The sequence below is a fragment of the Streptomyces sp. AC627_RSS907 genome (assembly GCF_019049165.1).
Genome location: NZ_JAGMUE010000049.1, coordinates 1 through 55,387 on the forward strand (window position 1 = coordinate 1; position 55,387 = coordinate 55,387).

The following is a 55,387-nucleotide window of genomic DNA, read 5'->3' on the forward strand; positions in this document are numbered from 1 at the left end:
GGGCCGGCGGGCCCCAGCGGCTGGGCGGGACCGGGCCGAAGAGGGTGACGGACGGGGTGGCGTGGGCGACGGCGAGGTGGGCGATGCCGGTGTCGCCGCTGACGACGGCGTGGGCGTCGGCCACCAGGGCGGAGAGCCGGTCGTGGGGCAGTCCGCCGCCGAACACGTCCGTGTCGGGCAGGTGGGCGAGTTTCGCCAGCCTGGCCACCAGGTCCCCTTCGTCCGCTCCCCCGGTGACGACGACCCGGTGCCCCCGGGCGCGCAGTGCCTCGGCGACGGCCGCGTACCGTTCCACCGGCCAGCAGCGGGAGGGGGTGCCGGCGCCGGGGTGCAGCACGACGGCGCCGGGGGCCGGGGAGGGTCCCGGCGGGCGGGGCAGCAGGAGGTCGGTGGGGTCGGCGTCGATGCCGTACGCCCGCAGCAGCCTGCACCACCGGTCGCGTTCGTGCTCCTGCGCGTACCAGGGCGGTCCGTCCACCTCCGGTGTCTGCGGGTGCGCGAACGCCAGCAGCTTCAGCGGGCGCAGGCGCATCAGCAGGCGGTGGCTGGGGGGTCCGTTGCCGTGCAGGTCGACGGCGACGTCGGGGGGCGGCCCGGTCCAGTCGAGGGTGCGCGGGACGGCACGGCCGGGCTCGGCGGCGGGCAGCACCCGGTCCACGGCGCCGCTCGCCGCGGCCACGGGCGCCAGTTCCACGGGGGCGGCCAGCACCAGTTCGTGCCCGGGGTACGCACGGCGCAGCGCACGGAGCGCGGGCACCCCGGCGAGCAGGTCCCCGAGCCCGAGGGCCCGCAGAACGAGCAGCCGGGGACGCGCCGGGCCGCCGCCCTCGCGCCCCGGCCCGCCGTCCGCCCCCGGCTCCGCGCCGGTGTACGCCTCGCGCACGCCGGCGGAGTGCGCCATCCCGGCCGACGGCGGATGGACGGGATCCCCCGTCACCGGCCCACCCGCCGACCCCGGAACCGCCGAGCACCGCGCCCCACCACGGCGGCCGTCGGCCCCCGGACGCTCCGCCTCCCCGGCCCCCGCACCACCGGCGTCCGACGCGGCCACTCGACCTGCCTGCGCACCACCGGCGTCCGCCGCGGCCCCCCGACCTGCCTGCGCCCCACCCCGCGCCGTCCGGGCCGCCGGCGGACGCGCGGCATCCCCCGTCACCGGCCCACCGGCCGACGCCAAGGACGCCCCGCCATCCGCCGACGGGCCGACGGCGTGCCGGGAAGACACCGCACCACCGTCACCGGCACCCGGCACGGCCACCCGGCCCACCTCCGGCCGGCCACCCGCCGTCCCGCCCGACGGAGGACGCGCAGAACCTGCCGTCACCGGGGACGCCGCGCCGCCCGTCGACACGACGGCGGCGTACGGTGGCGACACGACGGCGGCGTACGGTGGCGACACGACGGCGGCGTGCGGTGGCGACGGGACTCGGCTCCTCCGTGTCGTCGAGGTGTGCGCGGTCATCGCACCCTCGCCGCCGCGCGGGCCATCAGGGCCGTGGAGGAGCGGCCGTCCAGGTAGGGCAGGAGGACCGCCTGGCCGCCCCACTCCTGGAGGAGGGTGGCCTCGGGGAGGTCGGCGCCCGCGTAGTCGCCGCCCTTGACCCAGACGTCGGGGCGCAGATCGCCGAGGAGGCGTTCGGGCGTGTCCTCGTCGAAGACCGCGACGGCGTCGACGCAGGCGAGGGCGCGCAGCACGCGGACCCGGTCGGCGAGGGGGTTGACGGGGCGGCCGTCGCCCTTGCGGCGCCGTACGGAGGCGTCGGAGTTGACGCAGACCACCAGGCAGTCGCCGAGCCGCCGGGCGGCCTGGAGGAGGCCCACGTGTCCGGCGTGCAGCAGGTCGAAGCAGCCGCCGGCGGCGACGACGGTGCCGTGCTGGGCGCGGACCCGGTCGGCGAGGGCGTGCGGGTCGTCCGCGTCGGGTGACCGGGCCGGCGCCGGGCCGGGGCCCGCGGGCGGCAGGGCCCCCGCTCCCCCGCCGGCGACGAACGCGGACGCGGCGCTCACCGCGCCCTCGACGGCCTCCCCCACCAGCGCCCCGTCGGCGAGGAGCCCGGCGGCGGTGGCGGCGAACCGGTCACCCGCGCCGCAGGAGTCGCCGTGGTGGGCGGCGGGGGCGGGGACGAGCAGCGGATGTTCGCCGTACGACAGCAGCGCGCCGCGCGAGCCGAGGGTCACCGCCACCGCGGCCGCCCGCCAGTCGCGCACGAGGGCGGCGGCGTCGAGCGCGGCGGCGCGCAGACCGCCGCCCGAGTGACCGTCGCGCGGGGCGAAACCGTGCGCCTCCTTCTCGGCGGGCGTCACCAGCCGGGTGCCGGGCACGGGCGGTCCCCCGCGCGGGTGCGGGTCCCAGACCAGCGGCGGGTGCTCGGCCAGCACGTCGCGCAGGGCGTCCGCGGCGCCGCGTCCGTAGTCGGAGACCAGGACGGCGCGGGCGGAGCGCAGCGCGGCGCGGGCCTCGTCCGTGGCCTCGCGGGCCCGGCCGGCGCCCCGGTCGAGGCGGACGACCGGCCGGTCCTGCGCCAGGACGCGGGTCTTCTCGGGCAGTGGTCCGGTGAGGGGAAGGGGGATCAGCGTCAGCCAGGGCGCGAGCAGTGCGCGCAGGGCCTCGCTCGCCGGGTCGTCGCCCGCGCCCGTGATCAGCGTGACCTCGCGGCCGTCGCGGGCGGCGAGATACGCGGCGAGCGCGGCGCCGCCCGGTCGTACGCGCTCGGCGCACTCCGCGACGACCGGTACCGGCGCGTCGGGCGCGAGCCGTTCGGCGGAGCCGGTGAGGTCGCGGTCCAGCAGGGCGTCACCGACCACGACCAGGGGTGTCCTGTCAGCCATGCGTCCCGTCACCTCCGCGTTCCCCGCCCCGCACGCCCCGTACGCCCCGTACGCCGTGTGCACCGTCGATTCCGTCTACGCCGTCTACGCCGTGTATGCCGCGTGCCCCCCGGGCGGCGCCCCGTTCCAGGGCCGCGTCGAAGGCCGCGCAGATCATGTGGACGGCGACCAGGTGGATCTCCTGGATGGTGGCCGTCGAGGGGGCCTCGACGCACAGGGACTCGTCGCTGCCCGCCATGAGGGGGTTGGGCGCGCAGCCGGTCAGCGCCCACACCCGCACCCCGGCGGCCCGTGCGGCGTCCGCGGCGGACAGCAGGTTGGCGCTGGCGCCGCTGGTGGAGAGCAGCATCAGGACGTCGCCCTCGCGGCCGTGGGCGCGCACCTGGCGGGCGAACACCTCGTCGACGCCGTAGTCGTTGGCGATGGCGGTGGTGGAGGAGGTGTCGGCGTGCAGCGCGATCGCGGAGAACGGCGGCCGGTCGTCGCGGTAGCGGCCGACGATCTCGGCGGTCAGGTGCTGGGCCTGGGCGGCGCTGCCGCCGTTGCCCGCGGCCAGCAGCCGGCCGCCGCCGCTCAGGACGGCCGCGAGCCGGTCGCCCCAGCGCTGGGTGATGTGCGCGGAGGCCCGGAAGGCCCCCAGCGCGTCCTGGAGTTCGTCGCAGTGCAGGGCGACGGGCGGGTGCACGGTCATCACGCCACCTCCTTCGACAGTGCGTGGTCGGCGAGGGTCAGGCGGTAGACCTGTTCCGCGCCGTCGGCGACGCGCGCCCAGGTGTAGTGCCGCAGGACGCGTTCGCGGCCGTTCCTGCCGTACTGGCGGCGCAGCCGTTCGTCGGCGAGGAGTTCGCGGGCCGCGTCCGCGATGGCCTCGGGGTCCTGCGGTGCGACCAGGCGGCCGGTGATCCCGTCGGCCACGGAGTCGCGGTGACCGCCGACGTCGGTGGCGAGGACGGGAACGGCGCACGCCATCGCCTCCAGGGGCACGATGCCGAACGGCTCGTACACCGGGGTGCACAGCACCAGGTCGGCGCTGCGGAGCAGGGCGGGCATGTCGTCCGGGTCGACCGCGCCGAGCAGCCGGACCCGGTCGGCGACGCCGACGCGGTCGGCGAGGCCGGTCAGGCGCCGGGCCTCGGGGTCGGCGTCCAGGCCGCCGGCCGGCGGGCCGCCCGCGATGAGGAGTTCGGTGTCGGGGACGCGGGCCAGGGCGCGGATGGCCTGGTCGTAGCCCTTGCGGGGCACGAGCCGTCCGCAGGCGAGCAGCCGGTGCCGTCGGTGGCGCTCGGGGGTGCGGCCGGTGTCGGCGGCGGGGTGGAAGTGCTCGGCGTCCACGCCGCAGGGCACCACGGACACCTGGCGGGGCGGGACGCCCATGTCGCCGAGTTCCACGACCTCGTCGGTGCAGGTGGCCAGGACCCGCTCGCAGGCGCGGCCGAGCTGCCGTTCGATGCCGACGCGCTCGTACGGACTGGTGTCCCGCATGCCCTGGTGGCGCCGCTTGACGGTGCCCAGGGCGTGGAAGGTCTGCACGAGGGGGATGCCGTGCGGCCGTGCCCCGATCTGTGAGGCCATGCCGGACATCCAGAAGTGGGCGTGCACCACGTCGGGCCGCTCCCGGGCCCAGGCGCGGGCCAGGTGGGCGCCGAAGGCGGGCATGTGCGGGAAGAGTTCGTCCTTGGGGACGGACCGGGCCGGGCCGGCCGGCACGTGCTCGACGACCGCGCCGCCGGGCAGCGGCACCCGGTCGGGCAGGTCGAGGGCGTCCCGGCGGGTGTAGACCGTGACGTCGTGGCCACGCCCCGCCAATTCCTCGGTGAGGCGGGCCACGTAGACGTTCTGTCCACCGGCGTCGACCCCGCCGAGCGCGGCGAGGGGGCTCGCGTGCTCGGACACCATGGCAATCCTCATCGGGTCACCTCCTTCAGCAGCCGCTCCCAGTCGTCCAGGAAGCGGGACAGCCCGTAGCGGGACAGGGCCGCCGCGCGGGCCCCGTCGCCGACCGTCCGCGCGTGGAGCGGGTCGGCGAGGAAGTCGCGTACGGCGTCGGTCAGTACGTCGATGCGGTTGGAGACCACTCCGGCGCCCGGGGGCACGGCCTCGGTCACCTCGGTGGTGGCGAGCGCGACCACGGGCATGCCGAGGTGCATGGCCTCCAGCAGGGACAGGCCGAGGGAGGTCCAGCGGACGGGGTGGACGTAGACGCGGCGGCGGGCCAGCGCGGTGTGCAGGTCGCTCTGGACGACGTCCTGGGTGCGGCAGCGGCCGGGGTCGACGCCGATGTGCTCGGCGAGGTTCCCGGTGCGCATGCCGAACACGTCGAGCGGGGCGGCGCGGGCGAACGCGGGCAGGAGGTCCGTCCCGGTCGTACGTCCGCGCCGGACGGGGTCGTTGACCACGACGGCCGCCCGTTCCAGCTCTCCGGTCCAGCGGTGGCCCGGGTCGACGATGCCGTGCTCGACGACGGTCGTGGGCGTGCGGCCCGCGTCCCACATCAGCCGGTTGAAGTGGGTGACGTGGACGAGGGTGACGCCGGGGATGCCGGCGGCGGGGTGGCGGGTGCGGGGCACGTCGCCGTCGGGGGCGTTGTGCTCCAGGTACACCAGTGGCGGGCGGCGGCCCAGCCACTCGTCGACCAGGGCGAGTTCGTGCGGTCGCTGGAGGATCACGAGGTCGATGTCCTCGTCCCGCAGCTTCTCCGGCGGTACTTCGACGACGGAGTCCGGCCAGTCCCAGGTGCGGGCGCGGCCGAGGCCGTCGGGTCCGCGGTCCGGGGTGACGGGGACGAGGTAGGTGTGCGGGCCCTGCACGAAGGCCGTGGTCCACGACCCGTGCACGTGCCAGATGAGGATCCTCATGCCTCCCCCAGGAGTTTCTCGACGGCGGCGGCCACGTCGGCGGCCGTGACGGTGTTCAGGCAGGGGTGGCCGGGGACGGGGCAGTCCCGGGCCCTGGTGTCCGCGCAGGGCGCGTTCTGGTCGCCGAGCAGGACGTACGGGACGCCGTAGGGCCGCCAGCGCTCGGCGGGCACGACCGGGGCGAACAGGGACACGACCGGGGTGCCGACGGCGGCGGCGAGGTGGGCGGGCGCGGTGTTGCCGGTGACGACGACGCCGGCGCCCGCGAGGACGCCGGAGAGCTCCGGGGCCTCGGTGCGGCCGCCCAGGTCGGTGCCGTACCGGCCGGCGACGTACGCGGTGAGGTCGCGTTCGTCGGGACCGCCGGTGACCAGCACGCGGTGTCCGGCGGCGGCCAGTTCGCGCACGGCCTCGGCGCCGCGCTCGGGGCTCCAGGCGCGGGCGGGGACGCTGGCGCCGGGGTGGAGCACGACGTAGGGGCCGGGGCCGGTGAGGTGGTCGGCACGGGGCGGGGTGCGCACGCGGAGCCGTCCGTCGTCGGGCCGGGGGAACCCGGCCGCCTCGGCGAGGTCGAGCGCGGCCTCCGCCTCGTGGGCGTGCGGGGCGCGCCGGTGGCGCAGGTCGAGCAGGGAACCGGGGTAGTCCACGCTGTCCGCGGCGATGTGCCGGACACCGGCGAGGCGCAGCACCAGGGCGGTGGGCAGCGGGGACTGGTGGAAGGAGGTGAGGATCAGCGCCGTGTCGGCGTCGATCCGGTCCACGAGCCGGTCGATGTCCTCGCGGCGGACGTCGGGCGGCTGGAACCCGCCCCACGGCGCGTCCCACACCAGCACCTCGTCCACGCCGGGCAGGAGGCGCGCGGCGGGGGCGCCGCGCGATCCGCACAGCAGCGTGACGTGGTCGGCGCGGGCGGCGACGGCGCGCACGGCGGGCCCGGCGAGCAGCACGTCGCCGAAGCTGTCGAGCCGGGTGACGAGCGCCTTCATCGTGGCCTCCCGCGCGAGTCGGCGACGGAGGGGGTCCGGGCCGCCCCGGGGACGGGGGCGGCCGGACCGGTACCGGCGGCGGACCGTCCGGCGTCGCGGGCGTCCGGAGCCGGCGGTCGTCCCGGCCCCGGGCCGACGGCGGACCCGTCCCCGTCGGCGGCGGGCCTGTCCCCGCCGGCAGCGGACCCGTCCTCGTCGGCGGCGGGCCTGTCCCCGTCGGCAGCGGACCCGTCCCCGTCGGCGGCGGGCCCGCTCGCGCCCGGTCCGCGGGCGGTCCGGCCCCGGCCGCGGACGTCCGTGGCACCCGGCCGGCCCGGCTCGTGCCTCCCGGGTCCGTACGCCGTCCCGGCGCGGTGCGCGTCCGCCGGGGCCCGGTCGTCCGGGGGGTCGTCGAGGAGCATGCGTACGGCGGTCAGGAGGTCCGGGGCGACACGGGCCGCGGCGGCCGTCTCCTCCGGTCGGGTCCGCGCGTTGGGGACGAGGATGCCGTGGGCGCCCGCCCGTTCAGCGGCCTCCGTGTCGGCGCCAATGTCACCGATCACGACGCAGTCGGCGGGGTCGGTGCAGACGCGCCCGGCCGCCCACAGGACGAGGCCCGGCAGGGGCTTGCGGCAGTGGCAGCCGTCGTCGGGTCCGTGCGGGCAGACCGCCCAGACGTCGAAGGGGCCGACGAGGTCGTCGATCCGCCGGTTGACGCGGCGGACGTCGGCGTCGCTGATCAGGCCGCGGGCGACTCCCGACTGGTTGGTGACGACACCGACGCGGATGCCGTGCTCCCGCAGCATCGCGACCGCCTCGCGGGCGCCGTCGACGGGCCGCACCCGCGCGGGGTCCCCGTTGTAGGGGACGTCGTGCACGAGGGTGCCGTCGCGATCGAAGAGCACGGCCTTGACGGGGCTCATGCGGCCACCTCCCGCCAGGCGGGGGCACCGCGGTGCCGCCACAGTCCGCTCAGCCGGTGCCAGGTCGCGGCGGGCGGGATGAGCGCGCTGGTGACCAGCATGGTCGTGACCTCGTCGCGGGTGCGCGGTCCCGGGGCGATACGGGCCCAGGCGAACTCGGCGGTGCCCGCGGCCCAGCCGAGCCCGGCGACCGCGGCGGCGCGGGGCCGGCCGGTGGCGGCGAGGACGAGGGCGGCGGCGCCGGCGGCGGTGATCGCCGCGTGCCGCCGGATACGGCCCTTGGGGGCCACCGCCTTGGCCCACCAGTCGGAGCCGTGCAGGTGCCGCATCAGCGCGTCGTCGGCGTTGCCGCGCTGCTGCTTCAGGGACACCCAGCGGGAGGCGGGGCGCACGGGGTGGCGGGTGGTGCGGCGGCCCCGCCGGATGCGCCAGCCCGCGCCGAGGACCCGCAGGGCGAGGTCGGCGTCCTCGCGGAAGGCGCGGGTGAAGCGTTCGTCGAAGCCGCCGACCTGCTTGAGCACGTCGGTGCGGTAGGCCATGTCGGCGGTGATCCACTGGGCCCGCGCGAGACCGGCGGTGCCGCGCTCCCAGTCGGTGGGGCGGCGCTCGCCGGGCAGCGGCACGGCGATCACGCCCTGCACGGCCCCGGTGTCGGGCGCCGCCTCGGCGAGGTCCTGGACCAGTTGGTCGCACCAGTGCGGGCCGACCTGGACGTCGTCGTCGAGGAAGGCGGTCCAGGGCGAGGTGACCGCACGGATGCCGGTGTTGCGGGCGGCGGCCGGCCCGCGGCCCCCGCTGCGCAGCACCACCGTGCGCTCGCGCAGGTCACCGAGGACGCTCAGCGGATGCTCCAGGGCGTCGGGGTCGGCGTCGGCTCCGGGCCGGTCGTCGACGATGACGATCTCGTCGGGGCCGGGCCCGGTCGCGGCGGCCAGCGCGGCCAGGCAGTCGGCCAGCGTGTCGCGTACGAGGGTGGGGACGACGACGGCGTAGCCCGCCCTGGGCACGCCGTTCACCGGGGCGCCGCTCATGCGAACGCCCTCCCCCGGCGCACCGCGAACGGACCGATGGCCAGCAGGTCCACGGGCGCGGAGCCGAAGCACTCCAGCGCGTCGCGCGGGTCGTCGACCATGGGCCGGCCGGCGGTGTTGAGGCTGGTGTTGACGACGACCGGCAGCCCGGTGCGCCGTTCGAAGGCGGCCAGCATCCGCGCGACGAGCGGTTCACGGCGCTCCTCGACGGTCTGGATGCGGGCGGTGCCGTCGACGTGGACGACGGCCGGGACGCGGTCGCGCCAGGCGGGGGCGACGTCGTGCACGAAGAGCATGTACGGGCTGGGTATCGGCCCGGTGAAGATGTCGGCGGCGCGGTCGGCCAGCACCATGGGGGCGACGGGGCGGAACTCCTCGCGGCCCTTGACGTGGTTGAGCCGCTCCAGGTTCTCCGCGCGGCCCGGGTGGGCCAGCAGGGAGCGGTGCCCGAGGGCGCGCGGCCCGAACTCGCTGCGGCCCTGGAACCAGGCGACGACGCCGTCCCGGGCCAGTTCCTCGGCGACCGTCTCGGCGATGTCGTCCGGCTCCTCGTAGGGGATCGCGGCCGTCTCCAGCCAGGCGCGGATCTCGTCGTCGCTCCAGCCCCGGCCCAGGTCGGCGCCGGGCATGGGCTCGGGGGCGGTGCCCTCCTGGGCGGCGGCCACGTGCAGGGCGCCGCCGAGGGCCGTGCCCGCGTCGCCGGCGGCGGGCTGCACCCACACGTGCCGGTACGGGCCGCGGGCGGCGATCTTCGAGTTGGCGACGCAGTTCAGCGCGACGCCGCCCGCCATGGTCAGGGCCTGTCCCCCGGCCTCGCGGTGCAGCCAGTGGACGAGTTCGAGGAGCAGTTCCTCCAGCACCGCCTGGGTGCTGGCGGCCAGGTCGGCGTGGTCCCGCGTCCAGTCCTCGCCCTCGGCGCGGGCCGGGGCGAGGGCCGCCCAGTCGACGCCGTGGGCGCGGAAGCCGCCGTCGCCGGTGGCGTGGACGTGCTCACGCAGCCGGTCCAGGTGGCGGGGGGTGCCGTAGGAGGCGAGGGCCATCACCTTGTACTCGTCGCTGCTGCGCAGGAAGCCGAGGTGCTCGGTCAGTTCCTCGTAGACCAGGCCGAGCGAGTGCGGCAGCGCCTGGGTGGCGAGCGTGTCGAGCTTGCCGTCGCGGTAGCGGCCGGCCAGGTGGGAGGCGCACTCGCCGCGTCCGTCGAGGACGAGGACGTCGTTGTCGGGGTGTGGTGAGGCCGGTCCGGCGGAGGCGGCGTGCGCCACGTGGTGCGGGACGAAGACGACCTGGTCGGGGTCGAGGCCGGGCAGCGCCTCGGCGAGGAACTCGGGCGCCCGGCGGGCGTACTCCAGCCGCAGCGGGTCCCAGGGGTCGTCCAGTCCCATGTCACGGGCGGGCCGGGCGAGCCGGGGGTCGAAGGAGTAGGCGACGGCGTCCAGTTCCCCGGGCCGCACCCCCGCGTGCTCCAGGCACCATCGCGCCGACAGCTCCGGCGTCTCCCACGCGGAGAAGGGCACCGGGCGCTTGCCGTGCTTGCGGCGGCTGAAGCGTTCCTCCTCGGCGGCGGCAACGGTCCGGCCGTCGACGACGAGGGCGGCGGCCGGGTCGTGGAACAGGGCGTTGATACCAAGGATGCGCATGGGGAGTGCTCCTCTCTCGGCTCGCGGGTGCCGCGGGGAAGCTGCCTCAAACACTTGGAGACAACTCACTTCCGGACAAGAGCCGACATGTCACTCCATGTAGCCATCCGAGGTGGTGCTCCGGCGGCGTCCGTGGGCGTGGGTCACGCGGCCACGGAGTGCGCGAACCATCCGATGGTCCGCTCCAGCCCCTCGCTCCAGCCGACCCGCGGCCGCCAGCCGAGCCGCTCCCGGGCCAGGGTGGTGTCGGGCCTGCGCCGGCCGGGGTCGTCGACGGGACGGTCGACGAAGCGGATGCGGGACCCCGAGCCGGTGAGCTCCACGACGCGGCGGGCCAGTTCCAGCATGGTGATCTCGTCGATGCCGCCGATGTTCATCGGGCCGGTCTCGCCGGAGGCGGCGAGGGCGAGCACGCCTTCGACGGTGTCGTCGACGTAGCACAGCGACCGGGTCTGGCCGCCGTCTCCGGCGACGGTGAGCGGCATGCCGTCGAGGGCCTGGGCGATGAAGGTGGGCACGGCGCGGCCGTCCCCGGTGCGCATGCGCGGGCCGTAGGTGTTGAAGATGCGGACGATGGCGGCGTCGGTGCCGTGCACCTGGCGGTGGGCGGTGACCAGGGCCTCGGCGAAGCGCTTGGACTCGTCGTAGACGCTGCGCGGGCCGATCGGGTTGACGTTGCCCCAGTAGCTCTCGCGCTGCGGGTGTTCCAGCGGGTCGCCGTAGACCTCGGAGGTGGAGGCGAGCAGGAAGCGGGCGCCGTCGGCGCGGGCCCGGTCCAGGGCGTTGCGGGTGCCGGTGCTGCCGACGTCGAGGGTCTCCAGGGGCAGCCGGAGGTAGTCGGCGGGCGAGGCCGGGCAGGCGAAGTGCAGCACCAGGTCGAACCGGCCGGGCAGTCCGCGCAGGGCCGCCGGGTCGGTGGCGTCGGCCCTCACGAAGCGGAAGCCGCGCCGGCGTTCCAGGTCGGCCACGTTGCTCCGGGAGCCGGTGGCCAGGTTGTCGAGGCAGACGACGTCGGTGCCGGCGGCGAGCAGCCGGCCGCACAGGTGGGATCCCACGAATCCCGCTCCGCCGGTCACCAGTGCCCGGCGCCAGGCGCGTCCGCTCACGGGGCTGTCGCCCACGGGGCTCTCGCTCACGGGGTTCTCCTCACTGTCACCGTCACTTGCGTGTCGGCTGAGTAACCCGGCGAAGGTCCCCACTACCTCGAACGTGCATGCGAGGGGGCCCATAAATCGCGTCTATACCTCAAATGTATAGTCCTCGCATGCCTTCGCTGACCAGGAAGATGACAAAAACGGGGATCAGGTTGCGCGCGTCCGCGACGATCGCGGCCGCGGCTTCGCTGGCCCTGGCCCTGAGTGGCTGCACGAAGCTGGAGACGACCGCTCCCAGCTCCGTCCGTGCCGCGGCGGGCGCCCAGGCACGGGCCGGCTTCGGCACCGTCGACTGCCGCAAGGCCAAGTGCATCGCGCTGACCTTCGACGCCGGGCCGAGCGAGCACTCCGCCCGGCTGCTCGACATACTCAAGGAGAAGCAGGCCCCGGCGACGTTCTTCCTGCTCGGCAAGCGGCACATCGACACCTATCCCGAGCTGGTCAAGCGCATGGCCGACGAGGGCCACGAGCTGGCCAACCACACCTGGACGCACAAGATACTCACGGACGCCGAACCGGACGAGATACGTGAGGAGCTGGAACGCCCCAACAAGGAGATAGAGCGCCTGACCGGGCAGCGCCCCACCCTGATGCGCCCGCCGCAGGGCCGCACGGACGACACGGTGCACGAGATCTCCCGCGAGCTGGGCCTGGCGGAGGTGCTGTGGAGCGTGACCGCCAAGGACTACAAGACCAACGACTCCGACCTGATCACGAAGCGGGTCCTGGACCAGTCGTCCCGGGACGGCATCATCCTGCTGCACGACCTCTACGACGGCACCGTGCCCGCCGTGCCCGGGATCGTCGACGCGCTCAAGTCGCGGGGCTACGTCTTCGTCACGGTGTCCCAGCTGCTCGCCCCCGGCAAGGCCGAGCCGGGCAAGGTCTACCGCTAGGGCCCGCCGTTCGGATCGCGCCGGCGCCGCGGAGCGGGGCGCGCGCCACCGGTCGGTTCCCGGTCCGCGATTCCCTACGATCGTGGCGTGGCCGTCTTCTCGCTCGAACGCACCGCTCCGATCCCGCCGGACGAGGCCTGGCGCCGGCTCACCCGGTGGCAGCGCCACGGTGACGCGGTGCCGCTGACCCGGGTCGACGTCGTGACGCCCCCGCCCACCGGCCGGGGCACGGTGATCGTGGCCCGCACGGGGGCAGGTCCGCTCGCCTTCGCCGACACGATGGAGGTGACCGTCTGGCAGCCACCGCTGGACGACACCCCCGGCCGGTGCCGGCTGGAGAAGCGCGGCCGGCTGGTCCGGGGCTGGGCCGAGATCGAGGTCCGTCCGGGCCCCGGCGGCCGGGCCCGCGTCCTGTGGCACGAGGAACTGAGCGTCCGTCTCCTCCCGTCCCCTCTCGACCGCGTTCTCGGCCGCGCGGGACGGTACGTCTTCGGCCGCGCGGTCAACCACCTCCTGCGCCGCCCGTGAACGACGGATTGCCGACGAGGTACACGTCGCGGACGGGACGGCGCCGTACGCCTCGCGACGGACGTTTCCCGCGTACCGTGCCGGCATGTCTGTGAGAGCGCGCACCTTCATGCAACTGTCCGTCGCCGGTGCCGTGTTGGGCCTGGCCGTGGCGGCGCCGCCCGCCACCGCGGCCCGGGGGCCCTCGGTGCCGCTGCGCGTCGCCACCTACAACATCCACGCCGGAACCGGGTCGGACGGCGTCTTCGACCTCGACCGGCAGGCCGCCGCGCTGCGCGCCCTCGACGCGGACGTGATCGGCCTCCAGGAGGTCGACGTGCACTGGGGACCGCGCAGTCAGGGGCTCGACGTCGCCCGGGAGCTGGCGCGGCGCCTCGGGATGCGGATGTCGTTCGCGCCGATCTACAGCCTCGACCCCGCCGAGGCGGGGAGCCCGCGCCGCGAGTACGGCGTGGCGGTGCTGTCCCGCTTCCCGATCCGCTCCGCGGCGAACCACGAGATCACGCGCCTGTCCACGCAGGACGAGAACCCGGTGCCCGCACCCGCGCCCGGGTTCGGCGAGGTGACGCTCAAGGTGCGCGGAGTGCCGGTGCAGGTGTTCGTGACACACCTCGACTACCGGTCGGACCCGGCGGTCCGGGTGGCGCAGGTCGCCGACACCCGGCGGATCATGGCGCGGGAGCGGGCGGCCCGGCCCGGGGCGCGGCAGGTACTGCTCGGTGACTTCAACGCCGAGCCCTCGGCACCCGAACTCCAGCCTCTGTGGGCGGAGTTGCGCGACGCCGGAGCGGGTACCGGCGGCACGTTCCCGGCCGCGGCACCCGTGAAACGGATCGACTACGTGGCCGTGGGCCAGGGCGTGCGGGTGCACCGCGCCTCGGTGCCGGAGGAGGCCGTGGCCTCGGACCACCGGCCGGTGGTCGCGGACGTCTCCCTGTCCGGAAGGGGGTCGGGCCGGGGCTAGGTGTATTGCCCTGTGAGGTTGGGGACGCGGCCGGCCGGGGCCGGCGGCCCGTCGTGGTGGATCGGGGTGTGGGCGCCGGTCAGGGAGGCTCCCGTGCCGCCCCGGCGGGCCGCGACGATCTCGGCCGCGATGGACAAGGCCGTCTCCTCCGGCGTGCGGGCGCCGAGGTCCAGGCCGATGGGCGACCTGAGGCGGCTCAGCTCCAGGTCGCTGACGCCGGCCTCGCGCAGGCGCGCGTCGCGGTCCAGGTGGGTGCGGCGCGAGCCCATCGCGCCGACGTACGCGACCGGCAGGCGCAGGGCGAGCTCGAGGAGCGGTACGTCGAACTTGGCGTCGTGGGTCAGGACGCACAGCACCGTACGGGCGTCCACGGTGGTACGCGCCAGGTACTCGTGCGGCCACTCCACGACGATCTCGTCCGCCTCCGGGAAGCGGGCCTTCGTCGCGAAGACGGGGCGCGCGTCGCACACCGTCACGTGGTGGCCGAGGAACTTGCCGACGCGGACCAGCGCCGCCGCGAAGTCGACGGCACCGAAGACGATCATGCGGGGTGGCGGGACCGAGGACTCGACCAGCAGGGTGAGCGGTGCTCCGCAGCGCGAACCCCGCTCTCCGATCTCCAGGGTGCCCGTGCGTCCGGCGTCCAGGAAGGCGCCCGCCTCGGCGGCCACCGTGCGGTCCAGTTCGGGGTGGGCGCCGAAGCCGCCGGTGCGGGAGCCGTCCGGGCGGACGACGAGCACGCGCCCGGCCAGCTCCGCCGGCCCGCGCACGATCCGCGCCACCGCCGCCGGCTCGCCTCGTGCGGCGGCGGCGAGCGCGGCGGCGAGGACCGGGCGGGCGGGGTCGTCCGCCCGTACCGGTGTGACGAGGATGTCGATGACGCCGCCGCAGGTCAGGCCGACGGCGAAGGCGTCCTCGTCGCTGTAGCCGAAGCGCTCCAGGACGGTTTCGCCGTCCTGGAGCGCCTGCCGGCACAGCTCGTACACGGCCCCTTCCACACAGCCGCCGGACACCGAGCCGATCGCCGTGCCCCCGGCGTCCACCGCGAGGGCGGCGCCGGGCCGGCGGGGCGCGCTGCCGCTGACGGCCACGACGGTGGCGACGGCCACGTCACGTCCCTGCTCGACCCACCGGTGCAGCTCTTCGGCGATGTCCAGCATCTGTCGGTCTCCTTACACAGCGGTGATACGGAAGGGGTTCCCGCGGCGGCGGCTAGTGCACGCCCAGCCAGCTCTCGATCGGGTTGAGGGCGAAGTAGACGAGGAAGACCGCCGTCAGGGCCCACATGAACGCGCCGGTCTCCCGGGCCTTGCCCTGGGCCGCCTTGATGGCGACGTGGGAGATGACGCCGGCGGCGACACCCGCCGTGATGGAGTACGTGAACGGCATCAGGACGACGGTCAGGAAGACCGGGATCGCGGTGGCCCGGTCGACCCAGTCCACGTGCCGGGCGTTCGTCATCATCATCGCTCCGATGACGACCAGCGCGGCGGAGGCGACCTCCTGCGGCACGATCGCGGTGATCGGCGTGAAGAAGAGGCAGGCCGCGAAGAACAGGCCGGTGACGACCGAGGCGAGCCCGGTGCGGGCGCCTTCCCCGACGCCGGTCGCGGACTCGACGAAGACCGTCTGCCCGGAGCCGCCCGCCACACCGCCGATGGCACCGCCCGCGCCGTCGACGAACAGCGCCTTCGACAGACCCGGCATCCGGCCCTTGTCGTCGGCGAGCTTCGCCTCCGTGCCGACGCCGATGATGGTGGCCATCGCGTCGAAGAACCCGGCCAGCACCAGCGTGAAGACGATCATGCCGACCGTCATCGCGCCCACCTCGCCCCAGCCGCCGAACTCCAGGTCGCCGAAGAGCGAGAAGTCGGGCATGGAGACGGCGCTGCCGTGCAGCTCCGGAGCGCCGTTGGCCCACTGCTCGGGGTCGATGACCCCGGTGGCGTTCAGCAGGGAGGCGACGATCGTGCCGGCGATGATGCCGATCAGGATCGCGCCGGGGGTGCCGCGCGCCTGGAGCATGAAGACCAGGAGCAGGGTGCCCGCGAAGAGCAGGACGGGCCAGCCCGCGAGTTCACCGGCGGGGCCGAGGGTGAGCGGGGTCGCCTCGCCCTGGTGGACGAAACCCCCCTTCACCAGGCCGATGATGGCGATGAACAGGCCGATGCCCATGGTGATGCCGTGCTTGAGGGCGAGCGGGATCGCGTTCATGATCATCTCGCGGAGCCCGGTGACCACCAGCAGCATGATCACCACCCCGTACATCACGCACATGCCCATCGCCTGCGGCCAGGTCATCTGGGGCACGACCTGGCCGGCGATCACCCCGGACACCGAGAGACCGGCGGCCAGGGCGAGCGGCACCTTGCCGACGAACCCCATCAGGAGCGTGGTGACCGCCGCGGCGAGTGCCGTCGCCGTGATCAGGGCCTTCTGGCCCAGGGTGTCCCCCGCGGCGTCCTTGCCGGACAGGATGACGGGGTTGAGCAGGACGATGTACGCCATCGCCATGAAGGTGGTGGTGCCGCCGCGCACCTCGCGCGCGACCGTGGATCCTCGGTGGGTGATGTGGAAGTACCGGTCGAGCCAGGACCGGCCGGCGGGGACGCGGGAACCCGCGCCCGCGTCCTCGGCGGTGGTCTCGGGCTCCACTGACTGCTGGGTCATGGGGCCGTCTCTCCCAAGGTTCAAAGGGGCACCCGTGTCGACCGCCGGGGCGGCCGCGGGTTTTGGGATGTGTACGACCCGGGGGACGGCCCGAGGCGGACGCGGGGGTGGTGGAACGTCGGGGCCCGCGAGCGGTGCGGGACCCGGGGTGCGCTCCGGGCGGCGCGGAGTGCGTGGCGTTCCGTGCGCCGCCCGGAGGGCCAGGGTGTGCCGTCCGGATCCTGCCGGGGCCGCGCGGCCTGGTGCGCGGGACCGCGGCGTTGCCGGAGTCGGCCTGGTCCGGACGACACCCCCTGGTCATGCCGTGCCGGTCAGGTGCTCCGGCCGTACCGGCGTGCGGTCGAGCGTCAGCCCGGTCGCGTTCCGGATGGCCGCGAGGACCGCCGGTGTCGACGACAGGGTGGGTGCCTCGCCGATGCCGCGCAGCCCGTACGGGGCGTGTTCGTCGGCGAGTTCGAGCACGTCGACCGGGATGGTCGGCGTGTCGAGGATGGTGGGGAGCAGGTAGTCCGTGAAGGAGGGGTTCTGGACCTTCGCCGTCTTCGGGTCGACGACGATCTCCTCCATGACGGCGATGCCCAGCCCCTGGGTGGTGCCGCCCTGGATCTGCCCGACGACGGAGAGCGGGTTGAGCGCCTTGCCGACGTCCTGCGCGCAGGCCAGTTCGACGACCTTGACCAGGCCCAGCTCGGTGTCGACCTCGACGACGGCGCGGTGCGCGGCGAAGGAGTACTGGACGTGGCCGTTGCCCTGGCCGGTGCGCAGGTCGAAGGCCTCGGTCGGCCGGTGCCGCCACTCCTCCTCGGCCTCGACGGCCTCGTCCCCGAGGACGTCCACCAGGTCGGAGAGGACCTCGCCGCCGTCGGTGACGACCTTGCCGCCCTCCAGGAGGAGTTCGGCCGTCGCCCATGCCGGGTGGTGGGAGCCGAACTTGCGGCGCCCGATCTCCAGGACCTTCTCGCGCACCAGCTCGCAGGCGTTCTTCACGGCGCCGCCGGTGACGTACGTCTGCCGGGAGGCCGAGGTGGAGCCGGCCGAGCCCACCTGGGTGTCCGCCGGGTGGATGGTGACCTGCGTGACACCCAGCTCGGTGCGGGCGATCTGCGCGTGGACGGTGACGCCGCCCTGGCCGACCTCCGCCATGGCGGTGTGCACGGTGGCCACGGGCTCGCCGCCGACGACCTCCATGCGGACCCTGGCGGTGGAGTAGTCGTCGAAGCCCTCGGAGAAGCCGACGTTCTTGATGCCGACCGCGTACCCGACCCCGCGGACGACTCCCTCGCCGTGCGTGGTGTTGGACAGGCCGCCGGGCAGCTGCCGTACGTCGGCGCCCTCGCTGGACTCCCACTGGCGCTCGGGCGGCATGGGCATCGCCTTGACGCGGCGCAGGAGTTCGGCGACCGGTGCCGGGGAGTCGACGGGCTGGCCGGTGGGCATGATCGTGCCCTGCTCCATGGCGTTGATCCGGCGGAACTCCACCGGGTCCATGCCGAGTTCCGCCGCCACCTTGTCCATCTGCGCCTCGTAGGCGAAGCACGCCTGGACCGCGCCGAAGCCGCGCATCGCCCCGCAGGGCGGGTTGTTGGAGTAGAGGGCGATGGCCTCGATGTCCACGTCGTCGACCACGTACGGGCCGACGGCGAGCGAGGAGGCGTTGCCGACGACCGCCGGGGAGGCGGAGGCGTAGGCGCCGCCGTCCAGGACGATCCGGCACTTCAGGTGGGTGAGCCTGCCGTCCTTGGTGGCGCCGTGCTCGTAGTGCAGCCGGGCCGGGTGGCGGTGGACGTGGCCGAAGAAGGACTCGAAGCGGTTGTAGACGATCTTCACCGGCTTGCCGGTGCGCAGGGCCAGCAGGCAGGCGTGGATCTGCATCGACAGGTCCTCGCGCCCGCCGAACGCGCCGCCGACGCCGGAGAGCGTCATGCGCACCTTGTCCTCGGGCAGGCCGAGCACGGGCGCGATCTGGCGCAGGTCGGAGTGGAGCCACTGGGTGGCGATGTACAGGTCGACGCCGCCGTCCTCGGCCGGCACCGCGAGGCCGGACTCGGGGCCGAGGAAGGCCTGGTCCTGCATGCCGAAGTAGTAGTCGCCCTTGACGATGACGTCCGCGCGCCCGGCGGCCTCGTCCGCGTCGCCGCGGACGATCGGCTGGCGGTGGACGATGTTCGGGTGCGGGACGTGGGCGATGTGGTGGTCGGCGCGGTTCTCGTGGACGAGGATCGCGTCGGGGGCGGTCGCGGAGGCCTCGTCGGTGATGACGGGCAGCTCCCGGTACTCCACCTTGATCTTGGCGGCGGCGCGGCGCGCGGTCTCGGGGTGGTCGGCGGCGACGATGGCGACCGGCTCGCCGTGGTGGCGGACCTTGCCGTGGGCGAGGACCGGGGTGTCCCGGATCTCCAGGCCGTAGGTGCGCACCTCGGTGGGCAGGTCGTCGTAGGTCATGACGGCGTACACGCCCGGTGTCGCCAGCGCCTCGCCGGTGTCGATGGAGACGATCTCGGCGTGCGCGACCGGGGAGCGCAGGATCTGGCCCCAGAGCATGTCCTCGTGCCACATGTCGGACGAGTACGCGAACTCACCGGTGACCTTCAGGGTGCCGTCCGGGCGGAGCGTGGACTCGCCGATGCCGCCCTTGGTCCGGGAGCCCTGGGTGATTCTGGTGGGTGCGCCGTTGGCTGCCATGCTCAGACCCCCTCGGACTGGCGGGCGGCCGCCAGGCGGACCGCGTCCATGATCTTCTCGTAGCCCGTGCAGCGGCACAGGTTGCCCGACAGGGCCTCGCGGATGTCCGCGTCGCTCGGGTTCGGGTTGCGCTCCAGCATCTCGTCGGCGGCGACCAGCAGGCCCGGCGTGCAGAAGCCGCACTGGACGGCGCCGGCGTCGATGAACGCCTGCTGGACGGGGGCGAGTTCGGCGCCCTCGCCGGTCTGCGAGTCGGCGCCCCCGGGCTGTCGTCCCGTGGCCCGCCGCCCCTCGGCCTCGTCCGGCGAGGTGCCTGCGCGGGTGCCCGTCCTGCGGGAGCGCTCCCTGGCGAAGTCCGCCAGGCCCTCGACCGTGACGACCTCGCGGCCCTGCGCCTGGCCGGCCGCGACCAGGCAGGCGCACACCGGAACGCCGTCCAGGCGGACCGTGCAGGAGCCGCACTCGCCCTGCTCGCAGGCGTTCTTGGAGCCGGGCAGGCCGAGCCGCTCGCGCAGCACGTACAGCAGGGACTCGCCCTCCCACACGTCGTCGGCTTCCTGCGGACGACCGTTGACAGTGAAGTTGACGCGCATTACGCGGCTCCCTCCGTGGTGTGGCGGGCGCCGCGGTACGACTCCCAGGTCCAGGTGAGCGTCCGGCGGGCCATGACGCCGACCGCGTGGCGGCGGTAGCTCGCGGTGCCCCGGACGTCGTCGATCGGGTTGCAGGCGGCGGAGCACAGCTGGGCGAACTGCTTGACGGCCGACGGGGGGATGATCTTCCCGTTGTCCCAGAAGCCGCCCTCGTCGAGCGCCGCGTTCAGGAACTCCTCGGCGGCCCTGGCGCGGACGGGGGTGGGCGCCGCCGAGCCGATGCCGGTGCGGACCGTGCGGGTCGCGGGGTGCAGGGCGAGGCCGAAGGCGCACACGGCGATGACCATGGCGTTGCGGGTGCCGACCTTCGAGAACTGCTGCGGCCCGTCGGCCTTCTTGACGTGCACGGCGCGGATCAGTTCGTCGGGCGCGAGCGCGTTGCGCTTCACGCCGGTGTAGAAGGCGTCGATCGGGATGCGGCGGGCGCCGCGCACCGACTCGACCTCGACCTCGGCTCCGGCGGCGAGCAGCGCCGGGTGGGCGTCGCCGGCCGGGGAGGCGGTGCCGAGGTTCCCGCCCACGCCGCCGCGGTTGCGGATCTGCGGGGAGGCGACCGTGTGCGAGGCGAGGGCGAGACCCGGCAGCTCGGTGCGCAGGTTCTCCATGATCCTGGTGTAGGGCACGGAGGCGCCGAGCCGTACGGAGTCCTCGCCCGCCTCCCACTCGCCGAGGTCGCCGATGCGGTTCAGGTCCATGAGGTACTCGGGTCGGCGGTGGTCGAAGTTGATCTCGACCATCACGTCGGTGCCACCCGCGATCGGCACAGCGGTGGGGTGCTCGGCCTTCGCGGCGAGCGCCTCCTCCCAGCTGGCGGGGCGAAGGAAGTCCATGACCGGCTCTCTTCTTCGTCTGGAGGGGCGTACAGATTGAGCCAATCCGTGTGCGGCGGGCCCGGCTCGTTCATGTGCTGTTCACGCGCAGTGGGCTCAGTACACCGCCCGTTGCTCCAGCGGGGTCAGTCGCAGAAACCATGAAGGAGTTGGCTGGCCAGGGCAGGCATCTTGTAGATTCGTATGAACGGAGGCCCTCAGGAACCTCCTTGTTTTCCTCTGGTTCCTCCGGACATCGCGCGACACGGCCGCGTGAGCTGGAACACTTCGAGACAAGAACGGCGGCGACGAGAATGCGGCTGCGCGCACTGCTGGACACCGACGCGCTGGGCCTCAAGCTGCTCGGCGGCGCGGACGAGCTGGACCGCTCCGTCCGGGGCGTGATGACCACCGACCTGCGGGACCCCAGCCGCTACCTCTCGGGTGGCGAGCTGGTGCTCACCGGGCTGGCCTGGCGCCGGGACGCCGCCGACTCGGATCCGTTCGTCCGGATCCTCGTCCAGGCCGGGGTGGCCGCGCTCGGCGCCGGCGAGGCGGAGCTGGGGGACGTGCCGGACGACCTGATACAGGCGTGCGCGCGGCACCGTCTGCCGCTGTTCGCGGTGAACGAGTCGGTGGCCTTCGCGACCATCACCGAGCACGTGGTCCGCCAGGTGTCCGGCGAGCGGGCCGGGGACCTCGCGGCCGTGGTGGACCGGCACCGCCGGATGATGACCTCCGGCCCGGCGGGTGGCGGCCCCGACGTGGTCCTGGATCTGCTCGGCTCCGACCTGGACCTGCGGGCGTGGGTGCTCTCCCCGACCGGCCGGCCGGTCGCCGGCCCGAAGTCCGCGGGCCCCGCGCTCTCCGCCGAGGTGTGCGCGAAGCTGGCGGCGGAGCATCTCGCGGCCACCCGCGCGGGCCGGCGTGCGCCGCACCGGGTGCACCTGGGCGGTACGGCGTACAGCCTCTTCCCGGTGCGCGGCTGGGGGCAGCTCCCGGCGGCGGCCGGGGAGGCGCGCGACCCGCGTGCCTCGGGCACCGGACGGGACGTGCGCGAGACGGTGCTGTCCGACTGGCTGCTGGTCGTGGAGGCCGACGCCGGGGACTGGGCCGAGGAGCGGCTGGACCTGCTGTACGGGGTCACCCAGCTGATCGCCGTCGAGCGGGACCGGCGGGACGCGGCGCGCACGGTGCGGCGGCGGCTCGCCCAGGAGGTGCTGGAGCTGGTGCAGACGGGTGCCGCGCCCGCCGAGATCGCCGCCCGGCTGCGGGTCGCGGCGCCGGTGCTGCTGCCCGGGCTCGGCGCGGCCCCGCACTGGCAGGTCGTGGTCGCCCGCGTCGAGTGGGAGGACGACGCGGCGGAGACCGGACCGGTCGCTCAGAGCCTGCTGGAGGAGATCCTCGTCGACCCCCTCGCCACGGGCCCCGACCACTCCGACCGCATCGCGGTGGCGCACACCGGGGGCGAGGCCGTCGCCCTCGTGCCGCTGCCGGCGGTCTCCAGCGAGCACGACGGCTCCGAGACCGGCATCCTCGCGGAGGTGCTGCTGGAGTCCGTACGGGAGCCGCTGTCGGCCGGGCTGGACGGCGACGGACGGGTCACGCTGGGCTTCAGCGCGGCCGTGCACTCGGCGGAGGGGCTGCGGGGCGCCCTGGAGGAGGCCCGCCACGCGCGGCGCGTGGCCGCGGCACGCCCCGGCCGGGTCTGCGCGGCCGGCCACCAGGAACTGGCCTCGCACGTCCTGCTCCTCCCCTTCGTCCCCGACGACGTCCGCCGCGCCTTCACCGCCCGGCTGCTGGACCCGCTGCGGGACTACGACCGCCGCCACCGCGCCGAGCTGATCCCGACGCTGGAGGCCTTCCTCGACTGCGACGGTTCCTGGACGCGCTGCGCGACCCGGCTCCACCTGCACGTCAACACGTTGCGCTACCGGGTCGGGCGGATCGAGCAGCTGACGGGCCGCGACCTGTCGCGCCTGGAGGACAAGCTGGACTTCTTCCTGGCGCTGCGGATGAGCTGAGCCGCGGGGCGCGCGCAGGGCCGCGCGGGAAGCCCGGGGCGGCCCCAAACCTCGGGAGCGCGAAGTCCCACGACTTTGTGAAATTTTTCACCCATCCTCTTGGCCGGGCTGCCGGATCCATGCTGAGATGCGCCCACCACTCGTGAGCTCGACGGCGTGCTAAGGGGAGGGCGACGTGGCGCATTCCGCCATGGCTGGTTCTGGTTGGGGAACGACCGAAGGTGACGATCCGCTCCAGACCGCCGTGTGGCGGTTGCGCTCGCGCGCCTGCTGGGCCGACGCGGCGGCCCTGCTGGAGCCGGTCACCGCGGCGGCCGCGTTGCAGCGGACGGCGCTGCTCGTGGAGCGGTGCCTGTACACCGAGCAGGGCTGGGCGGACGCCGAGGACGCGCTGCGCACCGCCGAGGCGCTGGCCCACAGCGACGACGAGCGCGGGGCCGCCGCCTGTGAACGCGGGCAGCTGGCCTACGCCGCCACCGTGCACCGGGTGCGCGACCGGTCCGACGAGGCGCGGGCCGCGCTGGGCCGGGCGGCGGCGCTGATCCCGCCGGGGGGCAGGGGGCGGGCGCTGCTGGACTTCCGGCGCGGGCTGCTCGCGGAGAACCTGACCCGGTCCCCCCAGGCCGCCCGCGCGGCGTACCGGCGCGCCCACGCCGGGGCCACCGCGCACGCCGATCCGCTGCTCCAGTCCTTCACGTGGCGGCATCTGGCCGGACTCGCCCTGCGGGAAGGGGAGCTGGCCGAGGCACGGCACGGCTTCGCCGAGTCGCTGCGCATCCGCGAGGAGCTGGGTTACCTCGTCGGTACGGCACCGGCGCTGGCGTCGCTCGCCGACGCGGAGTCGGAGCCGGAGGCGTCCCGGCTGCGGGAGGAGGCGCGGCGACTGTTCCGGCTGCTCGGCGGCGTGCCGACGTGGCTGGCCCGGCAACTGGCCCCACCGGCGGCGGGCGCGGCGACGGCGTGACGGCCGGCCGGCGTGACGCCCCCGGGCCGGCACCCCGTCAGCCGGGGCACACCGACGGTCCCACCCCGGCCGCCGTCACGGCGACGTGCTCCACCGCGCCGCCGCGGCGACCCAGCCCGCGTCCCACCCGGCCGGACCGCGACACCACAGCCACCACGGACCCCGCGACCACGACCGCCACGACAGCCGCCACCGAGACACACCGGCCACCCCCGGCCACCGTCACGGCAACCTGCTCCACCGCGCCGCCGCGGCGGCCCAGGCCGCGTCCCACTGGGCGAGGTTGCGGCGGTGGAGCACCAGCCCGGTGATCCCGTGGGCGGCCATACCCATGAGGACGACGCCCAGGAAGGCGAGGATCGCCCAGCCCATCGTGCGGCTGCGGATCTGCTCCGCGGTCAGCGGTGGCTCGGTGATCTCCCCCGTCGAGTCGACCCACACCAGGACGGTGCTGTCCGCGGGCAGCCCCGGCTCGACGTCCGTCTTCCCGGTCCGGGTCTCTCCGCCCGGGCCGGTGAAGCGGACCTCGACCGGGTATCGGGTCTTCTTCGCCTCGTCCGAGCCGGGTTCCGGATGGCGCGGGGCGTCGTGGACGAGGATCGCGGTGCGGTGGTCCCTGGTCCTGGCCTCGTGCTCGGCCGCGCCGCGGTAGTGGCGGTGGGCGGCGTCACCGGCCGCGAACATCGCCGCCGTGGCCGCCGCCGGCACCGCGAGCAGGAGCCCGAGGACGACCCAGGCGTGCAGCCGGTCGGTGCGGCGCCGCAGGGGGTTGCGCCGCCATCGCCAGAACAGCAGGTGGGGGTGGTGCCCACCGGGATCGGGATCGGGGGGCGGTGGCTGTGTTCGCGGTATGTCACCGGCCACGGTGATACTCCTTCCGGGGATCCGGCCAGCGGGAGCGGAGACGGGGACGCGTGCGCGGCGGTGGGGACGACCCGCGCCGCCCCCACCGCAGGACCTCCGGCGCTCGGCGCGGCCCTCAACGCCCCCGCGCCCGCCCACACCGACCGCACCGGTGGCGTCCCCGCCCCTGTCCGGCGAGGGCTGTGGCACCCGGCGGTTGGTGCCCGGCCGGCATGGGCCGGCCACCGCGGCGGAGACGACCGGCTCGTGCCGGGGCCCCCGGGGGAGGTCTCGCCGGATGCGGACGCGGGCAGGGGCGAGGCCGCCGTCGTCGACGGAGCGGACGGCGTCGATGTCAGTACGGGTACCGGCCCGGCGGGTCCGTGCCCGTGGTCGACGGGTGGCAGTGCGCGGCCCGCAGCAGCTTGGCGGCGCCGCGGACGGCGGCCGTGTGCGGGGCCGGCACCGCCCGCAGGGGCACGTGCAGCCTGCCGGTGAGGTGGCAGGTGATCTCCGGACGCAGCGCACCCCCGCCCGCCAGCAGCGGGCCCCTGCCCAGGGCGTCGACGGTGAGGGACGTACGGTCCTGCCGCAGCATCGAGGTCGTCATGTCGGCCACCGCGTCGCCGATCTCCGAGGACGGGGTGGCGTCGTCGATGTCCCCCGTGCCAAGCGCGGTGCGGCGCGCGTCGAAGACGGCACCGTCCACCAGCAGCACCACCTCGGTGAGGTGCGCCCCGATGTCCACCACGAGCAACGGCCGGGACAGGTCCGCGCCCACCGCCAGCGCCACGGCCCGCGCGCTGGGCACGGTCAGCACACTGCGCGGGCGCAGCACCTCCACGGCCGCACGGGCCTCGGTCCGGTAGGCGAACCCGTCCAGCACCGGCGCGGTCACCACGACCAGGGGACGGGCGAAGCGGGGCAGGCGGTGACCGAGCAGCCGGTCCAGCATCCGCGCCGTCCCCTCGGTGTCGACGATGGAGCCGCGCTGGATGGGGTGGACCGCGCCGGCCCCGGGAAAGGTGACGGTCGGAACGTCGAGGACCACTCCCCGGCCGGCGACCCACGCACGGGTGCGGGCGCTGCCCATGTCGAGGGCGACGCCGCTGCACCGCCGGCACACGGACCACGGCCGGTGCCGGGCGAGTCCGGCACAAGGCCGGCGGACCACGGTCATCGTCCGGCCTCCCGCACCTGCTGGCAGCGAGCGCAGTAGCGGGCCTGCGGCACGATCATCAGGCGCTCGCGGTCGATGGGACGCCGGCACAGATGGCACAGGCCGTAACGGCCCTCGGCCATGCGGTCGAGGGCCGCCTCGACGTCGGCGAGGACCATCCGCGCGGAGGCCGCGAGTGCGTCCCTGACCTCGGTCCGCGCGTCGGACCCCCGCCGCGTCGGCCCGTCGGCGCCGGACGCGACGGTGGCGATCTGCCGCAACTGCTCCTCGCGGAACAGCCGCTGCTCGTGCAGGTTGTCCCGGAGCGCGTCGAGGTCCTCGGGCGACAGACGCGTGTCACGGTCACCGATGGTCTGTTGGTTCACCACTTCACCCCTCGGGCAGGGCGGGCAGGACGACTGGCCGGCCGGTGGTCAGGCGGCCGCGCGGCGCTGGCAGGCGACGCAGTACCGCGTGTAGGGAAGGATCTCCAGACGCTCCCCCGGCACGGGCTTGCTGCAGCCCAGGCAGGTGCCGTAGGTGCCGTTGTCGACCCGGGCGAAGGCCTCGTCGATCTCCTTGAGCACCCGTTGGATGGCGGACTTCTGCGCGGACACCAGATGGTCGTCCTCCGCATGGGCGCTCTCGTCGAGGGCCTGAAGCTGGGTCAGGCGGGTGTTGCGCGCGTGTTCGAGGCGCTGGCGTGCCTCGTGGGCGGGCAGCCGCTCGGGGCGGGATTCGATGCGGGAGGCGTCGAGCGACACGGTGGGTCCCTTCGTGCAGTGTCCGGAGTCGTGCGTGCCTCCACCCTGGCCGGGCCCGTCAGGGTTTCCCATCGGGCGCAGGCCCCATTTGCCCGGGGGCCGGGCATCCACTGCGCGGCCCGCCGTGACGGCCGTATGGGTGTGCCGCCCCCCGGAAATGGGGGTCGGCCCCCATCGACCCGGCGCGGCGGCGCGGGCAGGCTGGGGGCAGGCTCGGTCGTGACCAAGGGCCGCAGCTCCCGACCGGGGTGCGCGATGACCGACAGTAGAGGCGTACAACCACGTCGTATAAGGAGGCGTACCCCCCGGTGTCCCTGTTCTGGCGGATCTTCGGGCTCAACGCGGTGGTGCTGGGCTTCGCCACGGCACTGCTGCTGTGGGCTCCGGTGACCGTCTCCGTTCCGGTCCTGCTGACCGAGGCGGTCATCCTGGTGGGCGGCCTCGCCGTCATGCTGGTGGCCAACGGCGCCCTGCTGCGCTGGGGCCTGGCCCCACTGGACCGGCTGACGAAGCTGATGACCACCGTCGACCTGCTGCGCCCCGGCCAGCGGCTGCCGGTGTCCGGCGGTGGCGGTGGCGGTGAGGTGCCCGAGCTGATCCGCACCTTCAACGCCATGCTCGACCGCCTGGAGCACGAGCGCGCCACGAGCACCGCGCGCGTGCTGCTCGCCCAGGAGGCGGAGCGGCGGCGCATCGCCCAGGAGCTGCACGACGAGGTCGGGCAGAGCATGACGGCGATCCTGCTGGTCCTGGGGCGTGCCGCGGACGACGCCGACGAGCCGCTGCGCAACGAGCTGCAGCAGGCGCAGGAGATCACCAGGGAGAGCCTGGACGAGGTCCGCCGCCTGGTGCGCAGGCTGCGGCCCGGGGTCCTGGACGACCTCGGCCTGATCAGCGCGCTGTCCTCGCTCACGCACGACTTCGCCACGCACACCGGGCTGAGGGTGGTGCGCCGTTTCGACGCCGAACTGCCCGCCCTGGACCCCGAGACCGAGCTGGTCCTCTACCGCGTCGCGCAGGAGAGCCTGACGAACGCCGCCCGGCACGCGGACGCCGAACGGCTGGAGGTGTGCCTGGACCGCGCCGACGGTGCGGTGACGCTCACCGTCTCCGACGACGGTCGCGGCATCGAGGCGGCGTGCGAGGGCGCCGGGATCCGCGGCATGCGCGAACGCGCCCTGCTCGTCGGGGCGGCCCTCGACATCACCTCGGCGCCCGGCGCCGGCACCCGCATCCGGCTCACCGCACCCGTCCCCAGGAAGCAGCCCTGACCATGCCCGACCCGTCCCTGTCCGGCCCCGCCACGTCCGGGCCGGCCCCGTCCGCCCCGTCCGCCCCGTCCGCCCCGTCCGAGGCGCCCGGGGCCGCTCCGTCGGCGATCCGCATCCTGCTCGCCGACGACCACGCCCTGGTACGCCGTGGCGTGCGGCTCATCCTCGACCGGGAGCCCGATCTGGAGGTGGTCGCCGAGGCCGGGGACGGCGCGGAGGCCATCGACATGGCGCGGGCCCACGCCGCCGACCTCGCGGTCCTGGACATCGCGATGCCCCGGCTGACCGGCCTCCAGGCCGCCCGCGAGCTGGCCGCGCTCAAACCGGGCCTGCGCATCCTGATGCTGACGATGCACGACAACGAGCAGTACCTGTTCCAGGCCCTGAAGTCGGGGGCCTGCGGATACGTCCTGAAGTCCGTCGCCGACCGCGACCTGGTCGCCGCCTGCCGGGCCGCGATGCGCGACGAGCCCTTCCTCTACCCCGGCGCGGTCACCGCCCTCATCCGCAACTACCTCGACCGGGTCCGGCACGGCGAGGAGTCCGCCGACCACATCCTCACGCCCCGCGAGGAGGAGGTCCTCAAGCTCGTGGCCGAGGGCCACTCCTCGAAGGAGATCGCCGAGCTGCTCTTCATCAGCATCAAGACCGTCCAGCGGCACCGCGCGAACCTCCTGCAGAAGCTCGGCCTGCGAGACCGCCTGGAGCTGACCCGCTACGCCATCCGCGCCGGTCTCATCGAGCCCTGACGTCCGTCCCCCGACCGCCCGGGGCTCCGGCCGCCACTCCCCGGCCCGGGCCCCGGGCTCCGCTCCCCCTCGCCACCACCCGACGCGCCAGCACGCCACCACACGATCACGCCATCACGAAAGGGGACGGTGGATGCGCCCCGCTCACCGCACCGCCCCCGCCCCCGCCGGCCGTCGGGTGGCGGCCCCGCGGGTCACCTCACCGGTCACCCCGCTGATCGTCCTGCTGGCCGTCCTGCTGGCCCTCGTCCCGGCGTGGCCCGCAGCCGGCGCGCACGCCGGGCGCGGCGGTCCCCTCCCGGCCGGCACCGCCACGGCCGTGCCCCACCCGGCCTTCGACCGCCACGCCGACGACGGCTGCACCCCCGCCTGCGCCGCCCAGGCCCGAGCCCGGCACGACCACCTCGGCGAGCGCCCCACGGCACCCGACCACCCCACGGCCACCACCGCGCAGGGCGCGGGCACCGCCCCGGCACCCCGTGCGCGGACCTCGGCGGCGCCCGGAAGCGCGCCCGCCGCCTCCCCCGGCCGCGCCAGTCACGACCGCGGACGGGCCCCTCCGGCGTCCTGCGGCACCTGACGCGTCCCGTTCGTTCACCTTCTTCCGCCGCGGCCGCGCCGGCCGCTGCCGTGGCGTGCCCGCCGGAGGCCCGTGTTGAAACGTTCCCGTCCCCGATCCCGCTCGCACTCCCGCTCGCTGAGAGGTCGTGCGCTCGTCGCCCTCGCCGTGATGGCCGCGTCCGTGGCCATCGCCCTGACCATGCCGATCCGTCTCGGACTCGATCTGCGCGGCGGCACCCAGATCGTGCTGGAGACCAAGTCCACCGCCACCACCAAGGCCGACCGGGAGGCCACCGACCGCACCGTGGAGGTGCTGCGCGGCCGCATCGACGCACTCGGTGTCGCCGAGCCGACCATCGTGCGCTCCGGCGAGAACCGCGTCGTCGTCGAACTGCCGGGCGTGCAGGATCCCAAGAAGGCCGCCGCCGTGCTGGGCCGCACCGCCCAGCTCACCGTCCACTCGGTCCTCGGCCCGGCCGAGGAGGCCGGCCAGGGCACCGGCGAGAACACCGCCGAGGACGGCGGCAAGGACACCGGCAAGGACACCGGTGAAGACGACGGCGAGCGCGTCCTGCCGGACGAGTCCGGTCAGTCACTGCGCCTCAAGGCTCCGACCCTGACCGGGCAGGACGTCGAGGGCGCCGACGCCCGGTTCGACCAGCAGAACGGCGCCGGATGGCACGTCACCGTGGACTTCAAGGACGCGGGCAGCGACCGGTGGGCCGAGGTGACGGGCCAGGCCGCCTGCCATCCGGCCGGTGATCCCCAGCGCCGGGTCGCCATCGTGCTCGACGACAAGATCATCTCCTCGCCCCAGGTCGACCCGTCGGTGGCCTGCGGAGCGGGCATCACCGGTGGCTCCACCCAGATCACCGGCTCCTTCGACGACGCCGAGGCCCGCGAACTGGCCCTGCTCGTCAAGGGCGGTGCCCTGCCCGTGCCGGTCGAGACCATCGAACAGCGCACCATCGGCGCCACCCTGGGCGACGAGGCCATCTCGGCCGGCGCCTGGGCGGCCGTGATCGGCACCTCGCTCACGGGGCTCTTCATCATCGTCGTCTACCGGCTCATGGGCGCCCTCGCGACCGTGGCGCTGCTCTGCTACGGCCTGATCTCCTACGCCGCCCTGGCCGCGGTCGGCGCGACCCTGACCCTGCCCGGACTGGCCGGCTTCGTGCTGGCGATCGGCATGGCGGTGGACGCCAACGTCCTCGTGTTCGAACGCGCCCGCGAGGAACAGGCCGCCCGCAGCCGTCCCAGCACGCGCTCGGCGCTGACCACCGGTTTCCGCAGCGCCTTCAGCGCGATCGCCGACTCCAACGTCACCACGCTGATCGCCGCCGCCCTGCTGTTCTTCCTGGCGTCCGGCCCCGTGAAGGGCTTCGGCGTCACCCTGGGCATCGGTGTCCTCGCCTCCATGGTCAGCGCCCTGGTCATCACCCGGGTGCTCGCCGAGTTCGCCGCGAGCCGTCCGTCGGTCTTCCGCCGCCCCCACCTCACCGGCATCTCCAGCACCGGCCCCGTCCGCGACGCCCTGCTGCGCCGCGACCCCTTCCTGATGCGCCGGCCGCGCCGCTGGCTGGCCGCCTCCGGCGTCGTCCTCGTCCTGGCCGGCTCCGGCATCGTGGCCCGCGGCCTCGACTTCGGCATCGAGTTCACCGGCGGACGGCTCATCGAGTACTCCACGGCCACCCAGGTCGACCCCGACCGGGCCCGTGACGCCCTCGCCGACGCGGGCTTCTCCCGCGTCGTGGTCCAGTCCTCCGGTGACAGCGACCTCACGGTGCGCACCCAGGAGCTGACCGACGCGGAGGCCGCGACCGTCACGAGCACCATCGGGAAACTGGGCGGCGAGACGGAGAAGGTCCGCGACGAGCTGATCGGACCGAGCCTCGGCGAGGAGCTGCGGCGGGACGCCCTGATCGCCCTGGGCCTGGCCCTCGGCGCCCAACTGCTGTACCTCGCCGCCCGTTTCCGGTGGCTGTTCGGTACCGCGACGGTCAGCGCCCTCGCCCACGACGTGGTCATCCTCGTCGGGGTGTTCGCCTGGCTGGGCAAGCCGATCGACGGGGTGTTCCTGGCCGCGCTGCTGACCGTGATCGGCTACTCGGTCAACGACTCCGTCGTCCTCTTCGACCGCGTCCGGGAACTGCTCGCGCAGGACCGCAGGACGCCGTTCGCCCGGCTCGCCAACCAGGCGATCCTCCAGACCCTGCCGCGCACGGTGAACACGGGCATGGGCGCGGTGCTCATCCTGGCCTCGCTCGCCGTCCTCGCCGACGACTCGCTCACCGACTTCGCCCTCGCGCTGCTGATCGGCGTGGGAGTCGGCACGTATTCCTCGGTGTTCGCCGCCACTCCACTGGCCATCGAGCTGCACGACCGCGGCGCCGGGTCCCGTGCCGGGCGCCGCAAGGGCCGGACCACCGGCACGAAGGTGCCCGCGAGCCGTTCGGAGCGGCAGGAGGTGTCGTAGGGCCGCGGTCCGCGGCCCTGGGAGGGCGTCGCCGCTCAGCGCGCGCCGGTGAAGTGCTCCGTCACCAGGGTCCGCACCACGTCGGGGTCGCCGGCGATCAGCGCGTCCAGCAGCGCCGTGTGCTCGTGCGCGTCGGCGATCAGGTCGGCCCGCCCCCGTGCCGCGGGGGCGCCGGCCGGTGGCCACTGGGCGCGGCGGTGCAGGTCGCCGGCGATCCGGACGAGCTGGTCGTTGCCGGCCAGTGCGAGCACCGCGCGGTGGAAGGCGCGGTCGGCCTCGGCGTAGGCGGCCGGGCAGCCGGACGACGCGGCCCGGACGGTGGCCTCGGCGAGGGGGCGCAGCTCCGCCCAGCGTTCGGCGGGCACCGTACGGGCCAGGCGCAGCATCACCGGGACCTCGATCAGGGCGCGCACCTCGGCGAGCTCGGCCAGTTCCCGGGCGCCGCGCTCGACGACGCGGAAGCCGCGGTTGGGGACGACCTCGACGGCGCCCTCCAGGGCGAGCTGCTGCATCGCCTCCCGTACCGGCGTGGCCGAGACCCCGAACCGCTCGCCGAGCGCCGGCGCCGAGTAGACCTCGCCGGGGCGGAGTTCGCCGGCCACCAGCGCGGAGCGCAGGGCGTCGAGGATCTGCCCGCGCACGGAGGAGCGCTGGACGAGGGGGCGTGCGGGGGACAGCGGGGGTTCGCCGTGGGTGTGCTCGCCGCGCGCGGCCCCGACCGGTTCCGCGCCGCCGCGGCCCCGGTCGTCCCGGTCCCTGCCGACGGCACCGGTCTGGGCCGGGACGCGGGCCGGTGCGGCGGTCCGGACGCGTGCGGTCCCCGTCCCGGCGGAGCCCTGTGTGCTCGGCTTCACGGGTCCTCCTACGGGACGTGTCGGTACTTGGGGCCATTACGGCGGGTTGTCACTTGTTCGTCAAGCACCCTAAGCGCACGGGCCCGCCAGTTCACATCCCGACGATCTTGGGTAAGGTAAGGCTTACCTCAAGCAAGCCCGTTGTTCTGACGTGGATCGGTGGTCCCGCATGCCTGTCACCCGCTCGGCCGTCGCGGACTCCTACGCGCGCCTGTCCGAGGTCCTTCCGGGGCTGGGCGTCACCGAGCTGGGCGCGGGCGAGGCGGTGCCGCGCGACGGCGGGTGGGTCACGGCGGGCTCGCTCGCGGCGGGCGAGGCCGAGCTGGAGGCGTTCCTCGCCTGGGACGACGCCCAGGTGCTGCGGGACTACGGGCAGCGGGCCCGGCCGGACGTGGTGGCGAGTTTCGGACTGCACCGGTACGCGTGGCCGGCCTGCCTGCTGATCACCGTCCCGTGGTTCCTGCACCGCCGGGTGCCCCGCTACCCCGCCACCGAGGTCGCCTACGACCGCGGCGCCGCCGGCTTCCCCCTCGGCCGGCTGGCCGCGCGGCCCGCCGGCTTCGCCTGCCTGCCCGGCGATCCGGCCGCCGCGCTGCCCGGCGCCCGCGTGGTCGCCGACGAGGAGGCGCTGCGCGCCGAGGTGCGGGCAGCGGTCGCCGAACACCTGGAGCCGGTGCTGGCGGGCTTCGGGCCGCGCATGCGGCGCCGCGGACGCGCCCTGTGGGGCATGGCGACCGACGAGGTCGTGGAGAGCCTCTGGTACGTCGCGCACCTGCTCGGCGAACAGGAGCGGGCGCGCCAGGAGCTGGAGCTGCTGCTGCCGGGCGCCACCAAGCCGTACGTCGGCGACGCCGCGTTCCGTGAGCTGAAGGGGCCCGACGGCGAGCCGCTGCACACCCGGGACCGGGCGAGCTGCTGCATGTTCTACACCCTGCGCCCCGAGGACACCTGCGCCACCTGCCCGCGCACCTGCGACGCGGACCGCGTCAACAAGCTGCTCGCCGCGGCCGGTTGAGCCGGGCCGTCGGCACTCTCCCGCCCGGCCGGCCGCTAGGATCGTCGACGTCTTTGCACAACTCCCCCACGCGGTGCGGGACTTTTCCATGGAACCACGCGTACGGGTAGTCTTATTCGAACTCAACTCCCGCCCGTCATGCGGAAGTTCGAGCAGAACGCCGCCCCGGGCATCCCTTCACCCTCCCTTGGCGGCCTCTTGCCCCGAAACCCCCTGACGGCCGCTGGGTTTGGGCCACCATGGCGGGCGTTACGCCCTATCCCAAGGCAAGGGACCCCAGATGAGATTGACCGACATATCGCTGAACTGGCTGCTTCCGGGCGCCGTGCTGCTCCTGGGCATGCTGGCGGCGGTGGCGGTGCTCGCGCGCGGCAAGCGTTCCCCGGGGAAGGACGCGGGCGCGGACGACTCCTGGGAGCGTGCGGAGGAGCGCCGCAGGCGCAAAGAGGCCGTCTACGGCAGCGTCTCCTATGTCCTGCTCTTCTGCTGTGCCGCGGTCGCCGCGGCGCTCTCCTTCCACGGTCTGGTCGGCTTCGGTGAGCAGAACCTCGGCCTGAGCGGCGGCTGGCAGTACCTCGTCCCGTTCGGGCTCGACGGGGCGGCGATGTTCTGCTCCGTGCTCGCGGTGCGCGAGGCCAGCCACGGTGACGCGGCGCTCGGCTCCCGGATACTCGTGTGGACCTTCGCGTTCGCGGCGGCCTGGTTCAACTGGGTGCACGCGCCCCGCGGCATCGGTCACGCGGGTGCCCCGCACTTCTTCGCGGGCATGTCCCTGTCGGCGGCGGTGCTGTTCGACCGCGCCCTGAAGCAGACCCGGCGTGCCGCCCTGCGCGAGCAGGGCCTGGTGCCGCGTCCGCTGCCGCAGATCCGCATGGTCCGCTGGCTGCGGGCTCCCCGGGAGACGTACCGCGCCTGGTCGCTGATGCTCCTGGAGGGTGTGCGCAGCCTCGACGAAGCGGTCGAGGAGGTGCGCGACGACCGGCGCCGGAAGGAGGAGACCCGGCAGCGGCGGCGTGAGCAGGAGCGCCTGGAGCGGGCCCGGTTGAAGGCGATCAGCAGGGGCCACCGGGGCTTCCCCGGCCGAGGCGGCCGCCAGGTCGATGTCGAGGTCGAGGTGCAGCAGTTGGAGCGGGGCGCCGAGAGGGCCACCACGGAGCCTGCCATACCGGCCCAGGAGCAACTGCCCGTGAGCCGGCGCCCCTCCCTGCAGCCCGTGCACGGCGGAGCCGACCCGGTCACCGTCGACCTCACCGCGGAGGACGACACCCAGGCCCTGCCGCGCCTGGACTCCCTGGAGCGCAAGCTGAAGGACCTGGAGCAGCAGTTCGGCTAGGGGTGCGTGAGGCGTAGGCGTGCGTGAGGCGCCGGGACGAGGTCCCGGCGCCTCAGGCGGCCTCCGCGTCCAGTTCGAACCAGACCGACTTGCCCACCTCGCAGCGCCGCACGCCCCAGTCGTCGGCGAGGGACTGCACCAGCATCAACCCCCTCCCGTTGGTGCTCTGCTCCGGTTCGGGCGTCCGCGGCCGGGGCAGCCGGCCGACGAAGTCCCGCACCTCGACCCTCAGCGCCCGCGGCCCGACCGTGGCGGTCAGGACGGCGCCCTCGCCGGTGTGGACGAGCGCGTTGGTCACGAGCTCACTGGTGAGCAGCTCCGCGATCTCCGACCGTCCCGGCCCGCCCCAGTGCCGCAGCAGCTCCCGCAGGGCACGCCGGGTCTCGGGCACCGCCCGCAGGTCCGCCCGACCGAGCCGTCGCCTGAGTTGTGGTGCCGCATGTCCCTTCATGTCCCCCGTCCGCGTGCTGATGTCGCTTCCCCCTTTTTCGAACATCTTCACTGAGGAAGCCTTGCCCGTTCGGGCCCCGGACAGTCATGCCGATTCCACGTGACCTCTCGTACGGTCACGGACGCGGGACGTTGCGCAGGTTGGAGCGGGCCATCTGCAGCATGCGTCCGACACCGCCGTCCAGCACGATCTTCGACGCGGACAGGGCGAAACCGGTGACCATGTCGGCGCTGATCTTCGGCGGGATGGACAGGGCGTTGGGGTCGGTGACGACGTCGACGAGGGCCGGGCCCTTGTGCTTGAACGCGGCCTTCAGCGCCCCCGCCAGTTCCTTCGGCTTCTCCACCCGCACCCCGAAGGCGCCGCAGGCCTCGGCGACGGCGGCGAAGTCGGGGTTGACGTTGGCCACGCCGTGCGAGGGCAGGCCCGCGACCAGCATCTCCAGCTCGACCATGCTCAGCGAGGAGTTGTCGAAGAGGACCACCTTCACCGGCAGGTCATGCTGGACGAGGGTGAGGAAGTCGCCCATCAGCATGGTGAAGCCGCCGTCGCCGGACATCGAGACGACCTGCCGGCGCCGGTCGGTGAACTGGGCGCCGATCGCCATCGGCAGCGCGTTCGCCATCGAGCCGTGCGAGAACGAGCCGATGATGCGGCGGCGTCCGTTGGGCGAGATGTAGCGGGCGGCCCAGACGTTGCACATGCCCGTGTCCACGGTGAACACCGCGTCGTCGTCGGCCATCTCGTCCAGCACGGCGGCCACGTACTCGGGGTGGATCGGGACGTGCTTGTCGACCTTGCGGGTGTACGCCTTGACGACGCCCTCCAGCGCGTCCGCGTGCTTCTTCAGCATCCGGTCGAGGAAGCGGCGGCTCTTCTTCTCCTTCACCCGCGGGATCAGACAGCGCAGCGTCTCCTTCGCGTCGCCCCACACCGCGAGGTCCAGCTTGGAACGCCGGCCGAGGCGCTCGGGCCGGACGTCGATCTGGGCGATCTTCACGTCGTCAGGCAGGAAGGCGTTGTAGGGGAAGTCCGTGCCGAGCAGGATCAGCAGGTCGCACTCGTGGGTGGCCTCGTAGGCGGCGCCGTAGCCGAGCAGACCACTCATCCCGACGTCGAACGGATTGTCGTACTGGATCCACTCCTTGCCGCGCAGCGCGTGCCCCACCGGCGACTTGATCCTCCCGGCGAACTCCATCACCTCGGCGTGCGCGCCCGCCGTGCCGCTGCCGCAGAACAGGGTGACCTTGTCGGCGTCGTCGATCAGCCGTACCAGCCGGTCGATCTCCTCGTCGCCGGGCCGCACCGTGGGCCGCGTGGTGACCAGGGCGGTCTCGGCGGCCCTCTCCGGCGCGGGTTCCCCGGCGATGTCACCGGGCAGGGAGACGACGCTGACGCCGCCCTGGCCGACGGCGTGCTGGATCGCGGTCTGGAGCAGCCGTGGCATCTGCCGCGGGCTGGAGATCAGCTCGCTGTAGTGGCTGCACTCGCGGAACAGCTGGTCGGGGTGGGTCTCCTGGAAGTACCCGAGGCCGATCTCGCTGGACGGGATCTGCGAGGCGAGGGCGAGGACGGGGGCCATGGAGCGGTGGGCGTCGTAGAGCCCGTTGATGAGGTGGAGGTTGCCGGGGCCGCACGAGCCGGCGCACGCGGTCAGCTTCCCCGTGATCTGGGCCTCCGCCCCCGCGGCGAAGGCGGCGGTCTCCTCGTGCCGGACGTGCACCCAGTCGATGCCGGAGTGGCGGCGCACGGCGTCCACGACCGGGTTGAGGCTGTCGCCGACGACTCCGTAGAGGCGTTCGACCCCGGCGCGGGTGAGGATGTCGACGAACTGTTCCGCGACGTTCTGTTTGGCCATGGCTCTAGCTATGGCACAGCGAGCGGCGTCACGCCTCCCCTACGGCGGCGGCCGTGCGGTCGTCGGCGTGGCCCTTGCCCCGGATGCGGCCGTCGGCGAGGAACTCCGTGAGACCGGGCGGGGCCGCGCAGGACCACCGCCGCGCGAGGAGTTCGCCCAGTTCGGGCTCGCTCAGCAGCGGCTCGGCCAGGCCCGCGGTGCGCATCAGGAGCACATCACCCGGGCGGGCTACGCAGGCACGGAAGCGGAAGGGCTCGCGGGGTGGTCCGGCGGACGGGCCCCGTAGGGGCCGGGCGGCGCGGTGATGCCGAGGTCCATGGTGAGCCGGTCGCCCCCGGGCGTCTCGTTCCGCTTACCGCCCGGCGTCGAGCCGAACCCGACGACGGGCTCGCCGCCGACGTCGCCGCGGTGCGGTGCGGTGCGGTGCGGTTCCATGTGCTGCCGGACGCCGTCGCGCAGCCGGAACAGTCCGCCCGCGCCGAGGGGGGCCGGCCTTCGGTCGGAGGGGGTTCTCGCCCGGCGGAGGGTGCGGTCACCGCACGGGACCCCCGGTCCGCCGCCGCCGGAAGCGGTTCCTCCGCCTCTGGAGGCGGCACTTCCGCCGCCGCCGGAAGCGGCACCTCCGCCGTCGGAGGCGGTTTCGTGCCGTTCACCGCGTCCCGGTCCGGGCGGTGTGCCACCGTCCCCGCCGCCGGGGCGAAGCGGTCGTCCAGGGAATCGGGTGCCGCCGTGGGGCCGGTGTCGCCGGTGGAGTCGTCGTACAGCTGCCCCCACCAGTCGTCCTCGGGACCGGTGGGCCTTCCCCCCTGCTGGCTCATGCTCCCGATTGACGCGTGGGGCGAGGCAAGCCGCCGAGCGGCCCACCCCCCACAGGAGAACCGCCCGGCGGGGCCACCTTGGCAGAGAGAGCCGCGGTACGGCGATGATGTCCCGAGGCGGGTTTGCGCCGTGGCTCTTTCCCGCCACGGCCGGTCCGCGTAGACGGTGGTGAGCTTCTGGGGAGGGACGGCGCCTGATGCTGGGAGTGCTGGGACTGGAGAGCACGCAGGAGTCGGCGTACCGGGCACTGGTGTCCGTGGGAGCGGCCGACGTGCCCGATCTGGCCCGGCGGCTGGAGCTCGGCGAGCAGGACACCGAGCGGGTACTGCGCAGGCTGGAGCAGAACGGGCTGGCGGCCCAGTCACCGGCCCGGCCCGGCCGTTGGGTCGCCGCGCCGCCGGGGGTGGCGCTGGGCGCGCTGCTCACCCAGCAGCGGCACGAGCTGGAGAAGGCCGAGCTGGCGGCGGCGCTGCTGGCCGAGGAGTACCGGGCGGCGGCGGCCGAGCCCGCCGTGCACGACCTGGTGGAGGTCGTGATCGGCGCGGCGGCGGTCGCCCGGCGCTTCCTCCAGCTCCAGCTGGGGGCGAGCGAGGAGGTGTGCGCGCTGGTCACCGGCAACCCGGTGGCGGTCACCGGCATGGAGAACGACGCCGAGGAGCAGGCCACCGGACGCGGGGTCCGCTACCGCGTGGTGGTCGAGCGCGCGGTGCTGGACCTGCCGACCGGCATCACCGAGCTGACCGCCGCCCTGGGCCGCGACGAACAGGTACGGGTGGTGGACCGGGTGCCGACCAAACTGGTGGTCGCCGACCGGACGCTCGCCCTGGTCCCGCTGACCGCGCACTCCTCGGAGCCCGCCGCGCTGGTGGTGCACGCGAGCGGTCTGCTGGAACTGCTGTCGGGCCTGTTCGAGTCGGTGTGGCGCGACGCCCTCCCGCTGCGGCTCGGCACGTCCGGGGTGACGGAGCTCGGCCCGGACGGGCCCGACGGCACCGACCTGGAGATACTCTCCCTGCTCCTGGCCGGCCTGACCGACGCCAGCGTCGCCAAACAGCTCGACCTGGGCCTGAGGACCGTGCAGCGCCGGGTGAAGCGCCTGATGGAGCTGGCCGGAGTGACGACCCGGCTCCAGCTGGGCTGGCACGCGTACGAACGGGACTGGGTGGCCCGGAAAGGCTGACCGGGTCCATGCCGGCGCCGGACATCTGCGGACCGCCCCCGGCTGCGGCACCCTGGACTGATGGGAGCGTGGGACCTCCTGCTGTCCGGCCTGGTCATTCTGCTCGGGCTGTGCGGCGTCCTGGTGCCCGGCATGCCCGGAGCGTGGCTGGTGTGGGCCGGGGTCTTGTGGTGGGCGCTGAAGGACCCCCGGCCGGCCGCCTGGGCCGTCTTCGTGGGGGCCACGGTCGTGCTGCTCCTGTCCCGGGCGGTGCGCTGGGCCCTGCCGCCCCGGCGGCTGCGCGCGGACGACGCCACCCACCGGGTCACGGCGTACGCGGGCGCGGGCGCCCTGCTCGGCTTCCTGCTGGTCCCCGTGCTCGGCGCGGTCCCCGGCTTCCTGGGCGGCGTCTACCTCGCCGAACGGCTGCGGCTCGGCCGGCACGGCGAGGCGCTGGCGGCCCTGCGGACGGTGATGCGCGCGGGCGGCTCCAGCCTGCTGACGGAGCTGTTCGCCTGCCTGCTGATCACCGCCGCGTGGCTGGGAGCGGTGCTAGCCGGCTAGCCGGGCGCCCTCCAGGGCGAGAAGCCGCGTCTTGCGTTCCAGACCGCCCGCGTATCCCGTCAGGGAGCCGTCGGCACCGATCACCCGGTGGCAGGGCCGCAGGATCAACAGCGGGTTGGCACCGATGGCGCCGCCGACGGCGCGTACCGCGGGCCGGGTGGCGCCGATGCGCGCGGCGATCTCGCCGTACGTCGCCGTCGTCCCGTAGGGCACGGCGTCGAGGGCGGCCCACACCCGCTCCCGGAAGGCGGTGCCCTCGGCGCGCAGCGGCAGCCGGAACTCCTTCAGCTCCCCGGCGAAGTAGGCGGCGAGCTGTTCCTCGGCCTCCCGGAAGGGCCCGGTGTCGTGCCGCCAGCCGACCTGGACGCTCCGGCCGCCCTTCTGCCCCGGCACCGACAGGGAGGTGAGCGCCCCGTCCGGGCCGGCGGTGAGGAGCAGCCGGCCGACGGGGCTGTCGGTCTCGCTCCAGTACGTCACGGAAGTGGTGGTGGTGGTCGTCGACGTGGTCATCGGTCTTGCTCCCACTCTCCTGCTGCGCGCAGGTGGTTCAGGGCGTACGAGCGCCAGGGGCGCCAGGTGTCGGGGACGGCCGTGCCGGGCGGGGCGACGTCCGGGTCGCCGAGGGCGCGGGTGCGGACGGCGGCGGCCGTACGGGCGTCCAGGCCGGGCACGGCGAGCAGTGCGCGCTCGGCGTCGTCCCGGTCGGCACCGGGGTCCAGGCGTACGGTGCCGTCGGCCAGGGCGGCGGCGAGCGCGCCGACGGTGCCGTCCGGCTCGGCCCCGGCGAGGACGGCCGGTTCCGGGAAGAGGTGGGTGAGGGCGCCGCAGGGGGCGTCGAGCGTCGTGCCGTGGCACCGGACCAGCCGTTCGGCCTCCGTGCGCCCCACCAGGGCCCGCACCGCGAGCTCCTCGGGGTCGGCGGCGCCCGGCGAGCGCAGCCCGGGGCGGGCGGCGACCAGCGGGGCGAGCCGGGGGTCGGCGCCGAGCCGTTCGTCCACGGCGTACGGGTCGGCGTCGAGGTCGAACAGCCGCCGCAGCCGCTGCACGGAGGTGGTCAGGTCGCGCAGGTCGGTGAGGTGGAGGCGGGCGTCGAGCCAGCCGCCGGTGCCGCTGCGCGGTGTGCCGGGCCGTTCGTCGACGGCGACGATCCCGGTGCCGTAGGGAAGGCGCAGGGTGCGCCGGTAGACGCGGCGGCCCGGCGGACCGCTCACCTCCTCCACGCCCGCGACGGCCTCCCGCTGGAGCAGGTCGAAGACGGGACCGGCCCGGTAGGGGCCCCGGTGGGCGAGCCGTAGCGGGATTCCGGCGGAGGGAGTGGCCGCGCGGCGCGAGGCCCGGTCGCGGGCCGGGGCGGCGGCGCGCAGCGCGCTCGGGGTGGCCGCGTACACGGCCCGGATCGTGTCGTTGAACTGCCGCACGCTGGCGAACCCCGCCGCGAAGGCGATCTCGGTGACCGGCAGTTCGGTGGTCTGCAGCAGGACGCGCGCGGTGTGCGCCCGCTGGGCGCGGGCCAGGGCCACGGGGCCGGCGCCGAGCTCGGCGGTGAGCTGCCGCTGCACCTGCCGGGCGCTGTAGCCGAGCCGGCCGGCCAGTCCGGCGACGCCCTCGCGGTCGACGACCCCGTCGCCGATCAGCCGCATGGCGCGGCCGACGGCGTCGGCGCGGACGTTCCAGTCCGCCGAGCCCGGCACGGCGTCCGGGCGGCACCGCCGGCAGGCCCGGAAACCCGAGCCCTGTGCGGCGGCGGCCGTCGGGAAGAACCGCACGTTGTGCCGTTTCGGCGTCACCGCCGGGCAGCTGGGCCGGCAGTAGATGCCGGTCGTCTCGACGGCGAAGAAGAACGCGCCGTCGAACCGGGCGTCCCGGCTGCGTACGGCCTCGTATCTGCTGTCCAGCACACTCTGGTGCTCCGCGGTCTCCGTCACGCCCTCCAGTCTCCGCCAGACCGGAGGCCCGGTCTGGCGGAAATCGGACACGGCGTTGGAGTGACGGCTATCGCAGGCCGCCCCGCTTGGCCTCCATCGCCGCCTTGCCCACGGCGCCCCGGCGCTTCCACTCCTTGCGGATCTCGGCCCGCAGCCGGGCGTCCGTCTTGGCGACGATGCGCTGGTTCTCCCGCATCAGCTTGCGGTAGCTCTCCAGCCGCCGCTGCGGCAGCTCACCGCTGTCGATGGCGGCCAGGACCGCGCAGCCCGGCTCGCTCTCGTGGGCGCAGTCGTGGAACCGGCATCCGCGGGCCAGCTCCTCGATCTCGGCGAACACCTGGCCGACCCCGTCGCCCGCGTCCCAGAGGCCGACGCCCCGCAGTCCGGGGGTGTCGATCAGCACTCCCCCGCCGGGCAGGGCGAGGAGGTTGCGGGTCGTGGTGGTGTGGCGGCCCTTGCCGTCGACGTCACGGATGGCCTGGACGCCCATCACGTCCTCGCCGAGCAGCGCGTTGGCGAGGGTGGACTTGCCCGCTCCGGACTGCCCGAGCAGGACCGCCGTACCGCCCGCGACCACGGCGGCGAGAACATCGAGCCCCTCCCCGTGCGCCGCGCTGACCGACAGCACCGGGACGCCGGGCGCGGCGGTCTCCACGTCCTGGACGAGGTACGCCAGCGTCACCGGGTCGGTGACGAGGTCGGCCTTGGTGAGCACGACCACCGGCTGCGCCCCGGACTCCCAGGAGTCCGCCGACGTACGCAGCAGTGCCTCACCGCTCGAACTGGACATCGCGAGCGCGAGGAACCGTTCGATCCGCCCGAGGTCGAGTTCGACCGCGAGCGACACACAGATGACGATGTGATCGATGTTAGTGGCCAGCACCTGGCCCTCGGACCGCTTGGACGACGTCGACCGGACGAAGGCGGTCCGTCGAGGCAGGATCGTCCGCGCGTACCGCGGACTACCGCCCTCGGGGTCGACGGCGACCCAGTCCCCCGTGCACACGACCTTCATCGGATCACGGGGAACGACGAACTCGGTGTCGGCCCGGACAACACCGGCGGGGGTGGCGACGTCGCACTGACCGCGGTCGACCCGTACGACCCGGCCGGGGACGAGCTCCTGGGCGGCGTACGGGGCGAACTCGGCTTCCCAGCCCGCGTCCCAGCCGTAGGTGGCGAGGACCTGCTGAGCGGCGGAAAGTGATGGCGTGTTGAGCGAAGCGTTGAACAAGGGGGACCCTTCGAAGGGTGGCCCCGGCGGCGCGCTTTGCGCGGATGTCGAGTGGGTGTCAGCCGGAGACCACAGGGGTGGGAACGACGAACTCCTGAATGCGGGCCGTGCCCGTCACCGTGACAGTCATCAACGTCCTCACCTCCTGCTTCTTCTCTACGCACCGACACAGTCCCCCGTCGGGAACTGCTGAGCAGAACCCTAGCCCCGCCCCAGGGCGCGGCACCACCGATTAAACGCCGGGCCTCACCCGCACGACACCGGCTGCCGACGGACCGACGTCATGCCGCGAGTCCGTCGTCTGCACCGCCGCTACGAACGCAAGGCCGAACACTTCCTCGCCTTCACCAGCATCGCCTGCACCCTCATCTGCTACCGCCGGCTCACCAAATGAGATGACCTCTCATGTCGAGGATCCGCCAACTTAGCTTTGAAATCGGCCAGTTCAGCGAACGGAGAGAGAGGGTGCTTGTCGTGCTTGCTCAGAGTGGCTCAAGATCCGTTCCGGTCCATGGTTGGCGCGTCCATGCCTAAGGGAACGATTCCGCACAGGCGGGACAACTGCCAACTCAACAGGGAGAAAGGCTACGAGAAAGCCGATCTCCACGCATGCAGGACGAAGGGAATGACACATGTCCAAGAATTCTACGAGCCTCATAGCTCGCGCGGCATCAACTGTCGCAGTGCTTCTGGTTGCTGGTGGCGCTTCGGTGGTGGCTGTGACCAACGCGTCGGCGTACACGGACAGCAACAAGGTCCACAACTGCTGGGGTCGTTACTACAACACTGACTTCGACCAGATGTGCGGCAGCGGCGGAGCCGCCGCCACCGGGAACTACAGAACCACCGCTCCTTGCGATGTCGAAGGGGACAACTCACTGACGGTGTACCGCAACAGGGGCAACTCCACGACCTATGACGGTCCGGACTGCACCTTTGACGTGGAGACCGGTCAAACCTACTACTTCTGACCGAACCAACGCCTCGGGCGCACCATCCAAAGGACCCTCCCGTCCGCATTGCAGCTGCGGACGGGAGGGTCACCCGTCGATGGTATACCGCAACTGCTGAAGGACCATATGTACGTTCAATTGTCCGCCTTGCGCCAAGGGTATCGGGCGCGAGTCATACTGAAAGATCTGAATCTGGCGCTCGCACCCGGCGTGACTGGCCTTGTCGGGCCGAACGGCGCGGGTAAGACGACCCTCATGCGGACCCTGGCCACCGTACTGCCACCCGCCGGCGGCACCATCGAACTCGACGGCACCGCCATCACCAGCGAGCGAGCCGCTCGGCAGGCCCGGCGGCACATCGGCTATCTGCCACAGAAGTTCGGCTGGGACGCGGGGATGAAGGTCCAGGACTTTGTCGAGTACGGCGCATGGTTGAGAGAGGTACCGAAAGACCGTCGGCGCGAGGCGGTCGAGAAGGCCCTGCTCCAGGTAGATCTGTTGGAACGTCGCAACGAGCGCATGTCCCGGCTCTCCGGTGGCATGCGTCAACGGGCTGGCATCGCCTGGGCCATCGTCGGGGATCCAGGACTGGTCCTCCTGGATGAGCCGACCGTAGGCCTCGATCCGCGCCAGCGCCTTCAGTTTCGCCGTATCCTGTCGGAACTCACCGACACCACGGTTCTCTTGAGTACCCATCTCATCGACGATGTGGCCGCCGCCTGCGACCGAGTGATCGTGCTGCACAGCGGCAGCATCCTCTTCGACGGTGGCGCAGCCGAGATGGAAGCGCTCGGCCGTGATGGCTTCCCGGGCGCGACTCAGATCGAGCGCGCCTACATGGAGCTCCTTCCTGAAGAGGAGCGCCATCTGTGAGCACGTTCTGGCTGCATCTGCGTTGCACCCCGCTTCGCTGGCTCCTCCCCGCACTTCTCGTCCTGGATGTGGCGCTCGTCCTCACACGTGACGACTTCTGGCACGGACTGTGGGGAGACACCGGAGCTGTAGCGCAGGGGCCAGCCCTGTACTTGGGCATCTTCGCGGCCGGAGCCGCCGCTTGGAGCGCTGCCTCGCATGACCGGCCCGAGGTGGTCGAACCGCTGCACGCCATGCCACGGCCGACACCGCGTGCCGAGCTGCCGCGGTTGATCACCTTGCTGTTTATCGTCCTCATGCCGTACGTAGCCGGGCAGGCCGTCGCCTTCACCATCACGGCACGTACGTGGCCACCGGGATTCACCCAGTACCTCGGATACGCGCTGCTCGGTGCCGCCTCACTCGTGCTCGCGACCGGCTGGGGCTGGCTGCTCGGACGGCTTCTGCCGGCCCGCTGGGGCCCGCTCGTCGGAGCGTTCACTTGGATCATCGCCAACCTCGCGGTCAAGACTGACCTGGTCGTAGTGAACGGCCCAGCGCGTGAGCAGCCCGACCTGCCGCTCATCGTGTTGCGACTCACGGCAGCCGTAGTTCTGCTGGGCGCGTGTCTGTGGCTCCCCCTGGGCCGGCAGTCGGTTCGTCGTGCCTCACTGCCCACTGCGGCGGTGTTGCTCGCGCTCGCCAGCACTATCTACGCCTCGGGGGCTTCCGTGATCACGAAACGCCCAGGCCCTGAATCCATGACCTGCGTGAAGGGGCCGCCCGCGATCTGCCTGTGGCCGGAGGAAGAGAAGTACCGCGCCATGGCAGAACAGATCCTGGCACGCGCCGAAGGCCTGCCCCAGGAGTTGGCCAGACCGGAGAAGGTGTACTCCTTTGGTCTGGTCTGGAAGGAAGGCCAATGGCTCGGTGACTTCGACATGGACAGCGGATCCGAGTGGGCCATGGCAGACGGTGTGGCTCGCACGATGTCCGAGAAGACTTTCGCCGCCTGCAAAGACGACGACTTCGCCGGCTGGGACAAGTACGCGCGCGCCGGTGACCAGTCAGTCCTGGCTCTGGAACGCTGGCTCGAGAAGCGGCTCGCAGGCGGCGGGAAGCCTGCGTACGTCGAGAGCGGTGTGCCCGGACCGGAGGCGGCAGCGATAGAGAAGGGCAAGGCCATGGCGGATAAGCCGGCCGCTGAGCAGGAACGGTGGGCACGCCACACCATCCAGTTCGTCTTGGAGACCTACTGTGACTGACACGGCCGACACCGGCCGTCCGGCTCTCCCAGGCGTGAAATGCCGCCAAGGACGGCATTTCACGCCCTCCTGCGGCGTACGGCGCCCGGCAGCCGTACTGCTTGCCGTACTCTTGGTGGGCATCGCTGTGGCGTGGCTGGGGCACGAGCCCAGCCCACTCCCTACTGCGGCGGGCGACGAGTCGTCGTCAACCCCTAGCTGGCGGATGCTCGCCATGTTCGCCGGTGTACTGCCGCTGCTGTCGCTCCACAGCCCCATGGCAGAACTGGAAGACTGCGCGACGAACCGTTTCCACCGGGGCCGGGCAGTGCGGCTGGCCGGGCTATGGCTGGTGAGCATGGCGCTCTTCCTCTCCGTCAGTGCGGTGGAAATCGAGGGTCGGGTCCTTGAGATCATGGCCGTGGCGCTGCCTGGGTGGACCGGGCTTGGCCTGCTCAGTGGGCGCCTTCTGGGCTGGCGGCAGTCCTGGGGGCTGCCCGCCGTGGCCCTCTGCGCCCTCACCTACTGGGGTGCGGGAGGCGTGGATGACACACACCTCTGGTGGGACTTCACCATCCAGCCTGCCCGTGCGCACCCCATGGGGCTGGCCGTGAGCCTTGCTCTCCTCTCTCTGGGCCTTGGCGCCTACGTGCTCACACCTTGGCGCTTGAGGCTGCTGTCCAAGTGGCGCTGACGCGAAATCGGTGTGGAGGGGGCAGGCCGGTCACCTTTGCTGAGTGCCCGCCGGCATCGTGGCCCGGGCGCTATTGCGGTAGATCGCATACGACAGTGCATCTCTCGCCACGCTCAAAGACAGATCCACTGTCGTGGAGGCACCCGTGGTGAACATGTCCTCAACCGCTGCCAGTCCGTCGCCGACTCCGGTGCCATGAACAGGCGGAGCGGTTCGTCCCCTTAGCTGACGTTTATGGTCTGCCGTCGAACACGTCCTCGAACTTGCTGATGGTCTGCCTGGGTTCCGGACGTGAGAGCGGCCTGGGTCTGCTGCAACACGGCATCCCACGGGATGCGTTTGGCGAACTGTCACGCTTCCGGACGGAGCTCCATGCCTGTCTGACCGGGCGGAGCGATGCGCTGTTCGAGCTGAGTGATGCCTTGCTGTGCGCGGATGGTCCGGTGAGGACGTTGGTCGAGCTGCCGTTGGAGCCTGGGCACCGGAAGATTTCAAGTCCAGTGAGACGGTCGTGACGCTATGAACCGCCCCGAGTTCGGTAGAGATCTCAGATTGTGGTTGTGACCTGGGGTTTCGTGAGTTCGGTGTAGAAGTTGGTTTCGTATTCGACGGGCGGAATGTGCCCTGTCTCTCCGTGGAGCCGACGGTGGTTGTACCAGTCGACCCATTCGGCGGTGGCCAGCTCGACACGGAGGACGCTCAGGTAGCGGCGTGGTGCTCGGTCACCCATCCGTGTGCGGATGCGCTCGGCGATCGCGTCGAGCAGGGGCTCACGGACGTCGCGGTCGAGCCTCCGGTACAGCGACAACGAGCGAAGGTGATCGGCAAAGCCGTCCCCGTCGAACCACTGAACGGTCGGGTACCAGCGCACGATCGTTGGGCCGAACAATCCGCTGGGATCTTCGACCGGGCCCCAGCCCTCGTCGGCGGTGCGCGCGTCGTCCTCCAGGGGAGGATGACCCCAGTCAGGGTTCCCGGGGCAGAACCGCTCGTGGAGGTCGGCGGTCTCGGCGTACACCTCCGGCTCTCCCGGTCGTCGGACGACGACGTTGCCGAGGAGCGCCATCCGCCTGCGGGGCAGAGCATGTCGTGCGCTCGCCGCCAGCCGATCGACGTCTCGACTTCGACGTTGTGGAAGGAGGCGATCCGTCGGCGAGCGAGTGCGGCCATGTCCGCGCCCCGCTCGGCGGCGGTCACTGAGCATCCGAGCGCTGCCGGCGAGCGCGTCGCCTGACCGGTACCGCAGCCCACCTCCAGCACCGACGCCCGTTCGTCCATGCCGGTGATGGAGCCGAGGTCCGCGAACAATTCGTCGGGGTATCCCGGCCGGACCCGGTCGTAGAGCTCCGGCACCTCGTTGAACACTGCGCCGAGGCCGTGGCGGTTCGGGCGCGTCCTTGGATCACCAGTCACGGACACACAAGCCATGAGGCTCGTCGACGGGGACGCCACTGGCTTGACGGCAGCTCCTCGACAGCCTCCTCGACAGCCTCAAGAGCGCCCGCTCTCCCGGTCCGCCGGGACCGGCCGGCTCACGCTTGGGCGGGCTCGTCCGCCGGCAGGCTGTCCATGAAGGAGCTGACGGAGAAGACCGCGTTGCCGGCGCCGGGCGGGCCGTAGCCGGGGGGCGAGGAGAGGCCGAAGTCCTCCATGGTCTGGCGGTACGCCTGGAGCAGCCGGATGTGGTACTCCAGCGGCGCACCCTGCGGGTTGGCCTTGCCGAGCGGGGTGGTGGGCTCGGGGCACCAGGTGGTGAACCGGGGCGTGATGCCGTGCGACATGAAGAAGCGCAGGCCCTCGGTGGTGGACGCGATGGCCTCGTCGACGGTCTTGAAGCCGAAGGGCTCGGCCATCTCCACGCCCGCGACGAAGTTGGGGATGACGTTGCGGGCGCCGAAGACGTCGGTGGAGTCCAGGATGCGCTTGTGCCACTCGTCGCGGCCGACGTACCGCTCCTTGCCGGGGCAGTACATCTTGAACAGGTACTCGTCCCACACCTCGAAGTTGGGGTGGTAGATCTGCACGCCGTAGTCCTTGAACCGCTGGACGTCCGGCTTGGGCAGGGCCTGGGCGACGACCTTGCCGATCCAGCGGCCGGGGAAGTGCTCCTCGATGGCCTTGGCGTACCGGCCGTAGAAGTCGGCCTCGTCCAGCCCCTGGACCTTCGACGTGATCGCGCCGCCGGTGAGCGTGTACGCGGTGGAGATCCTGGCGGTGTCGTACTTGTTGATGATCTCCAGCGCCTCAAGGACCTCGTCGACGTCCTTCACGCCCGTGTACGGCCGCCCCGCGGCCTTGTGCTGGCGCCAGTTGTGGTTGATGTCGCAGTACTGGCACTCCTCCTTGGCGCCGAAGTACTGGCAGACGCGGAACGCGGTCAGGTAGATCAGGTAGCCCCACTGGATGGTCGGGGCCACCTCCATGACCGACTTCCCGTTGGAGAGCTTGTGCCGGTAGTACTCGGGCATGGGCGGCACGCCGACGTCCGAGATGCGCCTGCCGTCGAGGTAGAGGCCGAGCTGGCCGTGCTCGTCGGCGGCGACGCGGTAGGGCGAGGCCGGGTTCACGCGGACCGAGACGACGGTGCGGCGCAGGTCGTAGGGGCCGCCGGTGAGGATGATCTCCTCGGGCGGGCGGCGCAGGGCGGCCTCGCCCAGTTCCGGCAGGGTGCCGTGGTCGAAGGAGAAGATGAAGTACGACTTCGGCTTGACCTCGCCGTCCTCGTTGTCGCTCAGCGCGGAGGGGTCGAAGGCGACCCCGCCGCGGAGCAGGTCCTCCTTGAAGACGGCTTCCCGCGGTACGTGCGGAAAGCGCTCCATCAGATCCTCGACCAGCGCGGTACGGCTGCCCATCCCGTGTCTCCTCCCGGCTCAGGCGTTCGACTTCTCACGGTATGCCCCCGCCCGTGGCTCTTCCCGCCCGGGTCCCCTTCCGGCGTGGCAGGTAGGTTTCCGGCGGAGGACTCCTGGTCCTCGCGGATCTCGAGATCTCAGGGAGGGGCTGCGGCATGACCGACACCACCGTGACCAACTGGGCCGGCAACATCACGTACACGGCGAAGGAGGTGCTCCGGCCGCATTCGCCGGGGGCGCTGCGGTCCCTGGTGGCCCAGAGCGCGAGCGTCCGGGTGCTGGGCAGCGGGCACTCCTTCAACGAGATCGCCGAGCCGGGTCCGGAGGGCGTCCTGCTGTCGCTGGCCGGGCTGCCGCCCGAGGTCGACGTGGACACGCAGGCCCGTACGGTGCGGGTGGGCGGCGGTGTCCGGTACGCGGAGCTGGCCCGGCTGGTGCACGCGCGGGGGCTGGCGCTGCCCAACATGGCGTCGCTGCCGCACATCTCGGTGGCCGGTTCGGTGGCGACCGGCACGCACGGCTCCGGCGTGGGCAACGGCTCACTGGCGTCGGTGGTGCGCGAGGTGGAGCTCGTCACGGCGGACGGTTCGACGCTGACCCTCGCGCGCGGCGACGAGCGGTTCGGTGGGGCGGTGACCTCGCTCGGCGCCCTCGGCGTGGTGACGGCGCTCACCCTCGACCTGGAGCCGGCCTACGAGGTCGGGCAGCAGGTCTTCACCGAGTTGCCGCTCGCCGGTCTGGACGCGGCGACGTTCCGGACGGTGATGGCGGCGGCGTACAGCGTGAGCCTGTTCACCGACTGGCGTGCGCCCGGTTTCCGGCAGGTCTGGCTCAAGCGGCGCACCGACCAGCCGTCGGCCGGCTTCCCGTGGGCGGCGCCGGCCGTCGAGAAGATGCATCCGGTGCCGGGCATGCCCGCGGTCAACTGCACCGAGCAGTTCGGGGTGCCGGGCCCCTGGCACGAACGGCTGCCGCACTTCCGGGCGGAGTTCGTGCCCAGCAGCGGTGCCGAACTCCAGTCGGAGTACCTGATGCCGCGCGAGCACGCGCTCGACGCGCTGCACGCCGTGGACGCCGTACGGGAGACCGTCGCGCCGGTGCTCCAGACCTGCGAGATACGCACGGTCGCCGCCGACGAGCAGTGGCTGAGCCCGGCGTACGGGCGGGACACCGTGGCGGCGCACTTCACCTGGGTCGAGGACACGGCGGCGGTGCTGCCGGTCGTGCGGCGGCTGGAGGAGGCGCTGGCCCCGTTCGCGGCCCGGCCGCACTGGGGGAAGGTGTTCACGACGCCGCCGGCGGCCCTGCGCGCGCTGTACCCGAGGCTCGACGACTTCCGGAGCCTGGTGGCGGAGCTGGACCCCCGGGGGAAGTTCACCAACGCGTTCGTGCGGGACGTGCTGGCCGGCTGAGCCTCCCGCGCGGGGACGCGGCTCCGGCGGGGGCCGCGTCCCTCACCTCAGTGGTCCGCGCAGCACGGTGTGGGGTCCGGGACCTCGAAGGGGACCAGCGTGCCGCCGGCGGCGGGCATGGCGGCGAGGACCAGTTCGCCGTGTTCCCACCGGGGGCGGACGAACTCGCGGGTGACGAGCCTGGCCCCGGGGTCGGGCCCGCCCTGCGCGCCGAGGACGCGGACCCGGTCGATCGCCGAGCGGTCCAGCAGCTCGGCGACCGTGAGGGTGCCCGTCAGGGCGGCGGCGCCGGGGAACAGCACGGCGCGTCCGGCCTCGTCCCAGGTGCCGTCCGCCACCGTGTGCCCCCGGGCCGTGAGCCGGGTGCGCGCGGCGTCGACCACCGCTCGCGACCCGGCTGCCAGGGAGAGCCCCACGCGCCGCCGGTCGCCGTCCCCCACCAGGTGGGTGCAGCCGAACGCGTCGTCGGGGAGGCCGAGTCCGCCCGCGAGGTCCTGGAGCAGGTGGTCGGCCTCGCGGAGCTCCGTCACGTCGGTGTCGACGCGCAGGGCGTACGGCGGTGGGGTCACGAGGGCAGGACCCAGACCGGGTTGGAGTAGAACCACAGGTCGCGCCACGGGTCGGCGTCGCCGACGACGTCGATGGCCGGGCCCGCCGGGTCGACCGAGGCGCCCATCGCGCCGACGGCGGAGCGGTTGCCGTCGGTGCCGCGCAGGCGGAGGTAGACCGGGCGGTCGACGCGGCCGAGGTCGTAGGTGAGGGTGACCGTGCCGGTGGACTTGTTCACCTCGTAGGACTTGACGACCTTGGCGGACGGTGCGGTGAAGGTGTCCTTGTCCTTCACCTCGCCGGTGACGTCGCCCTGGATGACGTCGACGCGGGCCAGGGTCGGCTGGAATCCGGCCCAGTTGGGGCCGCCGGCCAGTGCCACGTCCACGGTGAGGGTGACCCGGGTGCCCTTCCTGACGTGGAGGGCGCCGCCGAGGGTGGCCCAGCGGCTGCCGCCGGACACGCGGACGTCGAGGCCGCTGATGAGCTGGCCGTGGTCGACCCAGATGCGGCCGGCGCGGATGCCGTCCATGACGGCGGCGTAGGAGAAGCCCTCCGCGCCGACGTGGGTGCGGCTGTAGTAGCCGGGCCAGTAGTCGTTCTCCGTGATGTCGATCGAGCCGCCGTAGACCGGGTCGTCGTAGCGGCCGTTGGTGTTGAAGTCGCCGCCGCCGCGGGCCGCGGTGTCGCCGTAGATCTGGTGGGAGTCGGAGTTGGCGGTGATCCACCAGGGCTTGCCCTCGGCGAGCAGGCTGTCCCACAGGCCGCCGACGGTGGCGGTCATCCAGTCGAAGCCGCCCCAGGTGCGGTAGCTCTCCAGGGGGTAGCCGGCGAAGGAGTTGCTGCCGGGGCTGTTGTCGTAGATGCCGCGGGCGCCGCCGGGGCCGAGCGGCTTGGGCAGGCCGCCGGCCTGGTGGCCGGGGGCGCCCTCCATGCCGACGGCGATGCGGTGGCCGGCGGGGGTGGCGTCGCGCCAGGCGCGGATCTCGTGCGGGGAGTCGATGCCCTTGCGCGCCGGGTGGTTGGCGAGCATGAGGGCGTCCTTGACCTTGCGCCTCCTGACCTGCTCGGAGAGGAAGGTCAGGCCGGCGATGGCGAGCGCCTCGTTGGCCGGCGACGAGCCGGTGGCGGCCTTGACCGCGCCGTCGTAGCCGCTCTCGAACTGCTTGAGGACGGAGACCTCGTTCTTGCCGGGGTGCACGAAGACGGTGCCGTGCTCGGCGGCCGGGATGTTCCACTCCAGGCCCTGGAAGACGAGGGTGTCCTCGTGGGCGGCGCGGGCCTCCCTGATGTCCGGGTTGACCTTCTCCACACCGATCCTGGAGTGCGTGACGCTGCCGTGGTCGGTGATGACCAGCCAGTCCATGCCGTGCCGGGCGCCCTGGCGCACCTGGTCGACGACGCGGTACTTGCCGTCGCTGCTGTACTGGGTGTGGATGTGGTGGTCGCCGGCGAGCCAGAGGAAGCCCTTGGTGCGGCGGCCGTTGCCCGCGGCGCGCGCCGGGGCGGCGGTCGCGGTCTGGGCCAGGACGGTCCCGGCGGCCAGTCCGGCGCCGAGCAGGCCCGCACGCCGCAGCAGGCCGCGGCGCGACTGCTGTTCGGGGCTCAGGGCCTCGTCGGGGACGCTGGTGTCGAAGGCGGCGGGCAGGGCCGGCGCGGCGTCGTGCTCGTGGTCGTGGGTGTGTGCGTCCCCGTGGTGGTGATGGCCGTGCGTGTGCCCGTGTCCGTGCCCCATGAAGCCCCTCCTGGATGTCGCCGCCGTTCGCGGCTGTGAGGAGAATCGAGGCAGAAGATGAACGTTGAACGACTCTGAGGTGAGCCCCGCCTGCCGCCCTGCCTGCCCTAGCATGAAACCTAGGAGCCCTAGGAAGCCGGGAAGGTGGCCCATGCCCCGTGCGGGTCTGACAACCGACCGCGTCGTCGCCGCCGCCGCCGACCTCGCCGACCGGACCGGCTTCGAGAGCGTCACCGTCTCCGCGCTGGCCCGGCACTTCGGGGTGAAGGACGCGAGCCTGTACACGCACGTCAGGAGCCTCCAGGACCTGCGCGTCCGGGTCGCGCTGCTGGCCGGCGGCGAGCTGATCGACGAGATCGCGACCGCGGTGGCGGGCCGGGCCGGCAAGGAGGCCCTGGCCGCCTTCGCGGGCGCCTACCGGGCGTACGCCCTGCGCCACCCGGGCCGTTACGCCGCGACCCAGATCCGCGTGGACCCGTCCCTGCTCCCCGGCTCCCCCTCCCTGCGCCGCACCGCGGAGGTCACCCATGGCATGCTCCGCGGCTACGGCCTCACCGAGCCCGACCTCACCGACGCCGTACGTCTGCTGCGCAGCACCTTCCACGGCTACTGCGTCCTGGAGGCCACCGGCGGCTTCGCCGCCCCGCGCGACGTCCAGGCCTCCTGGGACAAGGCGGTCGAGGCGCTGCACGTGGCGCTGGAGCACTGGCCCCGGGAGCAGGACGGCCCGCGCGCACGCTGACTTCACGGCGCCGCGACGCCGAGGCCGGTCGTGCCGACCGTCCGGAAGCCCTGCCCGGCCAGGGCGTGCGCGGAGGCGTGGTCCCCGGCGCACGGCGGCAGCAGCGGCTCGCCGGCCCGGTGGAGATCGGCGAAGGCGGTCACGAGAGGTCACCCACCGCGTCGGCGTAGTACGCGGACTCCTCCACGTGCCGGGCGAGTTCGCGGAAGCTCCAGCCCTCGCCGGGCGAGTGGTCGAGCTGTTCGTCGGTGAGCGCGTCGAGGCGGTTGGCCCAGATCCGGGCCAGCCGGGTGAGGCGGCTGCGGGCCTCGTCCAGGTCCTCCCGCGTGAAGGGGGCGCGGTCCGCGTCCGTCGTGATCACGGAGGCGTGCCAGTGGTCGGGCTGCGGCTGCTCCCCCGCCAGCCGTGCCTCCAGCTCGGCGAGGTGGTCGACCAGGTGGTCGGCGACCCGCCGGATCGCCTTGTGCGGGGTGTAGACGCGGTCGTCGACGTGCGCGGGCCGCCCGTCCCAGCGGGTCCAGGTGGCGGCGAGGGCGAGGACGTGGTCGACCATGGCGGTGACGGCTTCGGCGGGCGTGGCGGAGGTGTGCGTGGCGGAGGTGTGCGTGGCGTTCATGCACCGCACGCTAGGGGGCCGTTGTTTCGGTCCCGGCCGAAGTGTGCCGGGGCCTGGCCGGGCCGGCCGCGGCCCGGCCACGGGTGCGTGCTCCCGTGGCCGGCCGTCCGCCCCGTCCGCCCCGGAGCCGCCGGATCAGCGCGCCCGTACCGCGCCGCGCGGCAGCGGACGGAGGGCGGCCCCGGACCGGCAGGCGGTGGCCGTGCGGGTCCCGGGCGACCGGGCGGAGGGTGACGCCGGCGGCGTACGCGCGTCCCGTGTCAGCCGCGCCCCCTCGGCGCGTCGGCCACCGGGACGCCGAAGTCGGGGGTGCCGTCGGCCTTCCAGCCGAGCCGCTGAACACGGGTGTGCCGGTTGGGGTCGTGGAGGGGGTCGCCGTCGATCTCCTTGTACTGGCGGGCGTGGTACACGAGGACGTCGGTGCGGCCGTCCCGGTCGACGGTGAAGCAGTTGTGGCCGGGGCCGTACTGCCGGGTGGTGTCGTTGCTGGTGAAGACGGGCTCCGGCGACTTCGACCAGTTCGCGGGGTTCATCAGGTCGGCGTCCGCGTCCACCGTCAGCAGGCCCATGCAGTAGTTGGCGTCGGTGGCGCTGGCCGAGTACGTCATGAACAGGCGGCCGTTGCGGGCGATGACCGACGCGCCCTCGTTGACCTTGAAGCCGACGCACTCCCAGTCGTACTCGGGCGTCGAGAGCCGCACCTGGGGCCCCGTCAGGGTCCAGGGGTTCGCCATCCTGGACAGGAACAGACCGGTGTTGTTGTCCATGCCGGGCTCGTGCTGCGCCCAGGCCAGGTAGCGGGTGCCCCGGTGGGTGAAGGTGGTGGCGTCGAGGGAGAAGGTCTCCCAGGCCGTCTTCACCTGGCCCCGTTCCACCCAGGTCCCCCGGAAGGGGTTGGGGTGGGAGTTCTCCAGGACCCAGATGCGGATGTCCCAGACGCTCTCGGCGGGTGCGGCGGCGAAGTAGATGTACCACTTGCCGCCGATGTGGTGCATCTCCGGAGCCCAGATGTGCGCGCCCATGTCGCCGGTGGCGTGCTTGCGCCAGATGACGGACTCGTCGGCGGTCGCCAGGCCGCCCAGGGTGCGGGAACGGCGCAGGATGATGCGGTCGTACTCG

At 73.5% G+C, this 55,387-nt stretch carries 53 protein-coding genes and 2 pseudogenes (1 of these 55 cut by a window edge); 21 read left to right on the forward strand and 34 right to left on the reverse strand.

All coding sequences use genetic code 11. The features are described from left to right. The 10 genes from KUM32_RS13255 to KUM32_RS13300 form a co-directional block, all read right to left on the reverse strand. On the reverse strand, positions 1–1,051 hold a 1,051-nt coding region (locus KUM32_RS13255), incomplete at its 3' end, for a glycosyltransferase family 9 protein (protein ID WP_374227506.1). Between the two features lie 407 nt (positions 1,052–1,458). After that, complete coding sequence (gene rfaE2, locus KUM32_RS13260; protein ID WP_217142055.1) at positions 1,459–2,829, reverse strand: D-glycero-beta-D-manno-heptose 1-phosphate adenylyltransferase; 1,371 nt, start codon at positions 2,827–2,829, stop codon at positions 1,459–1,461. Then, positions 2,822–3,520: an SIS domain-containing protein gene (locus tag KUM32_RS13265; protein WP_254405496.1), complete on the reverse strand. Its 699-nt coding sequence runs from the start codon at positions 3,518–3,520 to the stop codon at positions 2,822–2,824. The genes rfaE2 and KUM32_RS13265 overlap by 8 nt, the downstream gene beginning before the upstream one ends. Next, a complete protein-coding gene (locus KUM32_RS13270) occupies positions 3,520–4,737 on the reverse strand; it encodes a glycosyltransferase family 1 protein (RefSeq protein ID WP_217142056.1) in 1,218 nt (405 codons plus the stop codon). Before KUM32_RS13270 ends, KUM32_RS13265 begins: the two co-directional genes overlap by 1 nt. Beyond that, complete coding sequence (locus KUM32_RS13275) at positions 4,734–5,684, reverse strand: glycosyltransferase (RefSeq protein ID WP_217142057.1); 951 nt, start codon at positions 5,682–5,684, stop codon at positions 4,734–4,736. The genes KUM32_RS13270 and KUM32_RS13275 overlap by 4 nt, the downstream gene beginning before the upstream one ends. Further along, positions 5,681–6,670, reverse strand: coding sequence for a glycosyltransferase family 9 protein (locus tag KUM32_RS13280; protein ID WP_217142058.1), 990 nt, complete (start codon positions 6,668–6,670; stop codon positions 5,681–5,683). The genes KUM32_RS13275 and KUM32_RS13280 overlap by 4 nt, the downstream gene beginning before the upstream one ends. Continuing rightward, positions 6,667–7,572: an HAD-IIIA family hydrolase gene (locus KUM32_RS45255; protein WP_374227507.1), complete on the reverse strand. Its 906-nt coding sequence runs from the start codon at positions 7,570–7,572 to the stop codon at positions 6,667–6,669. Before KUM32_RS45255 ends, KUM32_RS13280 begins: the two co-directional genes overlap by 4 nt. After that, positions 7,569–8,603, reverse strand: coding sequence for a glycosyltransferase (locus KUM32_RS13290; protein ID WP_217142059.1), 1,035 nt, complete (start codon positions 8,601–8,603; stop codon positions 7,569–7,571). Before KUM32_RS13290 ends, KUM32_RS45255 begins: the two co-directional genes overlap by 4 nt. After that, entirely contained in the window at positions 8,600–10,240 is a 1,641-nt protein-coding gene (locus KUM32_RS13295; RefSeq protein WP_217142060.1) for a carbamoyltransferase C-terminal domain-containing protein, read from the reverse strand. Before KUM32_RS13295 ends, KUM32_RS13290 begins: the two co-directional genes overlap by 4 nt. A 143-nt stretch (positions 10,241–10,383) precedes the next feature. Then, positions 10,384–11,376: an NAD-dependent epimerase/dehydratase family protein gene (locus tag KUM32_RS13300; RefSeq protein ID WP_217142061.1), complete on the reverse strand. Its 993-nt coding sequence runs from the start codon at positions 11,374–11,376 to the stop codon at positions 10,384–10,386. Positions 11,377–11,504: 128 nt separating this feature from the next. On the opposite strand from KUM32_RS13300, the gene KUM32_RS13305 reads away from it, so the two are divergent. The 3 genes from KUM32_RS13305 to KUM32_RS13315 all read left to right on the forward strand — a co-directional run bounded on the left by KUM32_RS13305 (position 11,505) and on the right by KUM32_RS13315 (position 13,782). Then, positions 11,505–12,290 carry a polysaccharide deacetylase family protein gene (locus tag KUM32_RS13305; protein ID WP_217142062.1) on the forward strand — a complete coding sequence of 262 codons (786 nt, stop codon included), beginning with the start codon at positions 11,505–11,507 and terminating at the stop codon, positions 12,288–12,290. Between the two features lie 87 nt (positions 12,291–12,377). Next, entirely contained in the window at positions 12,378–12,818 is a 441-nt protein-coding gene (locus KUM32_RS13310; RefSeq protein WP_217142063.1) for an SRPBCC family protein, read from the forward strand. Between the two features lie 85 nt (positions 12,819–12,903). After that, the gene (locus tag KUM32_RS13315; RefSeq protein ID WP_217142064.1) at positions 12,904–13,782 is read left to right on the forward strand and encodes an endonuclease/exonuclease/phosphatase family protein; all 879 of its coding nucleotides are present in this window, start codon (positions 12,904–12,906) and stop codon (positions 13,780–13,782) included. Here KUM32_RS13315 and KUM32_RS13320 read toward each other — a convergent pair. The 5 genes from KUM32_RS13320 to KUM32_RS13340 form a co-directional block, all read right to left on the reverse strand. Beyond that, positions 13,779–14,942, reverse strand: coding sequence for an XdhC family protein (locus tag KUM32_RS13320; RefSeq protein WP_217142065.1), 1,164 nt, complete (start codon positions 14,940–14,942; stop codon positions 13,779–13,781). The two genes, KUM32_RS13315 and KUM32_RS13320, sit on opposite strands and share 4 nt — an antisense overlap. 52 nt (positions 14,943–14,994) lie before the next feature. Continuing rightward, positions 14,995–16,452 (reverse strand): NCS2 family permease, encoded by a 1,458-nt coding sequence (locus KUM32_RS13325; protein ID WP_217142066.1) that lies wholly within the window; start codon positions 16,450–16,452, stop codon positions 14,995–14,997. Positions 16,453–16,749: 297 nt separating this feature from the next. Further along, positions 16,750–19,134 (reverse strand): xanthine dehydrogenase family protein molybdopterin-binding subunit, encoded by a 2,385-nt coding sequence (locus KUM32_RS13330; protein ID WP_217142067.1) that lies wholly within the window; start codon positions 19,132–19,134, stop codon positions 16,750–16,752. Between the two features lie 2 nt (positions 19,135–19,136). Then, entirely contained in the window at positions 19,137–19,727 is a 591-nt protein-coding gene (locus KUM32_RS13335) for a (2Fe-2S)-binding protein (RefSeq protein WP_217142068.1), read from the reverse strand. Further along, the gene (locus tag KUM32_RS13340) at positions 19,727–20,617 is read right to left on the reverse strand and encodes a xanthine dehydrogenase family protein subunit M (protein ID WP_217142069.1); all 891 of its coding nucleotides are present in this window, start codon (positions 20,615–20,617) and stop codon (positions 19,727–19,729) included. The genes KUM32_RS13335 and KUM32_RS13340 overlap by 1 nt, the downstream gene beginning before the upstream one ends. Before the next feature lie 293 nt (positions 20,618–20,910). Here KUM32_RS13340 and KUM32_RS13345 point away from each other — a divergent pair, with 293 nt between their 5' ends. Both KUM32_RS13345 and KUM32_RS13350 read left to right on the forward strand, forming a co-directional pair. After that, a complete protein-coding gene (locus tag KUM32_RS13345) occupies positions 20,911–22,620 on the forward strand; it encodes a PucR family transcriptional regulator ligand-binding domain-containing protein (protein ID WP_217142070.1) in 1,710 nt (569 codons plus the stop codon). 175 nt (positions 22,621–22,795) lie between these two features. Continuing rightward, positions 22,796–23,584 (forward strand): hypothetical protein, encoded by a 789-nt coding sequence (locus tag KUM32_RS13350; RefSeq protein WP_217142071.1) that lies wholly within the window; start codon positions 22,796–22,798, stop codon positions 23,582–23,584. 222 nt (positions 23,585–23,806) lie between these two features. Here the strand turns inward: KUM32_RS13350 and KUM32_RS13355 are convergent, their stop codons facing one another. From KUM32_RS13355 to KUM32_RS13370, 4 genes are all read right to left on the reverse strand, one after another. Beyond that, positions 23,807–24,448: a hypothetical protein gene (locus KUM32_RS13355; protein ID WP_217142072.1), complete on the reverse strand. Its 642-nt coding sequence runs from the start codon at positions 24,446–24,448 to the stop codon at positions 23,807–23,809. A gap of 334 nt (positions 24,449–24,782) precedes the next feature. Further along, on the reverse strand, positions 24,783–25,607 hold the full coding sequence (locus KUM32_RS13360) for a rod shape-determining protein (protein WP_217142073.1): 825 nt from the start codon (positions 25,605–25,607) through the stop codon (positions 24,783–24,785). Continuing rightward, complete coding sequence (locus KUM32_RS13365; RefSeq protein ID WP_217142074.1) at positions 25,604–25,975, reverse strand: TraR/DksA C4-type zinc finger protein; 372 nt, start codon at positions 25,973–25,975, stop codon at positions 25,604–25,606. Before KUM32_RS13365 ends, KUM32_RS13360 begins: the two co-directional genes overlap by 4 nt. A 45-nt stretch (positions 25,976–26,020) precedes the next feature. Beyond that, positions 26,021–26,350: a TraR/DksA C4-type zinc finger protein gene (locus tag KUM32_RS13370; protein WP_217142075.1), complete on the reverse strand. Its 330-nt coding sequence runs from the start codon at positions 26,348–26,350 to the stop codon at positions 26,021–26,023. A 308-nt stretch (positions 26,351–26,658) separates the two neighbouring features. Between KUM32_RS13370 and KUM32_RS13375 the strand changes: the two genes are divergently transcribed. The 4 genes from KUM32_RS13375 (at position 26,659) to secD (ending at position 31,407) form a co-directional block, all read left to right on the forward strand. Then, the gene (locus tag KUM32_RS13375; protein ID WP_217142076.1) at positions 26,659–27,621 is read left to right on the forward strand and encodes a sensor histidine kinase; all 963 of its coding nucleotides are present in this window, start codon (positions 26,659–26,661) and stop codon (positions 27,619–27,621) included. Positions 27,622–27,623: 2 nt separating this feature from the next. Beyond that, a complete protein-coding gene (locus tag KUM32_RS13380; protein ID WP_217142077.1) occupies positions 27,624–28,370 on the forward strand; it encodes a response regulator transcription factor in 747 nt (248 codons plus the stop codon). Positions 28,371–28,503: 133 nt separating this feature from the next. Further along, entirely contained in the window at positions 28,504–28,950 is a 447-nt protein-coding gene (locus KUM32_RS13385) for a hypothetical protein (RefSeq protein WP_217142078.1), read from the forward strand. A gap of 150 nt (positions 28,951–29,100) precedes the next feature. Then, a complete protein-coding gene (gene secD / locus KUM32_RS13390; protein WP_254405498.1) occupies positions 29,101–31,407 on the forward strand; it encodes a protein translocase subunit SecD in 2,307 nt (768 codons plus the stop codon). 35 nt (positions 31,408–31,442) lie between these two features. On the opposite strand, the gene KUM32_RS13395 is transcribed toward secD, so the two are convergent. Continuing rightward, a complete protein-coding gene (locus tag KUM32_RS13395) occupies positions 31,443–32,261 on the reverse strand; it encodes a GntR family transcriptional regulator (protein ID WP_217142080.1) in 819 nt (272 codons plus the stop codon). A gap of 169 nt (positions 32,262–32,430) precedes the next feature. Here KUM32_RS13395 and KUM32_RS13400 point away from each other — a divergent pair, with 169 nt between their 5' ends. Next, positions 32,431–33,276 (forward strand): (2Fe-2S)-binding protein, encoded by an 846-nt coding sequence (locus tag KUM32_RS13400; RefSeq protein ID WP_217142081.1) that lies wholly within the window; start codon positions 32,431–32,433, stop codon positions 33,274–33,276. Positions 33,277–33,556: 280 nt separating this feature from the next. Next, on the forward strand, positions 33,557–34,609 hold the full coding sequence (locus KUM32_RS13405) for a DUF2637 domain-containing protein (RefSeq protein ID WP_217142082.1): 1,053 nt from the start codon (positions 33,557–33,559) through the stop codon (positions 34,607–34,609). A 52-nt stretch (positions 34,610–34,661) separates the two neighbouring features. On the opposite strand, the gene KUM32_RS13410 is transcribed toward KUM32_RS13405, so the two are convergent. From KUM32_RS13410 to KUM32_RS45265, 4 genes are all read right to left on the reverse strand, one after another. Continuing rightward, positions 34,662–35,060 carry an ATP-binding protein gene (locus KUM32_RS13410; protein ID WP_217142083.1) on the reverse strand — a complete coding sequence of 133 codons (399 nt, stop codon included), beginning with the start codon at positions 35,058–35,060 and terminating at the stop codon, positions 34,662–34,664. A 115-nt stretch (positions 35,061–35,175) separates the two neighbouring features. After that, positions 35,176–36,918 carry a pyruvate dehydrogenase gene (locus KUM32_RS13415; RefSeq protein ID WP_217142084.1) on the reverse strand — a complete coding sequence of 581 codons (1,743 nt, stop codon included), beginning with the start codon at positions 36,916–36,918 and terminating at the stop codon, positions 35,176–35,178. A gap of 28 nt (positions 36,919–36,946) precedes the next feature. Next, positions 36,947–37,123, reverse strand: a complete 177-nt coding sequence (locus KUM32_RS45260) for a hypothetical protein (RefSeq protein WP_374227508.1) — start codon at positions 37,121–37,123, stop codon at positions 36,947–36,949. A 23-nt stretch (positions 37,124–37,146) separates the two neighbouring features. After that, complete coding sequence (locus tag KUM32_RS45265; RefSeq protein ID WP_374227509.1) at positions 37,147–37,353, reverse strand: hypothetical protein; 207 nt, start codon at positions 37,351–37,353, stop codon at positions 37,147–37,149. 580 nt (positions 37,354–37,933) lie between these two features. Here KUM32_RS45265 and KUM32_RS13425 point away from each other — a divergent pair. After that, a complete protein-coding gene (locus KUM32_RS13425; protein ID WP_217142085.1) occupies positions 37,934–38,917 on the forward strand; it encodes a helix-turn-helix domain-containing protein in 984 nt (327 codons plus the stop codon). Between the two features lie 60 nt (positions 38,918–38,977). Then, the gene (locus tag KUM32_RS13430) at positions 38,978–39,460 is read left to right on the forward strand and encodes a DUF456 domain-containing protein (RefSeq protein ID WP_217142086.1); all 483 of its coding nucleotides are present in this window, start codon (positions 38,978–38,980) and stop codon (positions 39,458–39,460) included. Here KUM32_RS13430 and KUM32_RS13435 read toward each other — a convergent pair. The 3 genes from KUM32_RS13435 to rsgA all read right to left on the reverse strand — a co-directional run bounded on the left by KUM32_RS13435 (position 39,449) and on the right by rsgA (position 42,619). After that, on the reverse strand, positions 39,449–39,970 hold the full coding sequence (locus KUM32_RS13435) for a methylated-DNA--[protein]-cysteine S-methyltransferase (protein WP_217142087.1): 522 nt from the start codon (positions 39,968–39,970) through the stop codon (positions 39,449–39,451). The genes KUM32_RS13430 and KUM32_RS13435 overlap by 12 nt on opposite strands. Continuing rightward, on the reverse strand, positions 39,967–41,385 hold the full coding sequence (locus tag KUM32_RS13440) for an AlkA N-terminal domain-containing protein (protein ID WP_217142088.1): 1,419 nt from the start codon (positions 41,383–41,385) through the stop codon (positions 39,967–39,969). Before KUM32_RS13440 ends, KUM32_RS13435 begins: the two co-directional genes overlap by 4 nt. A 67-nt stretch (positions 41,386–41,452) precedes the next feature. After that, positions 41,453–42,619, reverse strand: a complete 1,167-nt coding sequence (rsgA, locus tag KUM32_RS13445; protein WP_217142089.1) for a ribosome small subunit-dependent GTPase A — start codon at positions 42,617–42,619, stop codon at positions 41,453–41,455. Positions 42,620–42,914: 295 nt separating this feature from the next. Here rsgA and KUM32_RS13450 point away from each other — a divergent pair. The 6 genes and pseudogenes from KUM32_RS13450 to KUM32_RS44980 all read left to right on the forward strand — a co-directional run. Beyond that, positions 42,915–43,013 (forward strand): annotated as a pseudogene (locus tag KUM32_RS13450) (IS5/IS1182 family transposase); the annotation flags it as partial. Positions 43,014–43,251: 238 nt separating this feature from the next. Next, entirely contained in the window at positions 43,252–43,590 is a 339-nt protein-coding gene (locus KUM32_RS13455) for a hypothetical protein (RefSeq protein ID WP_217142090.1), read from the forward strand. Between the two features lie 108 nt (positions 43,591–43,698). Further along, positions 43,699–44,445, forward strand: coding sequence for an ATP-binding cassette domain-containing protein (locus KUM32_RS13460; protein ID WP_217142091.1), 747 nt, complete (start codon positions 43,699–43,701; stop codon positions 44,443–44,445). Beyond that, positions 44,442–45,689 (forward strand): hypothetical protein, encoded by a 1,248-nt coding sequence (locus KUM32_RS13465; protein WP_217142092.1) that lies wholly within the window; start codon positions 44,442–44,444, stop codon positions 45,687–45,689. The genes KUM32_RS13460 and KUM32_RS13465 overlap by 4 nt, the downstream gene beginning before the upstream one ends. Before the next feature lie 205 nt (positions 45,690–45,894). Beyond that, complete coding sequence (locus tag KUM32_RS13470; protein WP_217142093.1) at positions 45,895–46,362, forward strand: hypothetical protein; 468 nt, start codon at positions 45,895–45,897, stop codon at positions 46,360–46,362. 269 nt (positions 46,363–46,631) lie between these two features. Continuing rightward, positions 46,632–46,850 (forward strand): annotated as a pseudogene (locus KUM32_RS44980) (hypothetical protein); the annotation flags it as partial. A 59-nt stretch (positions 46,851–46,909) separates the two neighbouring features. Here KUM32_RS44980 and KUM32_RS43445 read toward each other — a convergent pair. Both KUM32_RS43445 and KUM32_RS13480 read right to left on the reverse strand, forming a co-directional pair. Next, positions 46,910–47,566 carry an integrase core domain-containing protein gene (locus KUM32_RS43445; RefSeq protein WP_308408649.1) on the reverse strand — a complete coding sequence of 219 codons (657 nt, stop codon included), beginning with the start codon at positions 47,564–47,566 and terminating at the stop codon, positions 46,910–46,912. A gap of 328 nt (positions 47,567–47,894) precedes the next feature. Then, positions 47,895–49,214, reverse strand: a complete 1,320-nt coding sequence (locus KUM32_RS13480; protein WP_217142094.1) for a radical SAM protein — start codon at positions 49,212–49,214, stop codon at positions 47,895–47,897. 155 nt (positions 49,215–49,369) lie between these two features. Here KUM32_RS13480 and KUM32_RS13485 point away from each other — a divergent pair, with 155 nt between their 5' ends. After that, entirely contained in the window at positions 49,370–50,626 is a 1,257-nt protein-coding gene (locus KUM32_RS13485; RefSeq protein WP_217142095.1) for a D-arabinono-1,4-lactone oxidase, read from the forward strand. 47 nt (positions 50,627–50,673) lie between these two features. On the opposite strand, the gene KUM32_RS13490 is transcribed toward KUM32_RS13485, so the two are convergent. Further along, positions 50,674–51,195, reverse strand: coding sequence for a hypothetical protein (locus KUM32_RS13490; RefSeq protein WP_217142096.1), 522 nt, complete (start codon positions 51,193–51,195; stop codon positions 50,674–50,676). Continuing rightward, positions 51,192–52,910, reverse strand: a complete 1,719-nt coding sequence (locus KUM32_RS13495) for a PHP domain-containing protein (RefSeq protein ID WP_217142097.1) — start codon at positions 52,908–52,910, stop codon at positions 51,192–51,194. The genes KUM32_RS13490 and KUM32_RS13495 overlap by 4 nt, the downstream gene beginning before the upstream one ends. 151 nt (positions 52,911–53,061) lie before the next feature. Here KUM32_RS13495 and KUM32_RS13500 point away from each other — a divergent pair, with 151 nt between their 5' ends. After that, complete coding sequence (locus KUM32_RS13500) at positions 53,062–53,652, forward strand: TetR-like C-terminal domain-containing protein (RefSeq protein WP_217142098.1); 591 nt, start codon at positions 53,062–53,064, stop codon at positions 53,650–53,652. Between the two features lie 2 nt (positions 53,653–53,654). On the opposite strand, the gene KUM32_RS13505 is transcribed toward KUM32_RS13500, so the two are convergent. The 3 genes from KUM32_RS13505 to KUM32_RS13515 all read right to left on the reverse strand — a co-directional run. Further along, a complete protein-coding gene (locus KUM32_RS13505; protein ID WP_374227510.1) occupies positions 53,655–53,795 on the reverse strand; it encodes a hypothetical protein in 141 nt (46 codons plus the stop codon). Then, the gene (locus KUM32_RS13510; RefSeq protein WP_217142099.1) at positions 53,792–54,268 is read right to left on the reverse strand and encodes a hypothetical protein; all 477 of its coding nucleotides are present in this window, start codon (positions 54,266–54,268) and stop codon (positions 53,792–53,794) included. The genes KUM32_RS13505 and KUM32_RS13510 overlap by 4 nt, the downstream gene beginning before the upstream one ends. Before the next feature lie 260 nt (positions 54,269–54,528). Then, positions 54,529–55,387, reverse strand: the 3' portion of a protein-coding gene (locus KUM32_RS13515; protein WP_217142100.1) for a glycoside hydrolase family 43 protein. 233 nt of this gene lie beyond the right edge of the window; only the last 859 of its 1,092 coding nucleotides appear in the window; its start codon lies off the right edge, out of view — the gene reads right to left on this strand; its stop codon occupies positions 54,529–54,531.

Coding starts and splice junctions, on each gene's coding strand:
- rfaE2 (WP_217142055.1), bottom strand. CDS start 2,829: ATGGCTGACAGGACACCCCTGGTCGTGGTCGGTGACGCCCTGCTGGAC.
- KUM32_RS13265 (WP_254405496.1), bottom strand. CDS start 3,520: ATGACCGTGCACCCGCCCGTCGCCCTGCACTGCGACGAACTCCAGGAC.
- KUM32_RS13270 (WP_217142056.1), bottom strand. CDS start 4,737: ATGAGGATTGCCATGGTGTCCGAGCACGCGAGCCCCCTCGCCGCGCTC.
- KUM32_RS13275 (WP_217142057.1), bottom strand. CDS start 5,684: ATGAGGATCCTCATCTGGCACGTGCACGGGTCGTGGACCACGGCCTTC.
- KUM32_RS13280 (WP_217142058.1), bottom strand. CDS start 6,670: ATGAAGGCGCTCGTCACCCGGCTCGACAGCTTCGGCGACGTGCTGCTC.
- KUM32_RS45255 (WP_374227507.1), bottom strand. CDS start 7,572: ATGAGCCCCGTCAAGGCCGTGCTCTTCGATCGCGACGGCACCCTCGTG.
- KUM32_RS13290 (WP_217142059.1), bottom strand. CDS start 8,603: ATGAGCGGCGCCCCGGTGAACGGCGTGCCCAGGGCGGGCTACGCCGTC.
- KUM32_RS13295 (WP_217142060.1), bottom strand. CDS start 10,240: ATGCGCATCCTTGGTATCAACGCCCTGTTCCACGACCCGGCCGCCGCC.
- KUM32_RS13305 (WP_217142062.1), top strand. CDS start 11,505: ATGCCTTCGCTGACCAGGAAGATGACAAAAACGGGGATCAGGTTGCGC.
- KUM32_RS13315 (WP_217142064.1), top strand. CDS start 12,904: ATGTCTGTGAGAGCGCGCACCTTCATGCAACTGTCCGTCGCCGGTGCC.
- KUM32_RS13320 (WP_217142065.1), bottom strand. CDS start 14,942: ATGCTGGACATCGCCGAAGAGCTGCACCGGTGGGTCGAGCAGGGACGT.
- KUM32_RS13325 (WP_217142066.1), bottom strand. CDS start 16,452: ATGACCCAGCAGTCAGTGGAGCCCGAGACCACCGCCGAGGACGCGGGC.
- KUM32_RS13330 (WP_217142067.1), bottom strand. CDS start 19,134: ATGGCAGCCAACGGCGCACCCACCAGAATCACCCAGGGCTCCCGGACC.
- KUM32_RS13335 (WP_217142068.1), bottom strand. CDS start 19,727: ATGCGCGTCAACTTCACTGTCAACGGTCGTCCGCAGGAAGCCGACGAC.
- KUM32_RS13340 (WP_217142069.1), bottom strand. CDS start 20,617: ATGGACTTCCTTCGCCCCGCCAGCTGGGAGGAGGCGCTCGCCGCGAAG.
- KUM32_RS13345 (WP_217142070.1), top strand. CDS start 20,911: ATGCGGCTGCGCGCACTGCTGGACACCGACGCGCTGGGCCTCAAGCTG.
- KUM32_RS13360 (WP_217142073.1), bottom strand. CDS start 25,607: ATGACCGTGGTCCGCCGGCCTTGTGCCGGACTCGCCCGGCACCGGCCG.
- KUM32_RS13380 (WP_217142077.1), top strand. CDS start 27,624: ATGCCCGACCCGTCCCTGTCCGGCCCCGCCACGTCCGGGCCGGCCCCG.
- KUM32_RS13385 (WP_217142078.1), top strand. CDS start 28,504: ATGCGCCCCGCTCACCGCACCGCCCCCGCCCCCGCCGGCCGTCGGGTG.
- secD (WP_254405498.1), top strand. CDS start 29,101: ATGGCCGCGTCCGTGGCCATCGCCCTGACCATGCCGATCCGTCTCGGA.
- KUM32_RS13400 (WP_217142081.1), top strand. CDS start 32,431: ATGCCTGTCACCCGCTCGGCCGTCGCGGACTCCTACGCGCGCCTGTCC.
- KUM32_RS13405 (WP_217142082.1), top strand. CDS start 33,557: ATGAGATTGACCGACATATCGCTGAACTGGCTGCTTCCGGGCGCCGTG.
- KUM32_RS13410 (WP_217142083.1), bottom strand. CDS start 35,060: ATGAAGGGACATGCGGCACCACAACTCAGGCGACGGCTCGGTCGGGCG.
- KUM32_RS13415 (WP_217142084.1), bottom strand. CDS start 36,918: ATGGCCAAACAGAACGTCGCGGAACAGTTCGTCGACATCCTCACCCGC.
- KUM32_RS45260 (WP_374227508.1), bottom strand. CDS start 37,123: ATGCGCACCGCGGGCCTGGCCGAGCCGCTGCTGAGCGAGCCCGAACTG.
- KUM32_RS45265 (WP_374227509.1), bottom strand. CDS start 37,353: ATGGAACCGCACCGCACCGCACCGCACCGCGGCGACGTCGGCGGCGAG.
- KUM32_RS13425 (WP_217142085.1), top strand. CDS start 37,934: ATGCTGGGAGTGCTGGGACTGGAGAGCACGCAGGAGTCGGCGTACCGG.
- KUM32_RS13430 (WP_217142086.1), top strand. CDS start 38,978: ATGGGAGCGTGGGACCTCCTGCTGTCCGGCCTGGTCATTCTGCTCGGG.
- KUM32_RS13435 (WP_217142087.1), bottom strand. CDS start 39,970: ATGACCACGTCGACGACCACCACCACCACTTCCGTGACGTACTGGAGC.
- KUM32_RS13455 (WP_217142090.1), top strand. CDS start 43,252: ATGTCCAAGAATTCTACGAGCCTCATAGCTCGCGCGGCATCAACTGTC.
- KUM32_RS13460 (WP_217142091.1), top strand. CDS start 43,699: ATGTACGTTCAATTGTCCGCCTTGCGCCAAGGGTATCGGGCGCGAGTC.
- KUM32_RS13470 (WP_217142093.1), top strand. CDS start 45,895: ATGCTCGCCATGTTCGCCGGTGTACTGCCGCTGCTGTCGCTCCACAGC.
- KUM32_RS43445 (WP_308408649.1), bottom strand. CDS start 47,566: ATGCTCAGTGACCGCCGCCGAGCGGGGCGCGGACATGGCCGCACTCGC.
- KUM32_RS13480 (WP_217142094.1), bottom strand. CDS start 49,214: ATGGGCAGCCGTACCGCGCTGGTCGAGGATCTGATGGAGCGCTTTCCG.
- KUM32_RS13485 (WP_217142095.1), top strand. CDS start 49,370: ATGACCGACACCACCGTGACCAACTGGGCCGGCAACATCACGTACACG.
- KUM32_RS13495 (WP_217142097.1), bottom strand. CDS start 52,910: ATGGGGCACGGACACGGGCACACGCACGGCCATCACCACCACGGGGAC.
- KUM32_RS13500 (WP_217142098.1), top strand. CDS start 53,062: ATGCCCCGTGCGGGTCTGACAACCGACCGCGTCGTCGCCGCCGCCGCC.
- KUM32_RS13510 (WP_217142099.1), bottom strand. CDS start 54,268: ATGAACGCCACGCACACCTCCGCCACGCACACCTCCGCCACGCCCGCC.